At 63.2% G+C, this 57,042-nt stretch carries 57 protein-coding genes (2 of these 57 cut by a window edge); 25 read left to right on the top strand and 32 right to left on the bottom strand.

What is annotated here, in order from left to right:
- Positions 1-175 carry the start of an XdhC family protein gene (locus AC1D75_RS22265; RefSeq protein ID WP_495517487.1) on the bottom strand. Its footprint begins 986 nt before the window's first position, so the window shows 175 of its 1,161 coding nt (coding positions 1-175); it begins with the start codon at positions 173-175; its stop codon lies off the left edge, out of view.
- A 101-nt stretch (positions 176-276) separates the two neighbouring features.
- On the opposite strand from AC1D75_RS22265, the gene AC1D75_RS22260 reads away from it, so the two are divergent.
- Entirely contained in the window at positions 277-1,233 is a 957-nt protein-coding gene (locus AC1D75_RS22260; protein WP_495517486.1) for a LysR family transcriptional regulator, read from the top strand.
- A 286-nt stretch (positions 1,234-1,519) separates the two neighbouring features.
- Positions 1,520-2,731, top strand: coding sequence for an HNH endonuclease signature motif containing protein (locus AC1D75_RS22255; protein ID WP_495517485.1), 1,212 nt, complete (start codon positions 1,520-1,522; stop codon positions 2,729-2,731).
- Between the two features lie 147 nt (positions 2,732-2,878).
- Here the strand turns inward: AC1D75_RS22255 and AC1D75_RS22250 are convergent, their stop codons facing one another.
- From AC1D75_RS22250 to AC1D75_RS22195, 12 genes are all read right to left on the bottom strand, one after another.
- Positions 2,879-3,751 (bottom strand): Rv1363c family protein, encoded by an 873-nt coding sequence (locus AC1D75_RS22250; RefSeq protein WP_495517484.1) that lies wholly within the window; start codon positions 3,749-3,751, stop codon positions 2,879-2,881.
- Positions 3,748-5,031 (bottom strand): MlaD family protein, encoded by a 1,284-nt coding sequence (locus tag AC1D75_RS22245; protein ID WP_495517483.1) that lies wholly within the window; start codon positions 5,029-5,031, stop codon positions 3,748-3,750. Before AC1D75_RS22245 ends, AC1D75_RS22250 begins: the two co-directional genes overlap by 4 nt.
- On the bottom strand, positions 5,028-6,137 hold the full coding sequence (locus AC1D75_RS22240; protein WP_495517482.1) for an MlaD family protein: 1,110 nt from the start codon (positions 6,135-6,137) through the stop codon (positions 5,028-5,030). The genes AC1D75_RS22245 and AC1D75_RS22240 overlap by 4 nt, the downstream gene beginning before the upstream one ends.
- Positions 6,134-7,243, bottom strand: a complete 1,110-nt coding sequence (locus AC1D75_RS22235) for an MCE family protein (RefSeq protein ID WP_495517481.1) — start codon at positions 7,241-7,243, stop codon at positions 6,134-6,136. Before AC1D75_RS22235 ends, AC1D75_RS22240 begins: the two co-directional genes overlap by 4 nt.
- The gene (locus tag AC1D75_RS22230) at positions 7,240-8,280 is read right to left on the bottom strand and encodes an MCE family protein (RefSeq protein ID WP_495517480.1); all 1,041 of its coding nucleotides are present in this window, start codon (positions 8,278-8,280) and stop codon (positions 7,240-7,242) included. Before AC1D75_RS22230 ends, AC1D75_RS22235 begins: the two co-directional genes overlap by 4 nt.
- A 20-nt stretch (positions 8,281-8,300) precedes the next feature.
- Positions 8,301-9,335: an MlaD family protein gene (locus tag AC1D75_RS22225; RefSeq protein ID WP_495517479.1), complete on the bottom strand. Its 1,035-nt coding sequence runs from the start codon at positions 9,333-9,335 to the stop codon at positions 8,301-8,303.
- On the bottom strand, positions 9,332-10,627 hold the full coding sequence (locus tag AC1D75_RS22220) for an MlaD family protein (RefSeq protein WP_495517478.1): 1,296 nt from the start codon (positions 10,625-10,627) through the stop codon (positions 9,332-9,334). Before AC1D75_RS22220 ends, AC1D75_RS22225 begins: the two co-directional genes overlap by 4 nt.
- An 11-nt stretch (positions 10,628-10,638) precedes the next feature.
- The gene (locus AC1D75_RS22215) at positions 10,639-11,493 is read right to left on the bottom strand and encodes an MlaE family ABC transporter permease (protein ID WP_495517477.1); all 855 of its coding nucleotides are present in this window, start codon (positions 11,491-11,493) and stop codon (positions 10,639-10,641) included.
- On the bottom strand, positions 11,494-12,369 hold the full coding sequence (locus AC1D75_RS22210) for an MlaE family ABC transporter permease (protein WP_495517683.1): 876 nt from the start codon (positions 12,367-12,369) through the stop codon (positions 11,494-11,496). It abuts the gene before it with no gap.
- A gap of 259 nt (positions 12,370-12,628) precedes the next feature.
- Entirely contained in the window at positions 12,629-13,399 is a 771-nt protein-coding gene (locus AC1D75_RS22205) for an SDR family NAD(P)-dependent oxidoreductase (protein WP_495517476.1), read from the bottom strand.
- A 7-nt stretch (positions 13,400-13,406) separates the two neighbouring features.
- Complete coding sequence (locus AC1D75_RS22200) at positions 13,407-14,684, bottom strand: cytochrome P450 (protein ID WP_495517475.1); 1,278 nt, start codon at positions 14,682-14,684, stop codon at positions 13,407-13,409.
- 309 nt (positions 14,685-14,993) lie between these two features.
- Positions 14,994-15,608 (bottom strand): TetR family transcriptional regulator C-terminal domain-containing protein, encoded by a 615-nt coding sequence (locus tag AC1D75_RS22195; protein WP_495517474.1) that lies wholly within the window; start codon positions 15,606-15,608, stop codon positions 14,994-14,996.
- 127 nt (positions 15,609-15,735) lie between these two features.
- Between AC1D75_RS22195 and AC1D75_RS22190 the strand changes: the two genes are divergently transcribed.
- Together AC1D75_RS22190 and AC1D75_RS22185 are read left to right on the top strand one after the other, a co-directional pair.
- Positions 15,736-17,154: an MFS transporter gene (locus AC1D75_RS22190; protein ID WP_495517473.1), complete on the top strand. Its 1,419-nt coding sequence runs from the start codon at positions 15,736-15,738 to the stop codon at positions 17,152-17,154.
- Complete coding sequence (locus tag AC1D75_RS22185; RefSeq protein ID WP_495517472.1) at positions 17,151-17,852, top strand: SGNH/GDSL hydrolase family protein; 702 nt, start codon at positions 17,151-17,153, stop codon at positions 17,850-17,852. The genes AC1D75_RS22190 and AC1D75_RS22185 overlap by 4 nt, the downstream gene beginning before the upstream one ends.
- Before the next feature lie 73 nt (positions 17,853-17,925).
- On the opposite strand, the gene AC1D75_RS22180 is transcribed toward AC1D75_RS22185, so the two are convergent.
- The 5 genes from AC1D75_RS22180 to AC1D75_RS22160 form a co-directional block, all read right to left on the bottom strand.
- On the bottom strand, positions 17,926-18,999 hold the full coding sequence (locus AC1D75_RS22180; protein ID WP_495517471.1) for a dioxygenase family protein: 1,074 nt from the start codon (positions 18,997-18,999) through the stop codon (positions 17,926-17,928).
- A gap of 126 nt (positions 19,000-19,125) precedes the next feature.
- Positions 19,126-20,031: a YhjD/YihY/BrkB family envelope integrity protein gene (locus AC1D75_RS22175; RefSeq protein ID WP_495517470.1), complete on the bottom strand. Its 906-nt coding sequence runs from the start codon at positions 20,029-20,031 to the stop codon at positions 19,126-19,128.
- Between the two features lie 2 nt (positions 20,032-20,033).
- Positions 20,034-20,696, bottom strand: a complete 663-nt coding sequence (locus tag AC1D75_RS22170) for a helix-turn-helix domain-containing protein (RefSeq protein WP_495517469.1) — start codon at positions 20,694-20,696, stop codon at positions 20,034-20,036.
- Between the two features lie 279 nt (positions 20,697-20,975).
- On the bottom strand, positions 20,976-21,341 hold the full coding sequence (locus AC1D75_RS22165) for a TraR/DksA family transcriptional regulator (RefSeq protein WP_495517468.1): 366 nt from the start codon (positions 21,339-21,341) through the stop codon (positions 20,976-20,978).
- Positions 21,342-21,345: 4 nt separating this feature from the next.
- On the bottom strand, positions 21,346-22,176 hold the full coding sequence (locus AC1D75_RS22160) for an LLM class F420-dependent oxidoreductase (protein WP_495517467.1): 831 nt from the start codon (positions 22,174-22,176) through the stop codon (positions 21,346-21,348).
- A gap of 69 nt (positions 22,177-22,245) precedes the next feature.
- On the opposite strand from AC1D75_RS22160, the gene AC1D75_RS22155 reads away from it, so the two are divergent.
- Entirely contained in the window at positions 22,246-23,430 is a 1,185-nt protein-coding gene (locus AC1D75_RS22155; protein WP_495517466.1) for an alpha/beta fold hydrolase, read from the top strand.
- 10 nt (positions 23,431-23,440) lie between these two features.
- Here AC1D75_RS22155 and AC1D75_RS22150 read toward each other — a convergent pair whose 3' ends face one another.
- The 3 genes from AC1D75_RS22150 to AC1D75_RS22140 form a co-directional block, all read right to left on the bottom strand.
- Complete coding sequence (locus AC1D75_RS22150; protein WP_495517465.1) at positions 23,441-24,142, bottom strand: TVP38/TMEM64 family protein; 702 nt, start codon at positions 24,140-24,142, stop codon at positions 23,441-23,443.
- 98 nt (positions 24,143-24,240) lie between these two features.
- Positions 24,241-25,326, bottom strand: coding sequence for a pyrimidine utilization protein A (rutA, locus tag AC1D75_RS22145; protein ID WP_495517464.1), 1,086 nt, complete (start codon positions 25,324-25,326; stop codon positions 24,241-24,243).
- A 124-nt stretch (positions 25,327-25,450) separates the two neighbouring features.
- Complete coding sequence (locus AC1D75_RS22140) at positions 25,451-26,923, bottom strand: MDR family MFS transporter (protein ID WP_495517682.1); 1,473 nt, start codon at positions 26,921-26,923, stop codon at positions 25,451-25,453.
- 95 nt (positions 26,924-27,018) lie between these two features.
- Between AC1D75_RS22140 and AC1D75_RS22135 the strand changes: the two genes are divergently transcribed.
- The 8 genes from AC1D75_RS22135 (at position 27,019) to AC1D75_RS22100 (ending at position 32,005) form a co-directional block, all read left to right on the top strand.
- Complete coding sequence (locus AC1D75_RS22135; protein WP_495517463.1) at positions 27,019-27,654, top strand: TetR family transcriptional regulator; 636 nt, start codon at positions 27,019-27,021, stop codon at positions 27,652-27,654.
- A 96-nt stretch (positions 27,655-27,750) separates the two neighbouring features.
- On the top strand, positions 27,751-28,149 hold the full coding sequence (locus AC1D75_RS22130) for an IclR family transcriptional regulator (RefSeq protein ID WP_495517462.1): 399 nt from the start codon (positions 27,751-27,753) through the stop codon (positions 28,147-28,149).
- Between the two features lie 36 nt (positions 28,150-28,185).
- Positions 28,186-29,034, top strand: a complete 849-nt coding sequence (locus AC1D75_RS22125) for an SDR family oxidoreductase (protein ID WP_495517461.1) — start codon at positions 28,186-28,188, stop codon at positions 29,032-29,034.
- A 46-nt stretch (positions 29,035-29,080) separates the two neighbouring features.
- Entirely contained in the window at positions 29,081-29,515 is a 435-nt protein-coding gene (locus tag AC1D75_RS22120; protein ID WP_495517460.1) for an SRPBCC family protein, read from the top strand.
- A 6-nt stretch (positions 29,516-29,521) separates the two neighbouring features.
- Positions 29,522-30,031 carry a CinA family protein gene (locus AC1D75_RS22115; RefSeq protein ID WP_495517459.1) on the top strand — a complete coding sequence of 170 codons (510 nt, stop codon included), beginning with the start codon at positions 29,522-29,524 and terminating at the stop codon, positions 30,029-30,031.
- Between the two features lie 31 nt (positions 30,032-30,062).
- Positions 30,063-30,908 (top strand): NAD(+) synthase, encoded by an 846-nt coding sequence (gene nadE / locus AC1D75_RS22110; protein ID WP_495517458.1) that lies wholly within the window; start codon positions 30,063-30,065, stop codon positions 30,906-30,908.
- A gap of 94 nt (positions 30,909-31,002) precedes the next feature.
- Complete coding sequence (locus AC1D75_RS22105; protein ID WP_495517457.1) at positions 31,003-31,500, top strand: STAS domain-containing protein; 498 nt, start codon at positions 31,003-31,005, stop codon at positions 31,498-31,500.
- 25 nt (positions 31,501-31,525) lie between these two features.
- A complete protein-coding gene (locus tag AC1D75_RS22100; RefSeq protein WP_495517456.1) occupies positions 31,526-32,005 on the top strand; it encodes a hypothetical protein in 480 nt (159 codons plus the stop codon).
- 2 nt (positions 32,006-32,007) lie between these two features.
- Here AC1D75_RS22100 and fabG read toward each other — a convergent pair whose 3' ends face one another.
- Genes fabG through AC1D75_RS22085 form a run of 3 tightly spaced genes read right to left on the bottom strand, consistent with a single transcriptional unit; the run spans position 32,008 to position 35,180 of the window.
- A complete protein-coding gene (fabG, locus tag AC1D75_RS22095; protein ID WP_495517455.1) occupies positions 32,008-32,736 on the bottom strand; it encodes a 3-oxoacyl-ACP reductase FabG in 729 nt (242 codons plus the stop codon).
- A gap of 42 nt (positions 32,737-32,778) precedes the next feature.
- Positions 32,779-34,005 carry a CaiB/BaiF CoA transferase family protein gene (locus tag AC1D75_RS22090; RefSeq protein ID WP_495517454.1) on the bottom strand — a complete coding sequence of 409 codons (1,227 nt, stop codon included), beginning with the start codon at positions 34,003-34,005 and terminating at the stop codon, positions 32,779-32,781.
- Positions 34,002-35,180, bottom strand: a complete 1,179-nt coding sequence (locus tag AC1D75_RS22085) for an acyl-CoA dehydrogenase family protein (RefSeq protein ID WP_495517453.1) — start codon at positions 35,178-35,180, stop codon at positions 34,002-34,004. Before AC1D75_RS22085 ends, AC1D75_RS22090 begins: the two co-directional genes overlap by 4 nt.
- 94 nt (positions 35,181-35,274) lie before the next feature.
- On the opposite strand from AC1D75_RS22085, the gene AC1D75_RS22080 reads away from it, so the two are divergent.
- On the top strand, positions 35,275-36,171 hold the full coding sequence (locus AC1D75_RS22080; RefSeq protein ID WP_495517452.1) for a LysR substrate-binding domain-containing protein: 897 nt from the start codon (positions 35,275-35,277) through the stop codon (positions 36,169-36,171).
- A 21-nt stretch (positions 36,172-36,192) separates the two neighbouring features.
- Here AC1D75_RS22080 and AC1D75_RS22075 read toward each other — a convergent pair whose 3' ends face one another.
- Complete coding sequence (locus AC1D75_RS22075; RefSeq protein WP_495517681.1) at positions 36,193-36,750, bottom strand: TetR/AcrR family transcriptional regulator; 558 nt, start codon at positions 36,748-36,750, stop codon at positions 36,193-36,195.
- Between the two features lie 189 nt (positions 36,751-36,939).
- Here AC1D75_RS22075 and AC1D75_RS22070 point away from each other — a divergent pair, with 189 nt between their 5' ends.
- The 4 genes from AC1D75_RS22070 to AC1D75_RS22055 all read left to right on the top strand — a co-directional run bounded on the left by AC1D75_RS22070 (position 36,940) and on the right by AC1D75_RS22055 (position 41,948).
- Positions 36,940-37,935 (top strand): Rieske 2Fe-2S domain-containing protein, encoded by a 996-nt coding sequence (locus AC1D75_RS22070; RefSeq protein ID WP_495517451.1) that lies wholly within the window; start codon positions 36,940-36,942, stop codon positions 37,933-37,935.
- Positions 37,932-39,023 carry an NAD(P)H-dependent amine dehydrogenase family protein gene (locus AC1D75_RS22065; RefSeq protein WP_495517450.1) on the top strand — a complete coding sequence of 364 codons (1,092 nt, stop codon included), beginning with the start codon at positions 37,932-37,934 and terminating at the stop codon, positions 39,021-39,023. Before AC1D75_RS22070 ends, AC1D75_RS22065 begins: the two co-directional genes overlap by 4 nt.
- A gap of 168 nt (positions 39,024-39,191) precedes the next feature.
- Positions 39,192-40,631, top strand: coding sequence for a basic amino acid/polyamine antiporter (locus AC1D75_RS22060; RefSeq protein WP_495517449.1), 1,440 nt, complete (start codon positions 39,192-39,194; stop codon positions 40,629-40,631).
- 51 nt (positions 40,632-40,682) lie between these two features.
- Positions 40,683-41,948, top strand: coding sequence for an arginine deiminase (locus AC1D75_RS22055; protein WP_495517448.1), 1,266 nt, complete (start codon positions 40,683-40,685; stop codon positions 41,946-41,948).
- A gap of 27 nt (positions 41,949-41,975) precedes the next feature.
- Here AC1D75_RS22055 and AC1D75_RS22050 read toward each other — a convergent pair whose 3' ends face one another.
- The 3 genes from AC1D75_RS22050 to AC1D75_RS22040 all read right to left on the bottom strand — a co-directional run bounded on the left by AC1D75_RS22050 (position 41,976) and on the right by AC1D75_RS22040 (position 45,058).
- Positions 41,976-42,869, bottom strand: a complete 894-nt coding sequence (locus AC1D75_RS22050; protein WP_495517447.1) for a cyclase family protein — start codon at positions 42,867-42,869, stop codon at positions 41,976-41,978.
- 59 nt (positions 42,870-42,928) lie between these two features.
- Positions 42,929-44,413, bottom strand: a complete 1,485-nt coding sequence (locus AC1D75_RS22045) for an aldehyde dehydrogenase family protein (RefSeq protein WP_495517446.1) — start codon at positions 44,411-44,413, stop codon at positions 42,929-42,931.
- 78 nt (positions 44,414-44,491) lie between these two features.
- The gene (locus AC1D75_RS22040; protein WP_495517445.1) at positions 44,492-45,058 is read right to left on the bottom strand and encodes a nuclear transport factor 2 family protein; all 567 of its coding nucleotides are present in this window, start codon (positions 45,056-45,058) and stop codon (positions 44,492-44,494) included.
- A gap of 153 nt (positions 45,059-45,211) precedes the next feature.
- On the opposite strand from AC1D75_RS22040, the gene AC1D75_RS22035 reads away from it, so the two are divergent.
- Entirely contained in the window at positions 45,212-45,844 is a 633-nt protein-coding gene (locus AC1D75_RS22035; RefSeq protein ID WP_495517444.1) for a TetR/AcrR family transcriptional regulator, read from the top strand.
- Positions 45,845-45,887: 43 nt separating this feature from the next.
- On the opposite strand, the gene AC1D75_RS22030 is transcribed toward AC1D75_RS22035, so the two are convergent.
- Positions 45,888-46,658, bottom strand: coding sequence for an SDR family NAD(P)-dependent oxidoreductase (locus tag AC1D75_RS22030; protein ID WP_495517443.1), 771 nt, complete (start codon positions 46,656-46,658; stop codon positions 45,888-45,890).
- A 177-nt stretch (positions 46,659-46,835) separates the two neighbouring features.
- On the opposite strand from AC1D75_RS22030, the gene AC1D75_RS22025 reads away from it, so the two are divergent.
- Entirely contained in the window at positions 46,836-48,023 is a 1,188-nt protein-coding gene (locus tag AC1D75_RS22025) for a cytochrome P450 (protein WP_495517442.1), read from the top strand.
- 148 nt (positions 48,024-48,171) lie between these two features.
- Here AC1D75_RS22025 and AC1D75_RS22020 read toward each other — a convergent pair whose 3' ends face one another.
- Both AC1D75_RS22020 and AC1D75_RS22015 read right to left on the bottom strand, forming a co-directional pair.
- Positions 48,172-49,839: a thiamine pyrophosphate-binding protein gene (locus tag AC1D75_RS22020; protein WP_495517441.1), complete on the bottom strand. Its 1,668-nt coding sequence runs from the start codon at positions 49,837-49,839 to the stop codon at positions 48,172-48,174.
- Complete coding sequence (locus tag AC1D75_RS22015; protein ID WP_495517440.1) at positions 49,836-50,648, bottom strand: cyclase family protein; 813 nt, start codon at positions 50,646-50,648, stop codon at positions 49,836-49,838. The genes AC1D75_RS22020 and AC1D75_RS22015 overlap by 4 nt, the downstream gene beginning before the upstream one ends.
- 169 nt (positions 50,649-50,817) lie before the next feature.
- On the opposite strand from AC1D75_RS22015, the gene AC1D75_RS22010 reads away from it, so the two are divergent.
- The 3 genes from AC1D75_RS22010 to AC1D75_RS22000 all read left to right on the top strand — a co-directional run bounded on the left by AC1D75_RS22010 (position 50,818) and on the right by AC1D75_RS22000 (position 53,939).
- The gene (locus tag AC1D75_RS22010) at positions 50,818-51,597 is read left to right on the top strand and encodes an SDR family NAD(P)-dependent oxidoreductase (RefSeq protein ID WP_495517439.1); all 780 of its coding nucleotides are present in this window, start codon (positions 50,818-50,820) and stop codon (positions 51,595-51,597) included.
- A gap of 79 nt (positions 51,598-51,676) precedes the next feature.
- Positions 51,677-52,537 (top strand): mycofactocin-coupled SDR family oxidoreductase, encoded by an 861-nt coding sequence (locus AC1D75_RS22005; protein WP_482140407.1) that lies wholly within the window; start codon positions 51,677-51,679, stop codon positions 52,535-52,537.
- A 40-nt stretch (positions 52,538-52,577) separates the two neighbouring features.
- Positions 52,578-53,939, top strand: a complete 1,362-nt coding sequence (locus AC1D75_RS22000) for a cytochrome P450 (RefSeq protein WP_495517438.1) — start codon at positions 52,578-52,580, stop codon at positions 53,937-53,939.
- 17 nt (positions 53,940-53,956) lie between these two features.
- On the opposite strand, the gene AC1D75_RS21995 is transcribed toward AC1D75_RS22000, so the two are convergent.
- Positions 53,957-54,775 (bottom strand): NAD(P)-dependent oxidoreductase, encoded by an 819-nt coding sequence (locus AC1D75_RS21995; protein WP_495517437.1) that lies wholly within the window; start codon positions 54,773-54,775, stop codon positions 53,957-53,959.
- Between the two features lie 263 nt (positions 54,776-55,038).
- Between AC1D75_RS21995 and AC1D75_RS21990 the strand changes: the two genes are divergently transcribed.
- Both AC1D75_RS21990 and AC1D75_RS21985 read left to right on the top strand, forming a co-directional pair.
- Entirely contained in the window at positions 55,039-56,331 is a 1,293-nt protein-coding gene (locus AC1D75_RS21990; protein ID WP_495517436.1) for an amidohydrolase family protein, read from the top strand.
- A 270-nt stretch (positions 56,332-56,601) separates the two neighbouring features.
- Positions 56,602-57,042, top strand: the 5' portion of a protein-coding gene (locus tag AC1D75_RS21985) for an SDR family NAD(P)-dependent oxidoreductase (RefSeq protein ID WP_495517680.1). 399 nt of this gene lie beyond the right edge of the window; 441 of the gene's 840 nt are visible here — the first part of the coding sequence; the start codon lies at positions 56,602-56,604; its stop codon lies off the right edge, out of view.

Below are 57,042 nucleotides of genomic sequence, written 5' to 3'. Positions count from 1 at the left end.
CCGCGCCTTCCACACATCCACCGGAGACGGATCCGCTGACCGTACCGTCGGGCGCCACCACCATCAGCGCCCCTGCCGGCCTGGGAGCGGACCGAAACGTCCGCACGACAGTGCCGACACCCGCGGTTCCCCCGGAACCCCAGATGCGCATCAGATCCGCCAGCACGTCCTGCATTTCTCAAACTCCTCTACGCGACCCGTTGTGCCCGCGTCCCTTTGTAATTGGCCGTTCACGAATCGACGTGTCGGGCCTGACCTCCAACGTAGGCTCAGAACGTGACACCCGCTCAGCTTCGAGCCTATTCCGCCGTCGTGCGGCACGGTTCCGTGCACGCGGCAGCACAGGAACTGGGTATGACCGACGCCGGGATCTCCACGCATGTTGCGCAACTGCGTAAAGAACTCGACGATCCGCTGTTCGCACCGACCGCCGGCGGGCTGGCATTCACCCCGGGCGGCCTGAGACTTGCCGGACGAGCCACGGAGATCCTCGGTCTTCAGCAGCAGACCGTGATCGAGGTCGGAGAAGCAGCCCGTGGCCGACGACTGCTCAACATCGCGGCATCGAGCTCATTTGCCGAGCACGCGGCACCGGGTCTCATCGAATTGTTCGCCTCCCGCGCCAAAGACCTCTCGGTGGAGTTGAGCGTGCATCCGACCGCCAACTTCAAGAATCTCATCGAATCACGTGCGGTCGACATAGCGCTGGGTCCACAGGCCGCGCCGCCCAGTGACTCCATCGCGGTGCGTCCGTTCCTCAACTACCAGGTCATCACGGTTGCGGCACCAGGCAACCCACTCGCCTCCGGAGCGCCCACATCGACACTGCTACACGAGCAGCAATGGGTGCTCGGCCCCAGCGCCGGAAGCTCCACCGGTGTGCAGGCAAAGATGTTGCACGACCTGGGGATCCCCGAATCCAGACAACGAATATTCCAGAGCGATGCCGCCGCGATGGAGGAAGTCCACCGCAGCGGCGGGGTGAGCCTGACCATCGGTTTTGCGGTCGCCGCCGACCTGGCAGCCCGTCGCCTGATCCAGATCAAGGCCCCCGGACTGCAGGTTGCAGGGCAGTGGAGTGCGTCCACGTTGCCACCGGCGTCCCGTCAGCCAGCGGTCTCGGAACTCCTTCGATTCATCACCACACCGAGATGCACACAGGCGATGATCCGCGGATCCGGCGTAGGAGTCACCCGCTTTCGTCCGAAAGTCCATGTGACACTGTGGAGTTAGCAGTTCGCCGCAGCGTGGTCATCGCCAGCATGGTGCACGTATATGTAGCCGCAGACCTACGCCGCCTGCGATAGCAGCCAACCGACCTCCCCCACGACTTGTTTCGTCTCACTATCGAAAGATATTGCACCCAAGCCACATTGGGCGAAATCAACTCTTGCGAACACGCGTTCGAATAGGTACAGTGAAGTCAGTCGCCCACAAGCACGACGTATCTGACGCCTTCCCCGCAGAGACACTCCGGTCGACGCCCCCGGTTCACTCTTGCCTTGGAAGGTGCTGTGCCATGCGACTTCTCGAGATGGTCGACGATCTGGTCGACCTGGTCATACCTGATCATCCAACTGCCACGTTGGGCATGGCGAAGGATCTGATCACCCTACGCAACGTCACCGAGCATCAACTCGCGGTGTGCGCCGCGGTGATCGACGAGTCGGGTATCGCCCGTAAGGAGGGGTCTACCACGTCAAAGTTGTTGCAGGCCACTGGTTCGGCACCAGCATCGGCGTATCGGTGGTTGCGCATCGGACCGGGCCTCGCAGGCCTGGATCGTACCGCCGGCTATTCACGGGACGGGTTCCTGTCCTCCGAACACGTCGACGCGGTGGTCAAGGGCGTCGCGCATGTCGTCGGGCGGTCCGAGGATCCGATCACCGCTGAGCAACAGATCAAGTTCGAACGGAAATTGTTGAACCACGCCATCTCCGGAGCGCCACCCGCAGAGATCAGCGCGGCAGCCCGAGCGCTGGGGAACGAGGTGGCGAAAGACACGGGTGGTCCGCCGCCGGCGGAGGACCGGTCGCTGAACAGTCTCGAATACAAAGTTCACGAGGGCCGCTGTGTCGGCACATTCGATCTTGATGCGGTGATCGGGGAAAAGCTGTTCTCCGCGTTGGACTTCTGGTCAAGGGCGCGTCCTGAACCCGATGGCTCCGATGATCCGCGTTCTCCGACCCAGCGCCGCGCTGATGCGTTACATCAACTGTTGGATTGCGGCGGCGGCGGGCAAACACTGGTGTCGGCGCCCCGGACCGAGGTAATGGTCACCGTGCCCGCCGACCACCCCGAGGCTGCCACGCTGCCGTGGATGGGTCCGGTCACCGAGGCGACCGCTGCGATGTTGGCCTGTGATTCGTCGATCACCTCGATCACCCTCGACGGGCAGGACGTACCGATCGATCTGAGACCGCCGAAACGATTGTTCACCGGGCTGGTCCGTAAGGCGATCAACATCCGCGACGTCTGCTGCGTGAAATGTGGGGCGAAAGCGACCTGGTCGGACTGCCACCACATCGTGCACTTCGTCGACGGCGGCCTCACCACCCTCGAAAACGGGTGTCTGCTGTGCCGCACCTGCCACATGTCCGTTCACAACACTGACTGGGACGTCATCATGGGCTCCGACGGCCACCCGTGGATGATCCCACCCGCCGACATCGATCCGCAACGAAAACCTTTACCGGCCTACAACCGGCGAACCCTCACCCTCGCCGCCTGAACCAACTTTCCACCACCAGCGCACCCGAGATCTTGTCGGGACCGCGCTTGCATCTTTGACAACTCCATAGTGTGAAGACGCGTGTGGTGCTGTCGTCCGTCCCAGTCGATTGGCGGAACGGGCGGCAGCGCCACGGGCTTGAGTACGTCAGGGTAGGTCGACCTTGGAGGCCAGCCAGCGTCCGTCGACCTTCTCCATGGTCATCAGGACACGGCTGCGGTCGATTCTCGCGTCCGGCGTCGCGGTGTTGGTGACGCTCTGGTCGACAAAGAGCATGACCTCCACCTTCGACGTCGTCGCCGACTTGATGCCTGAATCGATGACCGTGCCCTGTGCGTTCGCCTTGTTCTCGACAAGCAGATCGCGTAACTGCCCGCTCGACTGCGAGTACATGTCCTTGAATTCGCCGGTGGCCCCGTCGAGTACGGCCGCGAAGTTCTGGTCCAGGCGGTCCGAGCTGACGCTGGTCAGGGTCACGGCGTATTGCTCGGCCGCAGCCCGGGCTTCGTCGGCGGCGGCATCGATGTTGTTCTGCTCGTTCAACTTCAAACCCAGGATCGCCGCCACGACGATGGCCGCGATGGCGATCACGGCCAGCGCACCCACGGCGGCCCGGCGAATCGTGAACGCCGTCCGCCACGAACGGCGGTCGGTGTCGGCACCCTTCACTGATCGAGTCCGCTTGGCAGACGACCTGTTGCCCTTCCCGACAGTGCCTTTCCCAACAGCGGCCGTCTCTGCTTCGGCCTTCTCTGCTTCGGCTTTCTCTGCGTCGGTCTGCGCAGTGTCGGGCTGCGCAGTGTCGGGCTGCGCAGTGTCGGCCTTCTCGGGGTTCTTCTTCGAGGTGTCGACCGCAACCGCCGGTGTATCCGCTTCTGCGGCTTCGACGTCCGCATCCTCGGCCATCAAACCCCATTTTTCTTCGGGAGTGGAGGTGACCGTTCCGCTGAGTTTGCTCATCGTTCTCTCCTCTGGATTGTCTCCGCTGTTGTTGTGGTGACCACCGGGCTGTGTGGTCATGGCGCCGAGGGCAGGACCGGACCTGCATAGGGCAATGGAATCGACTCCGGTCCAATGGGAGTCGGCGACGCGGTCGCGAGCGGATCGGCACCGGGTGGCGGGCCACCCGAATCGTCTCCGGCCGGGCGTGGGGCGTTGGCGGCACCGCGGATCAGCATCGACGGATCATCTTCCGTGCAGTAGGTGCCGTAGAGATAGGGCTCCGGGAAGTCGACCTGCCAGTGCGGACGGCGCGGGAGATCGTACTGGCAGTTCTTGCGCGGATAGATGTTCACCGCAGCCCAGATACCTCCGTCGCGCATGACCGATGCGATCGCGTCGAGGGTCGAGCCGTTCCGATCTTGCGGGAAGAAGAACTCCTGTAGCGCAGGGACTCTCAGATAGGTCAGCTGAGCAACAGTCGTCAGACTCCCCAGGAGCTGGACCATCGTCGGCGAGTTGTCGGCGATGATCGAGTCGACGGCCTGCAGTGTCACCGGCGTCTGGTCGATGAACGTCCGGAAACCGGAGTCCATCGACGCGATCCCGTCCAGCGTTCCTGCGAGCTTCTGCGACGTGTCCTGCAGCCCCGGGCTCATCTCTTTGAGCGTGCCCAGGACAACTTGGCTGTTGTTGAGCAAGCTCACCGTCTGCGGGAGCACCGAATCGAGCGTCGAGATGAGGAAGGTTCCGCCGGTGATGATCGATTCCAGCTTCTCCGGCCCTTCGGGACCGACCCCCAGCTCGGTGATGATCGTCTCGACCTTGGCCGGTTCGATCTGGGCCAGCATGCCATCGAGATCACCCAGCAGATCCGCCATCGGAACCGGTGTCGTGGTCTGGTCGGCCTCGACGACCGATCCGTTGGTCAGAAAGGGGCCCTCGTCGGTGGTGGGCCGGAAGTCGAGGTACTGCTCACCGGCCGGAGAGAGCCCGGCAACCCGGACCTCACCATCGCTGGGGATCTGAACGTCGCCCTCGATCGTGGCAACTGCCACCACCCCGTCATCTGACAGTTCCACGCTCGCGACCTTGCCGATCGGCACACCCCGCAAGGTCACGTCCTGCTTCGGCAGCAACCCACCCGACAATGCGAGATTGACCCGCACCGTCATCTTCGTGGCGGTCGGATCGGCCTGGAACACCCCGAACACCAGATAGGTGACGCCGAGAATCAGCACCATCAGCAGGGCGCCAACCGACAACCACAGACGATGATCGACCAGTTTCCCGACGCCGGTGACGACGAGTTTGGCTGGCGTCTCCAAAGGTCCGGTCGCGTACTCCAGTTGCTGGGTCATCGGCGCGGTCCCGTCAGATGACCACGCAACCGCTCGAGGGTGTGGGTGAGCGTGCCGATGGCGTTGGCACCGTCGGTTTCGAGGGTCGGGAGCTGGCTTCCCGGATCGGCCGAATGCCCGGGATCCGCAAGCGCACCGATCGAGAGGTCTTCGAGATCGGCATACGGATGGGCCGCGGTGCCGTTGGTGATCTTGATGACCGGGGCCAGCAAGGCGTTCACCTGGTCGAGGTCTGCCTTGGGGTTTGTCGCCGCGGCATTGAGCTCAGCGGCAAGGGTGTTGAGGTCGGCGATCATTCCCCGGTTGCCCGTACCGGCGACCGACGGGAATTTGGCCAGTTGGGCGGTGACGTCGGCGAGCTGCTTGACGAGCCCGAGGATCTGACCGGTGTTCGCGTTGAGAACGGTCAGCGCCGGACCTGCCGCCGCGATCGCGTCGGTGATGGTGCTCTGGCCTGCGGACAACGTCGAGACCAGTCGATTGGTCTGGTTCAGCGTGGTGCGGATCTCACCTGACCGGGCCGAGAGCTTACCGATGAGGGAGGTGGACTGATCGATCAAGGCGCCCAACCGGTCACCCTTGTCGCCCACCGCGCTCCCCAGCCCGTTGATGACCTTGGTCAGGTTGCGGATCACGCCACCGTTGACCAGCAGCGCCGACGTGGTCAGCACCTCCTCGATGGTGGCCGCCGCCGAGGTCTGCTCGATCTCGATGGCGTCACCGTCCTGCAGAACCGGGCCATCAGGGGCCGCATCCACCGGGGGCTGAACCGCCACGAAGATGTCACCGAGCGGTGTCGCCGAACGCAATTCGGCGCGGGTGCCGGACGGCAGGGTCACCTTCTCACTGATCTTCAGCGTGACAACGGCCGTGTAGTCCTCGACCCGCATACCTTCGACCTCGCCGATATCGGCACCGGCGAGTTTCACCTTCGCCTGATTCGGCAGATTGAGCGCGTTCTGGAAGGTGGCGTAGACCGTGTACGTGTCACCACCGACACTTCGCGCAGGCAGTGGCACCGACTCGAGGTCCATCGAACAGGCACTGGTGAACACGGCGAGCGCAACCAGCGCTCCGCCCAACGCAGTACGACCCCGGCGCATCATCGGGGTAGCCCTGCCATACCCTCGAGCATTGCCGAGACCCCGAAGTCGGGGCCGAAGTCAGACAATGTGCCGGTGGCACAACCCAGTTGACGAAGTCCCAACACGTTGCACACTTCTTTCAGCAGCTGGCCGTCGAAGAACACCTTCTCGATCTGCGCATGCACCCTGGCGACCTTGTTGTCGTGATCGATGATGTTGTAGACGCTGTCCAGCAGCATCGGTGTGACGTCCAGGAACTCCCCGATCTCCCGCTGATAGTCCGCCAGCGACGTCAGGAGTGTATTGGCATCGGTCACGGTTGTTTTCAGATTTCCCTGGTTGTCCCGAAGGAGGCTTTCGGCCTGCAACAGGATCTCGTTGATCTGGGCTCCGGTGTTGCCTGCGCCGAGGTCTTGATCGGCGAGCATGTCACTGAGTTGGCTTATTGCAGAGCCGAAGTCGCGGATCTGCCCGTCGTTGGCGGCTGCGGCATCGGTCAGGACCGACAAGTTGTCGACGATGGTGGTGATCGCGTTCTTGGTCTCGACACCGCCATCCTCGCCCATCCGCAATGCATTGGACAGCTGCGTCAATGCGCTGCGAATGTCCTGGCCGTTGCCATCGGTCATCGCCGACCCGACATCGAGGAGTTGCGCAACCGGTCCGGCTCCCTGCCCGTCGCCCTGGAGTTCTACCGCGAGATCATCGGCCATCGCCAGCAACCGGTCGAACTCGACCGGGGTCTTGGTGCGGTCCAAGCCGACCTGATCGTTGTTCTTCAACGTCGGCCCAGCCGTGTAGGCCGGGGACAGCTCGACATGCCGGTCGGTGAGGATCGACGTCGACACCGTGACCACGTTCACGTCCGCCGGGATCTTCACGTCACCGTCGATCTTCATCGTCACCTCCACGTGGGTACCCTTCGGGGAGATCGTCTCGACCGTCCCCACCGGCATGCCCAGCACCGCCACCGAGTTGCCCTCGTAGAGGCCGACGGCATTGTCGAAAAGCGCACTCACCCTGATCGAGCTCTCAGAAGCGGTGGCCGCTCGGACACTGCCAAAACAGACCACAGCAACGAGCGCCGCGATGACCGCAAACTTGATCACTGCCTTGCCCGTTCTCATTTGCAGTCCTTCAGGTACTCGGGAAGATTCACCTGATTGGCCCGGCCGCTGATCGCGCACATCCAGGAATCGACGAACGGTCCGGCTATCGACGTGAAGTCGGCTTCATTGGCGGTACCGGTGACATTCGCGAAGTTGCGGATCGGGACGGGCAAGATCTGCAGGGCGTTCCGCAGCAGATCGTCGTTGGTCGCCAGGGTCTGCATCATCCCGTACAGATTTGTGATCAGCTCGTCGACCGCAGGCCGGTTGTCCACCACGATCGTCTGTAGTTGATCCACCAACTCAGTGGTGGCACCGAACAGTTGATCGATCATCGCTCGACGAGAGTTGATCTCCTGCAATACCTCTCGACCTTGCGCCACCAGCGAGCCCAGATTGCCCTGCTGTTTGCGGATCACCTCGGTGAGTTGTTTTGTGCTGGTGAGCAGAGATCCGATCTGGCCCCGCCGGTCGGCCATGATCGACGCCAGACTCTCGACGTTGGTGAGGACCTGGGGTATCAGCTCCGGCGTACCCTCCAGTTGAGCCGAGAGTGTGGTCATGGTCTCGCCGATGTTCGCGAAGTCGACCTGCTCGAACGTTGTGGTCGCACTGGTGATCAGCTGCTGAAGGTCGTAGGGAACAGCGGTGTGCGCCAAGTTGATCCGGCCATCGGGAAGGCTCCCGGCACCGGCCGGCTTGAGCTCCACGTACCGCGAACCGAGCAGTGTCGTCAGCTGGATGGACGCAGTGGTGTCAGCGCCCAGATCCAGATCACTATCGATCTCCAGCGTCACCACCACGTGGTCACCCGCCAGCCGGGTCGCGGCGACCGTACCCACCGACACCCCGGCCACGGTGATCGAATCGCCGGGGCTCACGCCGGCCGCCTGCGCAAAATCGGCGTCGTACTTGACCTTGCCGATACCCGCGCCCGCAATCTGCAACAGGGCGATGAGCAGGACCACGATGATGCCCACCGTGATCGCACCCAGCACCGCCATGTTGTGCTTTTCCACCGGCTGCCGGATCACCCGGATCGTGTTCGAAGCCATTCGCTTCCCCCATGATGTCCTCACTGGCAGGCCGGGGAGAACTTGGTCTTGCCGCCGGGCGTGGCAGCATCGACGATGGACGGGATCACATTGCTCAGGGCCGGGATGTACGTGACATTCAGGGTGCACAGATACGTGTCGATATAGGCGCCCGCCTGGGTCACGCGGGCAAGCCCTTTCAACAGGATCGGGACGTTGAAGCCCAAATATGCGAACGCATCCAGGTTGTCCATGTAGTGCTTGGCGAAACCAGGTTGCCGGGTGATGAACTGGTTGAGTTCCGGCGCAGCCTCATTGGCCAGTGTGGCAACTCGTCCCACCACCGTCGAAATCGAATCGATGGAGGTCACGAGCTCTTCGCGACGCTGCGCCAATTGGGTGAACATCGCCTGCGATTGGGTGATCACCGTGTCGACGGCGCCACGTTGCTCGGCAAAGGTCCGGACGATGCCGTCGAGGTTGCCGATGATGTCGCCGAGTATCTGATCGGGTCCGGCAAACGACTCTGCGAGGTCTGATGTCTGCGCGACGAGCGCGGTGATCGATCCGTTGTCACCCTGCAGTGCCCGGATGATGGACGTCGTGATGTTGTCGATCTGATTGGGATCCAAAACGCTGAACAGCGGTTCGAATCCGTTGAGCAGCACCGAGATGTTGAACGATGGTTCGGTGCGCTGCAGGGGGATCTCGCCTCCGGTCATGACGCTCGGATCACCGAAGTCGCCGAGTGAGAGCCCCAGGTAGCGCTGGCCGATGATGTTCTCATAGGTGATGGAGGCCTTGGTGTCTCCGTAGATCTTCTGATCGGATTCCACCCGGAAACCGACCTTGGCAACGAGCCCGTCCAGCTTGATCGAATCGACGCGTCCCACCCGGACACCGGCCATCCGGACGTCGTCACCGATACCGAGGCCGGAAACATCGCTGAACACTGCGGTATACGAGGTCGACGGCCCGTCGACACTGCGCCGCAGCGTGTTGAAGACGGTCCAGGTCAACGTGATCGAGATGACCAGGAAAATGATCAGACCGATGAGCGGTTTGCGATAGCTCATGACTGCGGACCCCCTTCTGCGGCATCGACGTTGACCGTGGTTCCGCGGGCGACCGGGCCGAGCAGCAAGGTGGACGCGGCACTCGGTGCCTCCCCGATGATCTTGCCGAGCACTTCCTGCTCCTGAGCACTGCCCACGGAACCGACATTGCCGCCCATCGGCGCCGACATGAAGTTCTGCGCCCCGTTGCGCGACGGGAACGTCGAGATCCCGTCCCCCACGGGCGCCGTCTGACAACTCGCGCCTTCCAGCTCGCCGTAGCGTGGGCAGTCGGCCCGGGTGAACATTCGGTGAGGGGTGAACTGGAACAAGAACTTTCCGGTGCCGTTCTGTGCACCGACCGGCCAGAACTCCTCGAACCACTTGTCGGAGATGTTCGCCAGGCTGGTGGTGATCTGGGTGAACGACGACCCACCATCAGCGAGAACACCGAGCACCGGCGACAGGTCTGTGGTGATGCCGATGATCGTGTCGGTGTTGTTGGCCAGCGCCGTGTTCGCCGTCGCCAAGGTGGTCGAGGCCCCTGCCAACAATGCGTTCAGCCCACGGTTCTTCTCCGCCAGCGTCTTCATCGGCACCACCGCGCTGTGCATCACGTCGAGCAATTCGGGTGCCGACTCGTTCAGCCCCTGGACCGCACCGCTCAGTGCGTTCAGAGTCGACGGCCCGCTGCCGGTCCCGACGATCGCGTCCATTTCTCTGGTGATCCGATCGAGTGCGGCTCCGGCGTCCGAGATCTCGGCACCGTGGCGATCGGTGGCCTGTGCCACCACGGCCAGAAGTCCCACCGTTTCATCGGTACCCACCCGGGCCGAGGCGGCGATGATCTCGCGAAGCTTGGTCATCGCGGTCTGCAACTGGATGGTCGAGGCACTCTCATCCTGCTCGATGATCGCCCCTTCGGTCAGCGGCGGCGCCGCACCGTTGTCGATCAGCTGGATGGACGAGACGGCGAACACGTTGCTGGGCACCACTCTTGCGGTCACCGTTTGTGGAATGTCGCGGGCGTACGCGGGATCGAGGGACAAATCGACGTGGTTCATTCCACCGTCCTGTCCCGGTTCGAGCCCGGTGACGGTGCCGACCAGCACGCCGCGATACTTGACGTCTGAGTTGTTGGGCAGGCCGTCGCCGACATCGGCGAGTACGGCGGTGGCCTTCACGACGTCGTCGAACTTGCCGTTCACCTTGGCCATCAACGCCACCAGGAGTAGTGCGACCAACACCAGCGTGGCGATACCGAACAGGTACAGCCTCAGGTTGGAGTGACCCCGCGGGTCTGCATCGAACATGACCGGCATCGCTAACCACCGAGCCTTGCACCGGTGCCGACGCCCCAGAATGCCATCGTGAGCAATAGATTCAGGACGATCATCGCCGAGATACTCGCGCGCATCGCCCGCCCGGCCGCGGTACCCACACCCTGTGGTCCACCGGCTGCGTAGTAGCCGTAATAACACTGGATCGTCGAGGTGACGATCACGAAGACGACTGCCTTGGCCAACGAGTACAAGACGTCGGTGCCACCGAGCACCAGCCGGAAATAGTGCTCGTAGGTTCCGGCAGGCATGCCACTGGAGAAGCCCACGATCACCTGCACCGTCACATAATTCAGTGTCAGACAGGCCAGGTAGAGCGGGATGATGGCAACGATCGAGGCCAGTAGCCGGGTGGTCACCAGATACGGGATCGGCCGGATCGCCAGGGCCTCCATCGCGTCGATCTCCTCGGAGATCCGCATCGCACCGAGCTGTGCGGTGAACCGGCAACCCGCCTGCGCGGCAAAGGCCAAAGACGCCATGATCGGCGCCAGTTCGCGGGTGACGGCGGTCGATGCGACCATCCCGGTCGCCGGCTCCAAGCCGAGTAGATGCAGCGCCTGATATCCCTCGATCGCCACCAGCGCACCCGCCGCTGCCCCGAGGACGATGATCACGCCTGCGGTACCGCCGCCGACGACGATCGATCCGTTGCCCCAGGTCACATCGGACAGGATCCGCAGGAACTCTTTGCGGTAGTGGCGCAGCGTCAACGGGATCGACACGAGGGCCCGGGCCAGGAACGCCACCATGTGACCCAGCCGCATGACCAGAACGCCCTGCGCATTGGCTGCTTTGACGAAGGGGCGTGTGCCGGGGGGATAGTACTTGGACGCCATCTAGAAACCCGTCCGCGGGAACAGCAGTACGTACAGCTGCGTGAAGCCGACGTTGACCACCATCAGCAGGATGATCGACGCGACTACCGTCGCGTTGACCGCATTCGCGACGCCCGCAGGCCCACCCCGGGTGTTCAACCCCTTGTGGCAGGCCACAATCGCCACGATCGCACCGAACACCACGGCCTTGATCATCGTCAGGTAGAAGTCGCCGACCGTGGCGAACGAGGCGAAGGTGGAAACGAACGTACCGGGGGTTCCGTTCTGCACAAAGGTGTTGAACAGGTAACCGGAAAAGAACCCGACAAAGCAGACGACACCGGTGAGGCTCACGCCGACGAGGATGGCTGCCGCCAGGCGCGGCACCACCAGCCGCTGGATCACCGAAAGGCCCATCACCTCCATGGCGTCGATCTCGTCCCGGATCTTCCGGGATCCGAGGTCGGCGCATATCGCCGACCCGGCGGCGGACGCCATCAGCAATGCGGCGACCATCGGTGCACCCTGCCGGATGACCGCGAGACCGCTTGCCGCGCCTGCCATCGACGTCGCACCCACCTGTCCCGCCAACAGTGCGAACTGGATGGACAGCGTCATGCCGATCGGGACGGCCACGAACACCGTCGGCATGGCTGATGCCGATGCCATGAAGGCAGACTGCCGAACGAACTCCACAAACGGGAACCGCAAGCGCACGATGTCCATGACCAGGTACTGGATTGCCCGAATCCCCAATACGCATTGACCGCCAACGGTTTCCAGCGAGGCGACCGGATGTCGGCGGACATAGCCGCGCATCCATCCGGTGATCTCACCGACAGCGGACCGCCGCGGTGCCCGTTCCTCGGGTTCGGTATCCCGCGCCCGGCTCGCCATGTCCTTGGACCCGGCGACCGGCGGCTGATCGAGGATGGCCATCAACAACTCTTGGCTGCTGTGGTGTGGACCCGATTGTTCACGGCGGTTGACGTAGGTTCACTCAGCATTTTCGCTTCCCCCCTTGATCCCCCGGATCACAAGCGGTGGTGTGGCTTTCACCGATTGCGATCTCGCGGCGACAAGTATCGAGTATGGCTGTCTTCGATATCGATGTGTCACGATCGAGCGGATTCCCCCCGCCTGCGGACAACCGCGGTCAGATGTACCAACCGCCGTTGACGCCGATGCTCTGTCCGGTGATGAAACCGGCCTGCTCGCTGCACAGGAACGCCGCTGCCGCACCGACATCGTCCGGCAGACCCGCCCGACGGACCGGCGTCATCGCTGCAAGATCGCTGATCGCCGGGATGTACCCGTTCTGGACTCCCTGCTGAGCCATCGGGGTGTCGATGATCGACGGCGGAATTGTGTTGACCGTGATCCCCTCTGGCGAATACTCGTACGCCAGCGCCTTGGTCAGGGCGATCACGCCGCCCTTCGACGCAACGTAGTGCGCCCGTTGTGGTGCGCCGCCCTGAGCGCTGGACGACGAGATCGTGACAATCCGTCCCCAGCCCGCTGCGGTCATATCCGGTATGACCGCCTGCGCCGCATTGAACGTGCCGGTGAGGTTCACCGCGAGCATGCGTTCCCACCCCTGCGCCGTGATGTCGGTGAAGGGCAACTGCGCTTCGATACCGGCACTGGTCACCAGGATCTGGACGGGACCGAATCCGTCCCGAACCCGACCGAGCGCGGTGTCGATCGCGGCGCGGTCTGTGACGTCGACCTCCGCCGACATCGCCTCGGTCCCAGCGGCCCTCAGGTCTTCGGCCGCCTTGTGGGCCTCGTCGCCATTGAGGTCGAAGATCGCGATGCGATGTCCGGCCGCGGCCAGATGCCGCGCCACCGACAGCCCGATACCGGAGGCCCCTCCGGTGATGACGGCGACACGGCTCACGGTGCCGTCGTTCTTGAGATCGGTCATCGCCGACTCAGGCGATCGGGGTGAAGTCGAGGTGCAACTCGGTCAGACCACGCAGGATATAGGTCGGTTCGTAGTTGAAGACACGCGCGCCGACGGGGCCGTGCTTCTCCTCGTTGATCCTGATGTCACCCATCCGGTCGAAGAACCTGTTGAACGACACCACGCCTTCGACCTTTGCCAGCGGGCCGCCCGGGCAGGAATGGATGCCACGGCCAAATGCCATCTGCTCCTTGACGTTATGGCGCTCGAGGTCCAGCGCGTGTGGGTCGTCGAAACGGGACGGGTCACGGTTGATCGCACCGACACAGAGCATCACGGTGGTACCGGCCTTGACGTCCAGCTCGCCGACCTTGGTGGTCTTCTTGGCCAGTCGGAACGTCGACTTGACCGGGCCTTCCAACCGGAGGGTTTCTTCGATGAAATTCGGGATGAGCTCTCGGTCATCCCTGATGCGCTGCTGCAACTCGGGATCTTCGGCGAGGAATCGCAGTCCGGCACTGAGCAACTTGACAGTGGTCTCTTGGCCGGCCGCGAACACGAACGTCGCCGAACGCACCACGTCGATGACCTCGGGGGTCGATCCGTCCGGATACTTGGCCTCGGCGAGCGCGGTCAGCACGTCGCCACGGGGTTCTTTCCGCCGATCCTCGATGTACTTGCTGAACTTCGAGTCGAGCCATTCGAGCGGATTCTGCTCGAGCACATCATTGTCGAGCGCTCCGACCACAGCACCCGGACGCGGCGAACCCAGCCGGTTACGGAACTCATCGTGATCCTCCGCCGGCACACCGAGGAGATCAGCAATGACCAACAGCGCGAAGGGTTTTGCATAGTCCTTCAAGATCTCGGTACTGCCGGACTTGACGAACTCGTCGAGCTGGGTGTCGGCAAGCCGCCACATGAACTCTTCGTTTTCCTTGATGCGGCGCGGTGTGAACAAGCGGTTCAGTAGTCCGCGGGACAGCTTGTGCTCCGGATTGTCCATCGTGACCATGTGCTCGTGCATGATCATCTCGGGGCGATGCGCTGCGATGAGATCGCTGATGTCGTCGCCCTCGGGGGTGAACGGCAGGTCTGGGAAGGGTCCGCCGACCGCGATGCACGACGAGAAGTTCTCGGTGTCACGGAACACGGCGAGCGCCTCGTCGTGACCGGTCACCGCCACGACGCCGTGATGGGGTTCGACCAGCACCGGACACTTCGACCGTAGGTGGTCCAAGTATGGATTCGGGTCAGGAATTATCGACTGGTCCGTAAAAAAGTCGATCGAATCGAAGTCACTCACGAAATACGCCTCCCTCGTAGTGCATGACTGGCCGGTGCCATTCACGTTCGCGGCCGAGTCCGGACCCCCTGGGCTGTGTCCGCCTCTCGCGAATTGCTGAGCACTCGCCTTGCAGTGCTGAGCACTTGAATAGCATGCCTGATCAAATGAGGTCAAGATCACTATTCCGGAAAATCGGCGCGCCGGATCACGGAAAGAGCTTGACGATCAAACCATCGCCCGGTGCGTCGAGTCGACCGTACCGCACCCTTTACCGCAAAGCCGACGGTATCGGCCCGTTCCCGGTTGGGCGTCCACCCGGTCCTCGCGCTATACGCTCGGCGCGAGCAGGCCTTCGGTGATCGATCGCGCGGTCGGCATCGCCGTCTCGTCACCCATGCGGGCCCCGACGTTGGCGGCGGCCACCATGGCGTCGAGCTGGAAGGCCAGAGCGTGTGCGTCGCGTCCGGCGAGATGGCCTTGCGCCTGGGCGCGTCGGATCTCCTTTTCCAGCAAAGCGAACCAGTCAAGGCGGTCGGCGTCGATCGCGTCGCGGACCGGACCGGTACGGCTGTCGAATTCCACGGTGGTGGCGACACGGAAACAACCGCCCGGCAGGACCGGCTCACCGACGTAGTCGAACCAATTGTCGATGAGCGCCCGCAGCCGCGGCATCCCGCCCGGCTCGACGAACGCCGGTTTCACGACGTGTTCGATGAACACCTCACGAGCCGCCTGCACCGCGGCGACCTGCAGGTTCTCCTTGGCACCGAACAGGGTGGCGACACCACTTTTGCTCAGCCCCAGATCGCCGGCCAGCTTGCCAAGGCTCAGCCCCGTGAGGCCTTCGACAGAGGCGACATCGGCGGCGTGCCGCGCGATCGTCGCACGGGCCCGCGCGCCCTTGATCAGGCGCTGGTCGGAAGTTTGCGTCAGCTCGGCCACCCCTCCATGGTCACATCCGGGGCTTGCAAAGTCGAACGATCGGTCGTACTTTCTAAAAGTACGCACGATCGTCCGTGTTGTTTCTTGTTCCAGATCCCCGTCCTCCACTACGCCGAGAGGGAATCCCATGACCGAGGTTTCCGAGCCGGGTACCGCCCCGCCACCCTCCAGATCCGCCACCCGATCGGCCCGGCTGTCGTTGCTCGTCGCCTGTGGCGCGGCCTTCATCGCATTCCTCGACCTTTCGGTCGTCAACATCGCCTTTCCCGCCATCGCCCGCGACTTCGCCGCCACGCCCACGACCACACTCACCTGGGTGGTCAGCGGTTATGCGGTCGCATTCGCGGCGTTGCTCACCCCGGCGGGCCGATTCGCCGACGTCCTCGGCCGACGTCGCGTGTTCCTGTACGCATTGGGCGGTTTCGCGCTCACCTCGCTGCTGTGCGCACTCGCACCCACTGCCGAGTGGCTCATCGCCGGTCGGTTCCTGCAGGGCGCGACCGCATCGCTGATGATCCCCGCCGGGCTCGGACTGGTGCTAGGTGTCACCGCCCCGCAGCGGATGGCAGTCGCGATCGCGGCATGGACCGCCTCCGGCGGATTCGCCGCAGCGGTGGGACCCGCAATCGGCGGCGCCCTGGTCGAATGGTTCGGGTGGCGTTCGGTTTTCATCGTCAACGTCCCGATCGCCGCGATCCTCATCGGTCTCGGCCTGTCTTGCATCGCCGCCGACATGCCCGGACGCCTACACGGGTTGCCGGACTGGCTCGGTACGGCCGCGACGGCATCTGGGATTGCCGCCGTCATCGCGGCAGTCACCGAAGGCGGGCGGTGGGAATGGGATTCGTGGCGAACGCTTTTGTGCGCCGGAATCGGAGCCGCGCTGCTGGTGGTGGCACTCCTGCGGTCGCGCCGCCACCGGAGCCCCGCCATCGCCGTGGAGTTGTGGCGCAGCCGCCGCTATGCGCTCACCAACATGACCTCGTTCATGTTCGGTGCCACGATGTTCGCGTGGCTACTGGCCGGGCCCCTGTGGCTCGACGCGGTCTGGCAATACTCAGTGCTGGAGTCGGCAGGGGCGATGACCATCGGGGCGATTGCCTCCATGGTCACCGCAGTGGCCGCCGGCCGGGCACCCGCGAATCGGCAACGCGCACTGGGTGTTACGGGGGCGCTCATGTTCGCGGCATCCGCCCTGTACATGTCCACCGACGTATGGGGCACCGAACCCGCTTTCTGGCAGGCATGGGTGCCAGCCGGGATCCTCGGGGGTGGCGGTATCGGACTGATCCTCACGACGCTCGGGACCGCTGCCGTGAGCTCGGTTCCGCCGCAACAGTTTGCAACGGGCATCGGAATGAACCTGACCGCGCGACAAACCGGCGGAGCGCTGGGGGTCGCGATCCTCGCCGCCGTCTTCGCCGCCAACCCCGGCGGACAGCTGTCCGCCTTCCACACCATGTTCGCCGTGTGCGCCGGAATCGCTCTGGCGGCCGCCGCCTGCACGGCAGCAATTCCCGCCCAGTCACCAGGAGAGACACTATGAGCGACAGTGACATTCGAGACAATGACATCCACGACATCGACATCCACGCAGAGGTGGAGGATCCGATGTTGCTGAACCCCGGTGCCGCCCACGAAATGCTCGCGGGCACGCCATGGCGCCGGTTCGCGGTCATCGGCGATTCGATCGCCGCGGGCACCGGTGATTCGTGGCCCGGGTACGCCGATGTGCCGTGGGCGGACCGGCTGGCGGCGACCATGAAGTCGGTACAACCAGATCTCGTCTACCTCAACTCCGGGAAGATCGGCGCCACCATCGGTCAGGTCCGTGCCGAACAGGTGCGGCCCGTTCTCGAATTCCAACCGGATCTGGTGCACGTTTCCTGCGGCGGCAACGATCTGTTCGCCCGCGACGCAGACCTGCTCGCAGTGGAACGCGACCTCGACGATCTCTGCGCGGCCGCGGCCTCGGGCGGGGCCAGGTTGTCGATGTTCACCCTGGCCGACGCCTTCACCGGTCGCCTACTCGTGCTGCGCCCCACCTTCAGGGCTTTCGCCGACATCGTGCGCCGAGTGGCCGCACAGCACGATGCGATCCTCACCGAGTTTTGGGACCATCCGGCCAGAACCCGGCGAAATTGGCTGAGTCAGGACAACATTCACCTCACGATGGCCGGACACGCGGTCGTCGCGACCGAGGTCACCAAGTCGCTGGCACGGTTCCATCGCGGCACCCTGTGAGAGCCCAGAAAAAGGTGAGAGCACCCGAACGCTCTTCGGCGTATCGGGTGCTCTCCCTCGGTGCGATCAAGCCCTACGTGCTGGTGGCCTCAGTGCTGCCGGTGGCGGGCATATCCGGCATCCCCTCAGGCCGTGTCATGCCGTCAGGTGGTGTCATGCCGTCTGGTGGTGTCATGCCTTCCGGGGGCGTTCCGCCCGGTCCGCCGGGTCCACCTTGACCCCCTGGGCCTCCACCACCTCCGGGAGGCGCCGCCTGTGTATTCGCCGATTTCTCGGCGACACCGACGGTGATCGAGATCTTGTAGCCGTCCGCGACGCTGCCGTCGGCGGTGGCCAGCTCGGCATCCCAGCCGTCACCGAAGACGTTGTCCTTGTCCAGGCTGATCGCCGCGAGATTGGTGACGCTCTTCTCGTATCCGGCAGTGGCGAAGACCGTCTTGCTCACGTCTTCCGGAAGCGCGATCTGCGAGGTCAAGCGGGCATCACTGCCTGCAACGGCCACTTCGAGGGAGTCGTAGACCTCGAAATGGATGTGCGGCCAGCGCCCCGAGTAACACGCGGGATAGATCGACGTGAACGACACCGTTCCGTCCGCACCGGCCACCTGCACACCGCGCAGGTAGTTCTGATCGGCAACCTTGGACCCGTACAGCGAGTACTCGCCGTCCCGGTCGCAATGCCAGATGTACACCGCCATGCCCTCTCCCGGGTTGCAGTCCTTGGTCAGGTCCTGCAGTGCAATGGTGATCGTGACCGGCACACCCTCGGCTGTGCCCGACATGCTGCCGAAGCTGGTCGTGATGTCCTCGCGCACGATGCCGGACTCGATCAGGACGTTGGGACCGTTCGATCCGTCACCCGGGTACGGTCCGGCGGTCTCCTGCGGCGCCGCGTCCACACACTCGCCGATTGCATTGGCCACCCCGGTGGTCGAAGTACCACCGGCAGACGACGACCCCGCTGCAGTGGAGGTCTTCGAATCCGACGACGACGTGCCACAGGCCACCAGCGTTGCCGCCCCGGCCGCACCGAAAAGTGCCAGCGCACCTCGCCTCGACATCATCTTCTGCATGTCGTGTGCCAGGCCCAAGTCGTGCTCATGGACCTCATCATCTGATCCTTGTCCGAAAAACCGGCGCTTACCCATCACTTCTCCCTTGCAAAAACCGAGCCAGATCAAATCTTCTGTATCCAGTAGACCCACTGCACATGGCGGGAGCCTGCACTCAACCTGTGAGTTTGCTGGACACCGTGACCTGGCCCGATACGTGCCTCAGGCAGCCGAACGGTCCCCGACCTGGGTCTCGAGCGCCTCCGGGGTTCGCAAAAACTGGCCGATCCGCCCCGAATCCGAGGCCAGCGCGTGCACGATGACCGTCGCGGCAACCAGGATCGCCGAGAACACGAACAACCAGCTGATGATCGTGAAGATGACACCCAGGATGCCGAATTGTCCCGTCGCGCTGTCGATGATCGGTCCCAGTGCCACCCGGGAGCCGAAAGACAGCGCCGTCAATCCGATCGCCGAGATCATCCCGGTCAGAAGGCTGCACCGGATGTTCACTCGCCCCTCGGTGAGCATGCGACAGACCCAGAACCAGAGCAGCGTCCAAAATGCCAGGTCGGCAAAGATTTCCAGTCCCAGACCGATCAGGCCGAAGATCCAGCCGATGTCGCCGAGATTCGAGATCAGGCCCTGGACCGCCACCCCCAAACTGATGGCAAGGACGACAACAACCCATCGCCACCACTTGCTGAACGTCAGCTTCGGAGTTCCCCACACACGGGCATACATCCGATCGAGGGCACGCGAGAAGGATGTCGCACTGATCACCGTCATCAGCGTGCCGATGACACCGAAGGTCACCGCGGATTCACCCGTGTCACCCGACGTCAAGGCGAGGTCTGCGGCCGAAAGTCCGTAACCGTCGAGTGCGTGGTCGATGTATCCGTTGCTGCGCAATGTCGACAGCACGATCATCACCGGGAGGATCGACGTGAACGCCTGGCCCGCAAGGGTCATCGACCGATCCGCGATCTCGCTGCGAGCCAGATCGGCCACCAACCGCAGCACCAGAGAACCACCGGGCATCCGCCGGACGCGGTCCACAACCGCTTCCGGCGCCGACTTCAGCTTCGCCGCGACCGAACTCCGGCGATCCCCTCGACCGTCGCCCACGGTCAGTCTTCGTGGTTGTCGGGATAAGCCGTCACCGCGAGGAATCGGATCGGCAAACGCACCAGGTCATTTGGCCCGTGGATCCCCTCGCCGTCCAGCAGCAGCGAATCCCCCGGCCGCAAGGTGTATTCGGCATCCCCGTGTCCGTAGACCATGACACCTTCGAGCATGTAGAGCAGTTCGGTCCCGGCATGTTGAAAGCGAGGAAACACCTCACTTGCATCGGTCAGGGTCATCAGCACCGGCTCGAGACGTTTGTGCTGGCCTCGGAGTGCACCGAGCAGTTCGTAGTGATGCCCCACCCGGGTCCCGCGCCCGACGATGACCGCACCGTGGCCGGATTCGACGAACACGGCTTCCCGTTTGGTGTCGGCACCCCGGAACAGTGAGGTCACCGGGACATCCAGGCCCGCGGCCAAACGTGCCAAAGTCGATAAACTGCACGATGTTTGAGCGTTCTCGATCTTCGAGAGCATCGCTTTGGAGATACCGACCCGGTCGGCCATGTCACCAACGGAGAGGCCGGTGGCCTTCCGGAGGGTTCGCACCTGGGCGGCGATGGCCGCTTCCAGGTCGTTACCAGTGGGTGCGTCCGCGGCAACCTCGCGTTGCACTGGAGCCGGATCGCCGGTGTCACGGACGACATGTGCACTTTGCCCTGCCATGGGAACCCATCCTAGCCGACGGTGTTTCCTGAAATGAAACCTTTTGAGTGTGTCTCTCCCACGAACAAACCCCTTTCCGACGGTTGCCGAAAGGGGGTTCGATCAATGGTCGTCGAAGGCGAAATGGTCTACGCCGCGCGCGGGGCAACCGCGGTGCACGATGCGGGAGGCAACCCTCGGCAAGGTACGGGTATTCGCAAACGCTCCACTTCCACGAGGATGCTCCACATATTTGTGGAGCGTCTTCGTAGAAGTGGAGCGTCTATGGAAGCCGGGTTCTCACCATTGCCGCGATTGATCCCTCGACGTCGCGCAATTGATACACAGGCGCGTCGCCGGCAGCACCTCGAGCCGCGCCGCGCCGATCTGGGCACCACAGCGTTCGCAGAGGCCATACGTACCCTGCGCAATCCGTTCGAGGGCGATGTCGATTTCTGCCACTCTGATCTCGGATCGCTCGATCTGGGCGACGAGTTGTCCCCGTTCGAACGCCAATGTCGATCCCTCCGGGTCGTGCTCATCGTCAGCGGTTCCCTCGGTTGCCGCATCAACAACGGACGCGAGCCTGGCCGACATCTGTTTGATCAGGTCGGTGGTCTCGGACCGGTCTGCTTCGAGAGCGCCTCGCGCGACATCGGGATCCATCAGATCAGCGATACGGTTCGGCCGCGGCAGCCAACTCGTCGAGTTGACGCAGCGTCTGCGCCTGCGGGGCCGTTTTCAGCAAGAACGTCACGCGTTCGACGTCGGAACGCGCGTAGCCGTCGAGTTCTTCGGTCGAGGATCCGGCCGCGAAAATCGTGAACGGGATGTCCGGACGCCCGCGCTCGGCCAGGAGCTCCCGCACCCGGACGAGCTCGTCCGCACTGGTGTGGGCGCGAGGAAGCCACGCGTCTCCGTACTCGATCAGCCGAGACAGCGCTGCGGGACTCTCACCACCGATGTAGATGGGCGGATGCGGCGATTGGACCGGCTTCGGCCAGCAGTAGATCGGATCGAAATCGACGTGTTCCCCGTGAAACTCTGCCTCGTCCTGTGTCCAGATGGCCTTCATTGCGGCAAGTTGCTCATTGATCAATGCGCCACGGGTCCGCGGGTCTGTTCCGTGATTCCGCATCTCCTCCCGGTTCCAGCCGACACCGACACCGAATGCGGCCCGTCCTCCGGAGAGCAGGTCAAGAGTCGCAACCTCTTTCGCGGTGTGGATCAGGTCGCGTTGTGGAAGCAGCGCAATGCCGGTACCCAGCAGCAAGCGTGTGGTGACGCCGGCTGCAGCGGTCAGCGCCAGGAACGTATCCAGTGTCCGGTAGTACACCCGTGGCAGGTCGCCGCCGCCCGGATAGGGTGACTCGCGGCTCACCGGGATATGCGAGTGTTCGGCCAGGAACAACGAATCGAATCCGCGTTCTTCGAGAGCCTTGCCCAGCACATCGGGCCGAATTCCCTCGTCGGTGACAAATGTCGAGATTCCGAATTCCATGTACTCCATGGAATCACACACCGGTCTGCGACCGGTTCGGAGTGGGGAAACCTCGCTACGCTGGGGAGGATGACACGAGGTCTCGGCGGGTCACATCATCCGGTCACCGACTGGAGCGATGAGCGGCGCAAAGAAGCACTTCGATCAACCCGACTGGGCCACAATTGGATTCATTTCGGCGGACTCCGGCGTTTCTTGATGCGAAGCGGATTTGTCCTGTTGGCGCTGTTGATCCTGTGTTCTCAATACTGGGCTCTCGACGTCGCCCCCGAACGGCAGCGCCTGGCGCAGACGCAACCTCAGATCCACTTCATCTACGACGCGGCAGATCCTGCCAACGATGACACCGCGGTGGTCGACATGGTCGGCCTGGGAAACCTCGATGCCAGTGGCACCGCGAGCGCACTCCCGGCCCTGGCCGATATCGGACAGGTGTGGGCGGTGCAGTACGACAACGAAGGCCTGGACACCGCCGTCATCAGTCGCATCGTCACCGCTTACGCGCAGTCGATGGGCATCGACAAGATCGTGCTGGTCGGGCACAGCATGGGTGGCATCATCGCAATCGAGGTGGGCACGCACATCTTCCACGACACCGAGGTCACGTTGCTCGCGCTCATACTCGACTGCACACCGGTGAATCTCCACGCGGTCCGACCGCGTAGCCGTGACGCAGGTGAAGACCTGCTCCGTTGGATGGGCTGGCTGCCCGGCGCCAGGGAAAGCCGCGGCCTGCGTCTTGTTGTCGAGACGGTGGCACGCAAGGATCAATACCTGCTGACGGACTCCGCACGGTACCCACTCCTCGACCCGGTGGCTTTGGTCTCCACCATCCGCGACGTGCTCAGAACCAAGATCTTCAACACCGACGCCGCCAGCAACGGGCTGATCCAATCCCAATTTCTTGCCATCGCCGCGTCCGGCGCCTCGGACGACCTTGCCACCATCAGCAAGGAAGCCGGTGATCGCCCGTTCCCGGCGATCATCTTCCTGCGTCCGGATTTTGGCACCGACGATCCCGTGGTCGACGTCGACTACTCCCAGAAGGCCCTCTTCGATACGACCGGCGGACCTTCCGGGCGATTGTTTGTGGTGCGAATGCCCAGTACCGGGCACGCCAACCCGAAGCAGCAACCGGAGGATTACAACGCCGCGATCCGCGACGAGGTCATCCCCTATCTCCGACAACTCGAAGATGAAGCCAGCAGCACGGCAGCGGCGGGTGCGGCAATTCGGGCCGACGGGCAACGCTGACCAGGCCCACTCATCGGGCATCGTCGGAGAGGGTCGGCCCGGGCGTGGCCGCGGCCTGCGGAACACCCAGTCGCGCATCGACGACCAGACCGACGATGCCCAGCGAGAACAACCCCGCCGACAGTGCGATCATCCCTGCGCTCCCATCACCGGCCAGCGCATCGCCGACGATGACCACTGCGGCCGTGGCGGGCATGACCCCGACAATGGTGGCCACCAGGTAGGGAACGAACCTGATCGACGACAGTGCCGCGATGTAGTTGGTGGCGGTGAACGGAAACGGCACGATCATCCGGAGCGACCCGACGGCAAGCCACCCGCGGCGCTCCATCCGCAGTTCTATCGAACGGGCCACCGGAGAGCGAAGATAGGGCTTGATCCGTTCGCGTCCATAGCGGCGGACGAGGACAAAGGCCACGATGGCTGCGAACGTTGTCGCCAGCATCGAACCGACAAATCCGGTCACCGGACCGAACAGGAGCCCGGCGGACACACTGAATGCCGACCTCGGCGCAGGGAAGACCGTGATGACCCCGTAGCCGAGGAAAAACAGTGCGGTGAATGCGATTCCGAAGGAGTCGGCCCAATCACGAAGACTTTCTATCGACGGGATCGGAACCAGAAACGCGGCAATCGCCAGCGCTGTGAGGACGATCGTGGCGACAACAGCCCGAAACACCACGGACTGATTCATCCGCCCGCGTGAGATCACTGGTCCCAGGGTAACGAGACATGTTCGTACTCAATGTGATCGAGAGGTATGTTCACCGAATATTCTGCGACGATTCATCTGCGCCCATCGCCATCAGCTCACGACGCAACGCCGACGACGTCCTTGCGGCACTGGAGCAGCGGCTGGATCCTGCTTCCGAAGTTCTCGACACCTGCGACGAAATCGTCGAATACCAGCATGATGCCCTTGACTCCATTGATCGCGGCAACCTCATCGAGCATCTTCGCGCAGGTCTCGAACGATCCGACAATCGTCCCCATGTTGAGATTCACGGCGCCCTCGGGCAACGAGATCGTCTTTGCCGTCGAACCTTCGCCTGCGGTCTTGTCGGTCTCGGTCTGTTCGACCATGAAGCTCAGTGCATCGGCGTCGGCGTTCGCGTTGTAGTCATCCCACTTCGCCTGCGCTGCTTCGTCCGTCTCATCGGCGATCACCATGAACAGCGCCAGCGCCCCCACGTCGCGACCCGATTCCGTCGCGGCCGCCACCATCGCCGAAACGGTGGGTTCGAAGGCGGACGGGGTGTTGACGCCGGAGCCGAGAACGAAGTTGTAATCGGCATGCTCAGCGGCGAACTTCATACCTCGTGCGGACTGCCCGGCGGCAACGATCGGAACCGTCCCGCCCGCCGGTCGCGGCGAGAGCCGGCAATCTTCCATCTGATAGAACTCACCGACGTGATTGCTGACGCCGCTGTCCTGTAGCTCCCGGATGACCTGCACGTATTCGGTGGCGCGGTCGTAGCGGTTGCCGAAGTGCTCGTCGCCCGGCCACAGACCCATCTGGGTGTACTCGGCCGGAGCCCAGCCCGAGACGATGTTGATCCCGAAGCGTCCAGGGGCAATCGAATCGATGGTCGAAGCCATCCGCGCAACCAGTGCGGGTGGCAGGGCCAGGATGCCGGTCGACGCATAGAGTTTGATCTTCTCGGTGACGGCGGCCAGACCGGCCATCAGGGTGAACGACTCGAGATTGTGGTCCCAGAACTCGGTCTTGCCACCGAATCCCCTGAACTTGATCATCGACAGCGCGAAGTCGAATCCGGCCGCCTCGGCCTTCTGCACGATCTCCTTGTTCAGTTCGAAACTCGGTTTGTACTGCGGTGCAGCCTCACTGATGAGCCAGCCGTTGTTTCCGATGGGGATGAAGACGCCAAAGTCCATGGGAGCAAGGCTGCACTTGCCGTGTTTCGCACATATTGCGACACCGGATCGGGGTTGAAACGAATCCCTGGCAGCGTTGTTCTACGGCGGCAGCACGTCTCGATCCGTACGCCCGCGCGAGCATTTAGGTTGCGGTGACCCCGGCATCGGCCGGCTTGACGCTCGATCGCACCAGTGTGGCCGCGAGAACGAGGACAACCGAGATGACGCCGCCGACGACGAAGGCGAGGTGTGTTCCGTCGGAGTTCGCGATGACCGAGGAGTTGCCGTCGTCGGTCGACGCCGTGATTCCCCGTGTCATCAAGGTGATGAACAGGGCGGTGCCTGCCGCACCGGCAACCTGCTGGATCGTGCTGATCGTTGCACTGCCGTGTGAATACAACTCGCGTGGCAGCGAACCCAGCGCGGACGTCATCAACGGTGTGAGGGCGAATGCGATGCCTGCACTCAAGATCACGTGCGCGATGATGACCGTGTAGAGCTCGGAATCGGCGTCGAGCGTGGCGAGTAGCCACGTGCCGACGCTCATGGCGATCGTGCCGGGCAGCACCAATGGCCTTGCACCCCAACGATCGAAGAGCGCGCCAACACCTGGCCCCAGCAGTCCCATCACCAGGCCACCGGGCAGCAGGACCAATCCTGTTGTCAGGACGCTCTTGTCGAGGACGTTCTGCAAGTACAGCGGCAGTAGGATCAGTGCGCCGAACAGCGTGAGCATCAGCCCACCCATCAGCAACGCCGCGAGCCTGAACTGCGCGATCTTGAAGGTCCGCAGATCCAGCAGAGCCCGGCCGCGTTCGACCAGCTTCATCTGGCGGACCACGAACAGGCCCAGTGAGACGACACCGATCACCAGCGGAATCCACGGCGGCACCGGAGTGTGCCCGGACGACGACTCACCGATACTGCTGAGTCCGTACACGATTCCGCCGAAGCCAAGGGCAGAGAGCGGGATCGAGATGACGTCGAGGTGCGACGGCTGCCGCTCGGCGACGTCGCGCACGAGGATGCCGCCCAAGATCAGCACAACGGCCGCTACCGGCAACACGATCCAGAACATCGCACGCCAGCTGAGCGATTCGAGGATCAGACCGGACACGGTGGGCCCGATGGCCGGGGCCACCGAGATCACGACAGAGACCAGTCCCATCATGCGGCCCCGTGAATGCTCCGGAACCACATTGAGGATGGTGGTCATCAGCAGCGGGATCATCAATGCCGTACCCACGGCCTGGATCACCCGGGCAACCATCAAGATCTCGAAGCCGGGCGCCAACGCGGCGAGGAGCGTCCCGAGCGTGAACGACGACATCGCCGCGACGTAGACCCAGCGGATGCTGAACCGCTGCAGGATGAAACCCGTGGTGGGGATCAGGATCGCCATCGTCAACAGGAAGCCGCTTGTCAGCCACTGCGCGGTGGCCGCGGTGATGTCGAGATCCCTCATCAGCGTCGGCAATGCGACACCCAGGATGGTCTCGTTGAGGATCACCACAAATGCCGCGACAAGAAGCAAAGCGATCAGAAGAACACTGCCGGCCGGACTTTCGTCACGACTGCCGGCTCTGACGCCGACTTTCACACTCTCGGTCACGATCACATCCACTCGGGTAGCCGCTGCAGAACCTTCGCAGCATATAGTCATGTGTCAGTGACTGCCACTTTGGCATCAGGTGACATAGAGTGGAGGTCATGTCAACCTCTTTTCCGGGCGCAACGCTCGATCTGCGGACCCGGCGCCGCAACGAGACGCGGATCGAGATCCAGAAGGCAGCGCTCGATCTGTTCGAGCGCCACGGTTTCGATGAGACGACGGTGGACGAGATCGCACGCGTTGCCGGCATCTCCCCCCGAACCTATTTTCGATATTTCGCGACCAAAGAGGATTGCATCCTCGGTGACATCCACGGTTTCGACGTCGCGCTCCGGACCTGTATCGAGGCGGCCAAAGCCACCGACGAGTCGCTGTCCACCCTCTCGCTGGCCGACCTGGAAAATGCGTTCCGCGGCGCCATCACGGGCTTTCGTCACGAGCAGAGCGATGTCGCCGCGACGTCCCTGCGCATTCGGAAGCTGGTCTGCGCCAACCCGACGTTGAGCACGCTCTGCATCGGCCGCTGCGCGGAGAACACCCGGCGCTGGTTGTCCTTGCTGGACGAACAATGCCCCGCGACCACACGTTCGCGCATCCGGATGATCCTCGAAATCGCACAGCTGTCCGTGCAATGCGCTTTCGACGAGTGGGTGAACGCCTGCGGACCAGATCAACCCGACGCCGATCTACTGACGATCTACGACGAAGTCTGCGTCCGGGTACGCAATCTCTGATCTGCCGCCGGTGTGAGAAAACAAAAAACCGGCCGTTCGCAACGGTATGCGAACGGCCGGTTTTGTTTGTCCGGTGGAACGACAGGGTGGTCACGGGTGGCCATGGTGATGACCAGTCCGGCGACCGCAACGACCAGCGTCCCCCTGGTTGTCGTCGAACCCACCTGGACCGACCTGCATGTCGGGTATCGGGTCGGAGCCCGCCATTCCCTGACCCAGGGAGCGGCGGGCAAGGCGATCCTGCTCGGCAGGAGCGAGTCCACCGAGGCCTACGTCGTCACCAGTGGTGAATTGCAGTCGGGTGCGCTCGGTCTGGCAGCGCCGGTCCTGGGTGTCGACGGCCTGGAGGCCAGCGTCGGCATCATCACGGTCCGAGAACTCGATGCAGACCAGGCGGGCCCCCGTGTCACCACCGCCGCAGCGGGACTGGCCAGGAGACTGACCGGCGTCCGGGAAGAGCCGGCGGCCGCGGCCGCGGAGGCCATGCGCCGCTGATGTTTTAGCCATCGTTCGCGGGGTATTCCGCAGCCTATGAGCGAGCATCCACGCCAGACGATTGCGTATCCCGGTAGCACCGGCGATATGCAGGACAAGCCACACGATGAAATGGCGTCCTATGTCGGTCGCGGCCTCCTGGAGGGCAAGAAGGCGCTGATCACCGGCGGTGACTCCGGCATCGGTCGGGCGGTGGCCATCGCCTTCGCCAAAGAAGGCGCCGACGTTGCCATTGCCTACCTCTCCGAAACGCAGGACGCCGAATACACGCGGGCCAAGGTCGAGGAGGCCGGCCGCAGTTGTCACCTCTTTTCCGGCGACCTTGCCGACCCCGGGCATTGCAAGGATGTGGTCGACCGTGCGGCCGCCGAACTCGGAACCCTCGACATCGTTGTCAACAACGTCGCCTTCCAAGCGGTTGTCGACGATTTCACCGACCTCACCTCCGAGCAGTGGCAGCGCACGTTCGACGTCAACATCCACAGCTTCTTCCATGTGACACAGGCGGCACTGCAGTACCTCGGCCCGGGATCCTCCATCATCAACACCGGTTCCATCAACGGACTGCGCGGCAACAAGACGCTGATCGACTACTCCGCAACCAAGGGCGCCGTCATCGCCCTGACCTATTCGCTGGCACAGAGCCTTCTCGACCGCGGGATCCGGGTGAACTGTGTTGCGCCGGGACCGGTGTGGACTCCCCTGATACCGGCAACGATGCCCGCCGACAAAGTCGAAGACTTCGGAAAGCAGACACCGTACGGCCGGGCCGCGCAACCAGACGAGATCGCGCCGTCGTATGTGTTCTTCGCATCGGAGACCATGTCGTCCTACTACAGCGGCGAGGTGCTGGCGCCGATCGGCGGCGAGACCCTCCCCGGCTGAAAGTCCTTGTTCCGCACGACGTACACAGGAAAGAAGGTCCGTATCCATGATTCAGGTCGAACGTACGACGTCCGCAACACCCGCGCAGGTCTGGTCGATATTGTCGAATGGCTGGTTGTACAGCTCGTGGGTGGTCGGCACCTCGCGGATCCGCAATGTGGATCCGCAGTGGCCGCAGGCCGGATCAACGATCCAGCACTCGGTCGGCCTGTGGCCGGCCCTGATCGATGACAAGACGGAATCGGTGGAGTCATCCGCCGGGCTCCTCGTATTGAACGCACGCGCATTGCCGATCGGTTCGGCCGAAGTGCGGATCCACGTCGAGAAGGACGGCGACGGCTCCCGGGTCACGATGGACGAGACCGTCAACTCCGGACCCTTTCAGGTGATTCCGGACAGCATCCAACGACTCGCGGTCGCCCCGCGGCTCGAAGAATGTCTGCGCCGCCTGACGTTGCTGGCCGAAAACGGCGCCTCCTGATCTGCCATGTCAGTCAATCCGAACGACAGGCAGGACTCCGACGACAAGGTGCGCGCCCGGGCCGAGGAACTCGCGGGTCTGGCATCTCGCCACGGTTTGAAGATCGCAACCGCCGAATCGCTGACGGCAGGCAACATCGCGGCGACTCTGGGTCAGGCACCCTCGGCGGGTGACTGGTACCTCGGCGGCATCGTGGCCTACCACAAACGGGTGAAGCACTCGCTGCTCAAGGTTCCTCCCGGCCCCGTGGTGAGCAAGACCTCGGCCATCACGATGGCGGAGACCACCGCGAATCTGATGAGAGCCGACCTGGCACTGGCAGTCACCGGCGAGGCAGGACCGGAGACACAGGAGGACGTTCCCCCGGGCACTGTCTGGTTCGGCATCGCCGAACCGGGCCTGACCACCGCAACTCAGGAGATTTTCGACGGCTCGCCACCCGAGATTCTCGCCGCCGTGGTCGAGCGTTCCCTCGAGCTGTTGCTGCGGCACGCGTACTCGGTCGCCGCCATCTGAACTGCGAGTCGTCCAGAAACGAGGAGCGCGCGTGAGCGAACTGGCCGCGAGAATACGCACCGAGTTGCACGTGACCCCGCACATCGATGCGGCGGCAGAAATCGAACGTCGAGTCGATTTTCTCGCCGAGTACGCGCGTGAGGCGAATAGTGCCGGGTTCGTCCTCGGCATCAGTGGCGGGCAGGACAGCACGCTCGCCGGCCGACTCAGCCAACTCGCCGTGGACCGGTTGGCGTCCGTCGGTCACAACGCGGAGTTCGTCGGGGTCCGGTTGCCCTACGGACGCCAGGCCGACGAGTCCGATGTGGACCTGGCACTGGACTTCATCAAGCCGTCTCGGACGGTGGCCCTGAACATCGCCGACAGCACCGACGCCGCCGCGACGGCCGCGGCGCATGCGCTCGGAATCGACCGCCTGACCGACTTCGTGCGGGGCAACATCAAAGCCCGCGAGCGCATGGTCGCCCAATACGCGATAGCCGGTGAGCTGGGACTCCTGGTGGTCGGTACCGATCACGCTGCCGAAGCCGTCACCGGGTTCTTCACCAAATACGGCGACGGTGGAAGTGACATCAATCCACTCACCGGTCTCACCAAAGGCCAAGGAGCGCAGCTCCTTCAAGAACTCGGCGCGCCGGAGCGGACCTGGGAGAAGATCCCGACCGCGGACCTCGAGGACGACCGCCCGGCTCTCGCCGACGAAGAGGCCCTCGGTGTCACGTACGCAGACATCGACCGCTATCTGCAAGGGCAGCACGTGTCCGACGAAGCTGCCGGGGTCATCGAGTCCGCGTACCTCCGGACGCGACATAAAAGACATCTCGCCGTCACCCCGTATGACCGGTGGTGGCGCGGGCAGGGTTGCGAACCGGTGTGATGACTGCCACGATGTAGGAAGGTTAAGGACTAGCCACGTATCGCGTAGGCAGTCTTTCGGTTGCTTGCGCTCCCATCCATGGCGAGGGGCGATCTTGTCCATATACGACCACACCACATTCGCGACGACTCCGAAAACAGCGTCTCCACCCCTGACGATCTCCTCATCGCGCCAGGGGAACATCACCATCCTGGCTGTGTGCGGCGACATCGACCTGTTGACGATCGATCTGGTCCGACAGGCCATCGAGGGCGCCTTCCGTGAGCGAGCGACCAACCTTCTCGTCGATCTGACCCAGACCACGTTCCTGGCGTCTGCAGGTTTGAAGGCCCTCGAGCAGGCCCGGGAGCGCGCTGAGACAGCCGGGGCGATGTTCGCTGTGGTGACAGCGCGGCCCTCGACATCCCGCCCGATCATCGCCCTGCAGCTCGAACAGGTACTCGATCTACACACCACCGTTGACGAGGTGGTGGAGCTGTGGAGTCGACCGGACGTCCACTGGCCCGAGCCGAGCCCGCTCGATTCGTGGTGGGTCGAGGTGATGTCCCACAAGACGCAGAACCGCCATTCTCGCCTCACCGACCATCGGTGATCGTCGGCCGCAAATCACAGGATTGATGTCGGTGGGTGCGGGGTACTCGGCAGCGGTGCCCGAAGCCAGTGGAAAACCGGCGCCGACCCACCAACGGCCGGAAGATGTCGACGACGCCACCATCGCCGCTGTCGGGAAAGTCTCCGAGGCATTGGAATGCCTCGAACGCGCCCGTGGTCATCTGTACTCGTTCCACCAGTTGATGGGTCATACCGACCTGCTACTCGGCGACGCCACCGTCGATCTCCGCGCTGCCGGACACGGTGATATCGCTGACCGGCTCGACGAAGATCTGGTCGGCCGGAATGTCGTCGAGGGCCGGTGGACGTTCCAGATCGTCGAAGACTTCGACGACACGTACTGGTCGGTGTTCCGGGACCATGAACGCCGGGTTCGGGAAGAGCTGCAGGCTGGTCGTCGCCATGTCTACGAGGCCGAGATGAAGGAACGTCGCCGAACCCATGGCCGCCGTCACCACGAATCGAGACCCGGCGCCTCGGACTGAACTCAGATGTGGCGTCCGCCGGTCACTTCGGCAACGGTCCCGGTCATATAGGACGACATCGACGAGGCGTAGAACAGTGCCACCGAAGCGATCTCGTCCGGCTCACCGGCTCGTCCCATCGGGATCTCCGTCATCTTCGAATCCCATGCCTTCTGCGGCATGGCCTCGGTCATGGCGGTGCGGATGAGTCCGGGCGCTATGACGTTGATTCGAACACCCAGGTGGGCAACTTCTTTGGCGGCCGCCTTGCTCAGGCCCACGATCCCGGCCTTGGCCGCCGAATAGTTCGTCTGTCCGAACATCCCGACCTTGCCCGAGATCGACGACATGTTGATGATCGATCCGCCGCCGTTTTCCCGCATGATGCCGGAGGCGAGTCGGGTGCCGATCCAGCAACCCTTGAGGTGGACGTCGATGACGTCGTCGAACTGCTGCTCGGTCATCTTGCGCATGGTGGCATCGCGGGTGATGCCGGCGTTGTTGACCATCACATCCAGGGAGCCGAAGGTGTCCGTCGCAGCCGCGAGCAAGGCTGCCACGTCATCGGCGGACGTCACGTTGGCGCGCACGCCGATCGCGTCGGCCGACAATGAGGCGGCAGCTTCCTTGGCCTTGGCCTCATCGAGATCGCCGATCACGATCCGGGCGCCGTTGTCGGCGAACGTCCGGGCGATGGCCAGCCCTATCCCCTGGGCTCCTCCGGTGATGACGGCAGTGCGGTTGTCCAGCATGATGTCCTTTCGGCGTTGAACGATTCTGCGTGAGATATGGCGCTACTGCGTCTTTTCGGGGTGATTCTCAGCGGGGTGATACTCGGGTGGTTGGACCGCGGCACCGCCGGCGATCAGAGCGTCAGCGGCCTCGCCGGAAAGACCTGATTCCAGAAGCAGGCGACGGGTGTGTTGCCCGAGTGCAGGCACATCGCCCATCGGCGCTTCGAAGTCGGCGAATGTGACCGGCGGTAGCAACGCCTGCACTCGGGCGTGTTCGGTCCCGATGGTGCGCCACCGATTCCGGGCGGCAAGTTGCGGGTGGTCGACCACCTGGTCGAGTTCTTTGATCTGTGCTGCCGGGATACCGGCAGCCCCCAGCGCGGCGTCGAGGTCGGCGGTGCTGCGAAGCCTCGTGCGCGCACTCACCTCCGCATCGCAGCCGGCTCGATTCTCGACCCGCGCCACATTCGTGGCATAGCGCGGATCGTCGGCCAACTCCGGCGCGTCGAGTACCTCGGTCACCAGCGCTCGCCAACCACGATCGGATTGCACCCCGATCAGGATCTGTCCGTCGCTGGTCTCGAACGCATCGTAGGGAGCAATCGAGATGTGGCTCAACCCCATTCGCGGCGGTGGCGTGCCCGTGTACATCTGCGTGTACATGGCATGGCCCATCCATTCGACCGTCGATTCGAGCATCGACACATCTATCACCGCCCCATCACCGGTGGTTGCCCGACGCAGCAGCGCGGCCAGAACCGCTTGCGCGCAATACATTCCGGATGCAATGTCGGCGGTCGGTATCCCGGTTTTCACCGCGGTCTCCGGCGTGCCGGTGACGGAGATGAGACCGGCCTCGGCCTGGATGAGCATGTCGTAGGATTTGCGCTGCTCCAGCGGACCACCCGCACCGAACCCGGACAGATTCACCACCACCAGTTCGGGGTGGTTTTCGCGGAGATCGTCAGCACCGAGTCCCAGTCGCTGCGCTGCGCCGGGTGCGAGATTCTGGACGAAGACGTCGGCGCGGGCGATCAGCCTGCGCACGGCGTCGAGGCCGTCGCTGCTCTTCAGGTCGACGGCGACGGATTCTTTGCCGCGATTGAGCCAGACGAAGTGTGCGCCCGTGCCCTCGACGAGGTGGTCGTAGCTACGTGCCAGATCGCCGTCGGGCCGTTCGACCTTGATCACCCTGGCACCGAGATCAGCGAGATTGCGGGTGGCGAGCGGGGCAGCCACCGCCTGCTCGACAGACACCACGGTGAACCCCTCGAGCGGCAATGTCATGACAGCTTCTTCTTCTCGGCACGGATCAGGCCGCCGCCGATGACGAGGCGCTGGATCTCGCTGGTGCCCTCATACAACCGAAGCACCCGGACGTCCCGGTAGATCCGTTCCACCGGCACGTCCCGCATGTAGCCGGCGCCGCCGTGAACCTGGACCGCGAGATCGGCCACCTTGCCGACCATCTCGGTGCAGAACAGCTTCGCCGCCGAGGGCGCGATACGCCGGTCGGTGCCTTCGACCCAGGCCCTGGCCGCATCACGCACTATGGCGCGTCCAGCCATCACGCCGGTGTACTGGTCGGCCAGCATCGCCTGCACCAGCTGGAAATCCCCGATCGCCGTGCCACCCTGAGTTGCGGTCGCCGCGTACGCAACCGACTCGTCGAGCGCCCGCTGGGCCTGACCGACCGCCAGGGCCGCGATGTGCACCCGGCCACGTGCGAGCGATATCATCGCAGCGCGGTACCCGACCTCGGCGTCTGATCCGACCAGGGTTTCCGGCCCGACCCGAACTCCGTTGAAACCCACCTCGGCGGTGGCCGCACCTTCTTGTCCCATCTTCGCGTCTTTCGGACCGATCTCGACACCCTCCGCCGCAGCCGGGACGAGGAAGACCGCGATGCCGTTGCCGGTCTCCGGCGCCGGCGAGATGCGCGCGAAGACAACGAACAGATGCGCGTTCGGCGCGTTGGTGATGTACCGCTTGCCCCCGTCGATGATCCATCCGTCACCATCGACCCGTGCGGTTGTCTTCAGGCCGGCCGGATTGGAACCCGCACCGGGTTCGGTGAGCGCAAAGGACGCGACCACGTCCCCAGAAGCGATGCCCGGCAACCACTGTGCGCGTTGCTCATCCGTGCCGAATCCGACCAGCACCTGACCGGCGATCCCGTTGTTGGTCCCGAACATCGATCGGAGGGACAACGAGGTGTAGCCCAATTCCATTGCCAGCTCGACGTCCTGGATCAGGTTGAGCCCGAGGCCGCCCCACTCCTGGGGTATCGCGTAACCGAACAGGCCCATCTGCGCCACCTGGGTGCGCAGGTCGTCGGGGATCGTGTCGGTCTTCATGATCTCGAGCTCACGCGGCACCACGCGGGTCCGCACGAACTGGTTGACCTGCTTGAGGATGTCAGCGAAGACGTCGTCGGGTACGTCCGGATTGAGCGTGTCCATTCCAACACTATTGCCCCATTATTATGATCGGTCCAATACCCAATCCGGGCTTCTGTAATACGAATATCGCAATAGTCGACGAGAGGGACCTCAGATGGACGTCGCACAACTGCGCGCGTTCCTCGCTGTTGCGGACGAGCTCCACTTCGGACGGGCCGCCGCCCGTCTCGACATGGCGCAGCCACCGCTGAGCCGGATCATCAAGCAGCTCGAGCGTGACCTCGGAACCACCCTGTTCGAACGCAACACCCGCTCGGTGAAGCTGACCGTCAGCGGGCGGGCACTGATCGAGCCGGCGACCGAGGTCCTCGACGCGGTTCGGCGCGCGGGCGAGCAGGTGCGCGGCGCCGACAACGGAGACGTCGGCCTGGTCCGCATCGCCTTCGCCGGCGTCTCGACCCATCGACTCGTCGCCCGGCTGGCCCGGGAGGTGCGCTCCCGTCGTCCCGGTATCGCGCTGGAGCTTTCCAGCCAGAACTTCGCGCAACCATCGATGACCAAGCTGCTCACCGGCGAGACCGACATCAACTTCGGGCGGTGGGATGTCATCCCCGCCGAGGTGTCCGTGCGGGTGGTCATGACCGACTCCCTGGTGGTGGCGGTACCCGACACCCACCGGCTGGCAACAGCTCGCCGGGTCCCGATCGCCGCGCTGGAGCAGGACAACTTCATCTCGTTGCCGCCACACGAGGGATCGGTCCTACCCGATCGGCTGCGCCGCCTGGCCCGCGAAGGCGGCTTTGTCGTCACCATCGCGCAGATCGCCCCCGACACGCAGACCGCCCTGGCGCTGGTCAGTGCCGAGGTCGGCGTCCATCTGACGCTGGCATCGGTGGCCAGGAATGTCAGCGACCCACAGGTCGTCTTCATCCCCGTCACCGATTCCGTACCCGATGTCGATCTGCGTGCCGCCTGGCGCACCGCCGATCCCAATCCGGCACTGCAGACGGTTCTCGACGAACTGATCAACATCGAACGAGCGGTCGTTTGAGTCGATCACCGCAGAATCAGATCAGTGGGGCTGCAGATAGGCGACGATCGCGTTGGTGATCCCGCGTCGCGCAAGATCGAGGTCGGTGTATGTGCCGAGTTGTTTCTCCGAGACGATCCCACGCATCGCGCCGGGGATGAACGCGGCCACCTCGGCAACCCGGTCTGGATCCACATCCAGGCCGGCGAAGGCCCGACGGCACGTGTCCAGCCAGGCCCTACCCCACGATTCGAACTCTGCGGCGGTGCGCGGAAACAGGCGTTCGAGCTCGGCGCGCTCACGCGGCAGCGCGGCCCGCAGGTTCTCGATCGCCCGGGAATCGCCGACGGTCAGACCCTCGTACATGTTGTCGACGATGGCGCCGACCCGCACCTGCAGTGACGCGTCGGCCGGCGCACTGACCGGCAGATCACCCCGACGTTCCGCGATACGTTGCAGAACCGCTGCCCACAGCCCGTCGATGTCGCCGAACTGATATTTGACCGCACCCCAGGTCGCACCGATTTCCTTGGCGATCCGGTTACCTGACACCGCCGCCGGGTCGCCGGTGGCCAGCGTCCGTAATGCGGTGTCCAACATCGATTCTCGGGTGGCCAGGCCGCGTTTGTTGCTACGCCTGCCGACCACGCCCGATTCGCTCACCTGGGCAACTCTATCTGCTGCACGCACCGAAACCGAGTTTCACCGAACCCTCTGTTCTTTTTTCACAGACCCCACTACGATTCTGGACAGATCGAGTCGGGACTCTGCCGGACGAAGGGATGCCAGATGGCCAGAACGCCCCTGTCGATGAAACCCACCGGCTGGTTTCAGGTGGCATGGGCCGCCGAGATCGGGGTCGGCGACGTCCACCGGATGAAGTACTTCGACACCGAGATGGTCGCGTGGCGATCCGCCACCGGCGAGGTGTCCGTGATGGACGCCTACTGTGAGCATCTCGGCGCGCACCTCGGCTACGGCGGACATGTCGAAGGCGATCGCATCGTCTGTCCATTCCATGGGTGGGAGTGGAACAGCCAGGGCCGCAACGTCTGCATCCCCTACGAGAAGCACCCGAACAAGGGCCGACGCATCCGGACCTATCCGGTGGCCGAACTCAACGAATCGATCTTCATCTGGCATGACGTCGATCGCGCCGAACCCTATTTCGACGTCCCCGACGTCCTCGCCGGATTCGACGACAACTGCACTGCCGCTGATTATTACCCGTCCTATCCCCAGGCAACGCTGTTCCGGCCCGATCTGGAGTTGCATCCGCAGTACGTCATGGAAAACGGTGTGGACTTCGCGCATTTCAAGTTCGTCCACAAGGTCCCGTTCATGCCCGACATCACCAGGCACGATTTCACCGAACCCACCTCATACGTCGACTTCACGATCGCCTTCGACGAGAACACCAAGGCCGACGAGGTCAACAGCGGCGTACAGGCGATCAACGCCGGCCTCGGGGTCGCGGCCACCAAGAGCTGGGGCATGATCGACAACCGAACGCTCACCGCCGTGACACCCGTCGACGATCTCACCTCCGACATCCGCTTCAGCGTCTGGATCGGCCGGAAACCAAACGACCAACGTACCGAAATCCCGCGCGGGGCAAAGTTTCTCGCCGATGCGGTCATCGAGCAGTTTGTCGCCGACATCAACATCTGGTCGCATCAGCGCTACTCCGACCCCCCAGCCCTGTCACGGGGCGAATACGAGGGCTTCACGCAATTGCGGCAATGGGCCACGCAGTTCTACCCGACGAAAGGACTTCACCGATGAGCAACACAGAGGCTGACCGCATTCGCGTATTCCAGGTGGCGACGGGCAACGTAGGCACCGAGATGATCAAGCGTATCGGCAACCACCCGGATCTCGAGCTGGTCGGATTGCACTGCTACACACCGGAGAAGATCGGACGCGACGCCGGCGAGCTCGCCGGGCTCGATCCCAACGGCGTGATTGCCACCGGGACCATCGAGGAGATCACCTCGGCCCGGCCCGACGTACTGACCTTCCACGGGGTCTTCCCCGACGAAGCGCTGTACGAAAAGGTCCTCGAAGCCGGCATCAACATCGTCACGACCGCAGACTGGATCACCGGACACCATCGCAACCAGAACCACCCACACCCGTCGGGCCGAAAGGTATCCGAGGTCCTGCAGGACGCCTGCCTGCGTGGGGGTTCGACGTTCTATGGCACCGGCATGAATCCCGGTCTCAACCAGATCCTCGCGGTGGCGCACAGCGCCGACGTGTCGGAGATCGAGAACGTCACCGTGATCGAATCGGTGGACGTCTCCTGTCACCACTCGGTCGATACCTGGAAAGAAGTCGGCTACGGCGTATCGGTCGACGACCCCAGCATCCCCGGCTCCCTCGAGAAATACACGCGCGTATTCGCCGACAGCGTCTATCTGATGGCCGACTGTTTCGGCCTCGAACTCGACGAGGTCACGTTCTCCTATGAACTCGGCGCCTGCACCAAGGACATCGATCTCGGCTGGTATCAGCTACCCAAGGGTTCATTGGGCGCCAACTACATCAAATACCAGGGCCTGGTCGACGGGATACCCCGCATCGAATCGCACCTCGAATGGCAGATGACCCCGTACACCAGTCCGTCCTGGGACATCAAGGGCTGCTACATCACCCAGATCTCGGGCGACCCGAACATCTACAGCAAGCACATGATCTTCCCCAAACCCGGTGTCAAACTGGATAATCCAGAGGATTTTGCATCAATCGGCATGACCGTCACCGGACTTCCGGCACTCAATGCGATCAGAAGTGTTGTCGATGCCAAGCCCGGCATTCTCACCAGCGCCGACATGCCGTTGCGAGGCTTTGCCGGCCGCTTCAAGGTCTGATCCTTTCCCCCACCTTCTGTAAACGAGAGGTTAAGGGTCAGAGCCCTAATCGCAGCATAAAGGTGGACTCGCTTAGTTGCGCTTCACATTCACGCCGGAACGGCTATCGTCTATTTTCAAGGACGGCGTTCAACAAATGGCACATGCCGGGGCATGGGAAATGGGCGTATGGCCACCACCAGTGAAGAAGTTGCCACCAGTTCATCCCGAATGAGTGTTCCCACCCTGACCGCAATGGTCGTGGGATCGATGATCGGCGCCGGGGTGTTCTCGCTGCCCGCCCGGTTCGGTGGTTCCGCCGGAGCGTTGGCCGCGATCATCGCATGGATCATCGCCGGTGCCGGAATGTTGACCCTGGCACTGGTTTTCCAGCATCTCGCGGTTCGTAAACCGCACCTCAATGCGGGTGTGTTCTCCTACGCCAAAGCCGGATTCGGTGACTACGTGGGATTCAATTCCGGCTTCGGCTACTGGGCGAGTGCCTGTGCAGGCAACGCCTTCTACTGGGTGTTCATCATGACCACGATCGGCCAGGCCTGGCCGGCGCTGGGTAAAGGCGACACCGTCCTTGCCGCAGTGCTGTCGACCATCGGGATCTGGGTGTTTGCGGCGCTGATTGCGCGTGGGGTGAAGGATGCAGCGGTCATCAACCGCATCGTCACCGTCGCAAAAATCGTGCCGATCCTGGTGTTCATCGTGCTGGCCGCCCTCGCCCTGGACACCGGGGTCTTCTACGACAACTTCTGGGGTACTGACGACTTCTCGGTGTCGGCGGTGTTCGAACAGGTCAAGGACACCATGGTGATCACGGTGTTCGTTTTCCTCGGTATCGAGGGCGCGAGCGTCTATTCCCGATACGCCCGCCGACGCGAAGACGTCGGCCGGGCAACGGTGTTGGGATTTGTCAGCGTTCTGTGTGTCTTCGCATCAGTGACACTGTTGTCGTACGGCGTGTTGCCCCGCGAGGAAATCGCCGACCTGCGCCAGCCCTCGATGGCACCACTACTCGCAGACATCGTCGGTGACTGGGGCAGCGTATTCATCAGCGTCGGTGTGGTGGTCTCCGTTCTCGGCGCCTATCTCGCGTGGACCCTGATGGCTGCCGAGGTGCTGTTCATACCCGCTGAAGATCAGGACATGCCGCGCTTTCTGCGCCGCAAGAATGGTGCCGGAGCACCGATCGCAGCGTTGTTGCTCACGTCTGTGATGGTGCAGGCACTAATTGTTGTGGTGCTGTTCTCCGACGACGCACTGAACTTCCTACTCGACCTTTGTACAAGCTTGTCGCTGATCCCTTATTTCCTCGCGGCGGCCTACGCACTCAAGATCGCGATCGACCGAAAGCCCGGCGCCACGATCGAAAAGCGGCCGCTGATCATCGCGGCCCTGGCAACCATCTACACCCTGTTCCTCATCGTCGCCGCCGGCCCCGAGTTCTTGCTGCTCTCATGCATCGTCTACGCGCCGGGCACAGCTCTCTACATCAAGTCCCGCCGCGAGGCCGGTGAGCGCACCTTCACACCCCCAGAGATGGTTCTCTGCGGCGTGCTCTTCACCGGAGCCGTCGCCGGAATCATCGGCCTGGCAATGGGATACATCACCATCTGACCTGTATCCGGCCAGTGATCAGTTTGCTCGACCCAGCGCGAAAGGACAACAATGACCAGCAGTTCAGGCTCCTCGCCCGCTACCACCTACGGGGTTCATTCCGAAGTCGGCCGCCTTCGCAAGGTGATGGTGTGCGCCCCAGGCCTCGCACACCGCCGCCTGACTCCCACGAACAGCGACGACCTGTTGTTCGACGACGTGATGTGGGTGGAAAACGCGCAGCGTGATCACGCCGACTTCGTCAACAAACTCACCGGTCGCGGTGTCGATGTGGTCGAGTTGCACGACGCGCTGGCCGAGACGTTGCGCACTCCGGGCGCCCGAGATTGGTTGCTGGACAGAAAGATTGTTCCCAACCGCGTCGGGCTCGGTTTGGTCGACGACACCCGCGGATACCTGGAAACCCTTGAGCCCCGACACCTTGCCGAAGTGCTGATCGGCGGCCTGTCGACCGCGGACCTACCCGACGACTTCCGCTCCGGGTACGTCAGTCTGGCCCGCGAATCGGCCGGTCCCCGTGACTATTTGATGCCACCATTACCAAACACTCTGTACACGAGGGATACCACCTGCTGGTTGTACGGCGGGGTGACCCTCAATCCCCTCTACTGGCCGGCCCGCAAAGACGAAACACTCATCTACAAGGCGATCTACGACTTCCATCCCGACTTCGTCGGCTCCACCGTGTGGTGGGGTGATCCTGACAGCGAGTGGGGACAGGCAACATTCGAGGGCGGCGACATCATGCCGGTCGGTAACGGTGTCGTTCTGATGGGGATGAGTGAACGCACGTCACGGCAGGCGATCACGCAGGTCGCCGCGGCATTGTTCGCCCAGGGCGCCGCCGAGCGGATCATCGTGGCAGGTATGCCCAAACTGCGGGCGGCCATGCATCTCGACACCGTCTTCACCTTCGCCGACCGCGATATCGTAACGCTCTATCCCACGATCATGGATGCGGTACACACCTTCACCCTCGTGCCCTCAGATACCGCACCGGGCGTTGACGTCATCGACAACGAGGGTGCGGCGTTTGTCGACGTCGTCGCGAAAGCTCTCAATCTGAAGTCTTTGCACGTCATCGAAACCGGCGGCGACGTCTACCAATCCGAACGACAGCAATGGGACAGCGGCAACAATGCGGTCGCCCTGGAACCCGGTGTGGTCTTCACATACGACCGCAACACGTTGACCAACACACTGCTCCGTAAAGCCGGTGTCGAGGTCATCACGATCGTCGGAGCCGAACTCGGCCGGGGTCGCGGTGGTGGGCACTGCATGACCTGCCCCATCATTCGAGACGCCGTGGACTACTGAACGCTGCCGATCCCAGCCGCCTTCGGATTACCCGACTGCGATGGGCGTGACGGGACTGCCCGTCGCCCCGGGGATGTTCAGTGGCGCGATGGTGAGCAGGAATTCGTAGCACCGGTCCCGCGAGAGATCTTGCAGCGCAAGATGCTCCACCAGATGAATTCCGTGCGACACCAGCAGGACAATATGCGACCCCAGGTAGACGCCCTGATCGAACGGCAATGCCTCGACCGCAGAATTGTCCGCCCCGACCACTGAAACATCCGACGCAGCAAGATGCTTCGCCAATTCGAGGCCGATACCAGGTTGGGGATGAATATCGAATCCATCATCCGGGTTCATATACCCCTCGAGCCACCCGGTGCGAATCAACACGATGTCGCCCGAACGGAGTTCGACGGACTGCGTCGACAACGCCTGTTCGAACTCGGCAACGGTGATGACATGTCCGGGATCGAGCGCACTGACACCAAGTGACGCAGCTATGTCCACGAGTACCCCGCGACCGACAATTGCACCGATCTTGTCGATACCGCATCGCGGTGCACCACTCATCGAAGAGACATCCTCCGCAGAGAAGCCGTTGTACAACTTTCGACCCTCGTACACATGGCCGAGAGCGTCAAGATGCGTAGCGGTGTGCGCCGCCATCACGAGCATGTCCTCGTTGGCGCCCACACCCTCTGCTCCGCCAACCGAACGATGAAACGCCTCATCCCCCTGTCCCGCGAGCGTCAGACGCTGTGGTGCGCCGCGGAACTCGAAGTTCGGGGTCCCGGATCGCTGGATCGGGATACTCAGCGAGTAGACCTTGCCCGTTTTCGGGGCGTTCAGCGCGGCCTTGACCACATCCGGAGTGAGCAGGTTGAGCGCTCCCCGTTCGTCATCGGCGCCCCAGCGACCCCAGTTGTTCGTCGTTCCCATCGCGCTCCCTGTTTCCCGTGATCGCCGAACCCCCGAACGAGCCGAGTGGTGTTCTTGTTCTACACGGGCTGGCCGATGGTCTTGACCTCGAGGTACTCCTTGAAACCGAAGTCGCCGTTGCGTCGGCCCAGACCGCTCTGTTTGGTGCCACCGAACGGGCTGGTGATCCCGAAGAACGACTTGCTGTTCACGGTGACACTGCCGGTCCGCAATCGCTGGGCAATACGCAGTGCCCTGTCGTTGTCGGCACTGCTGACCTCGCCCGACAGTCCGTAGATCGAGTTGTTGGCGATGGCAATCGCCTCGTCGTCGGTGTCATACGGGATCACGGTCAGAACCGGGCCGAAGATCTCCTCCTGCGCCACTTGCGAATCGGGGTCGACGTCGGCGAGCAGTGTCGGCTCGACGTAGTAGCCGGTCGGTAGGTTCTCCGGGATGCCGCCACCGGTGATCACCCTGGCTCCGGAATCGATACCCGACCGGATCAAACCGAGGACTTTGTTCCGTTGGGTTTCGCTGATCTGCGGGCCTTGCATGATGCCCTCTTGCCACGGATCGCCCATCGGTATGTTCTGCATCGTTGCCGCCAGAATCGCCAGCCCCTCCTCGTAACGGCTACGCGGCAACAGGATTCGGCTGGGCAGGATGCAACTCTGTCCCGACATCGCGCATGCCATCATCGCCGCCATCGGCAGGCAGGCGGTGAGATCGGCGTCATCGCAGACGATATGAGCGGACTTGCCACCCAGTTCCATCAGTGATTTCTTCACCGTCGCGGCTCCGGCAGCCAGAATCGCCCGCCCGGTGGCCGTGGACCCGGTGAACGTGATCATGTCGACCCTCGGATCGGCCGACAGCGCCGCACCCACCTCATTGGCGTTCGAGACCACCACGTTGAACACTCCGGCCGGGATGTCGGTTTCCTCGGCGACGATCCGGCCCAGCTCGCTGCCGGACCACGGTGTCCACTGAGCGGGCTTGAGCACCACGGTGTTCCCGGCCATCAGCGGTGCCACGGTCTCGGCGATGTTCAGGTAGAACGGCACATTCCACGGCGTGATCGCACCGACAACACCCACGGGGTCATAGTGGATCAGGTGCCGCGCCTGCCCCATCACCGTCTCGTGGACACCGGTGTCTTCGAGGTAGTCGAACGCTCGGCCGTACTCGGCCCAATGCTTGACCTCCGCGATCGGGGCCTCGACCTGACTGCTGGTCATGCTGATCGGGCAACCCACCTCGGTCACCACGATCCGCCGGATTCGTTCTTTGTTGCGTTCCAGCGCCTCATGCAGCTGCGTCAGGCAGTGGTACCGGAACTCGACATCGCGGGACCAGTCGGTCTCGTCGAATGCCCGGCGTGCAGCACCGACGGCCCGTTCCATGTCCGCGACGGTGCCGTCCGTCGCCTGGCCGGCCACCTGCTCGGACCCCGGGTGGATCACGTCGAAGAGTGCGCCACTTGCGGTGTACTGCAGCTTCCCATCGATCAGCATCCGTTGATCACCGGCGAGCAAACCGGTCTCGACCTGAACGTCAGTCATCGCTATCTCCTTGCAACAGAGCGTGTCCGGATTCCGCCATGCGACAGAGCACGCAGTTGTGTCGGTACGGTACTCCGATCACCACCGCGCAGGGGCAGGAATGTCCAATTCCAGTGGCCGTTCATAAGATAGGTCGCTTCGGTCACGCGTACCGACGAGGTAGCCCTTCTCGGTGAAGAAGGACGAGGCGAGCACCCGCGCATCACCCAGGAACATCGCCTCCACGGTTGAGCGCCGAAGCGCGATGCGCCACTGCCCTTCTCGGCGCTCCAGCCGATCGAGGTAACGACCACTGATGAACTGCGCGGTCTTTCCGTCGCCACCGACGAGAACGACGAGCACATAACTTTCGGCATGCGCGGTATCACCGTCGATCTCGCACGAATGCGTTGTGATGTTGTGGGTGTGCACCTTCGACGTCTCGGCATGTACTTTGTTGGCCCAATCCCCGTAATCAGGGCCCTGGTTGGTCGCATAACCGTGCTCGTCGACGGCATCTTCGTGATACGCAGCGGTTATCAGGTCGACATCGTGACGATCGCACCCGCGTGCGTGCCGCGCGATGCAATCCAGAATTGCGGCCCGATCCTTGAGGTACAGAACATCTGCCTGCAACTGCTCCAGAGTGGTTTCGAGCGTCGACATATTTCTCCGTTTCGCGATACTTCTCCGCCGGAGCGGACCGGCCGGCGGTACTCGGCCCAATCGACTGCGACCAAGCCCACAGCCACTATACAGTCGTACAGCGAACGAGGGGTGCGAAAATGAACAAGACTCAACAAAGTGAGGAACGTGGACATGCCACCATCGGCTCGGCGCGTAGGCGCAGAAACGTCGAAGACCAGGGACGTAATACTCGACACCGTCGAAAAGATCATGGTCGCCGACGGTTATCCGAGCGTCACGTACCGCGTGCTGGCAACGAAGGCCGGCGTGACACCGAGCCTCGTCCAGTACTACTTCCCCACCCTCGACGACATCTTCCTCGCCGCCCTGCGCCGGCGCACCGAGGAGAACGCCCAGCGCCTCACCGCAGCACTGAAGGCCCGCCCCGACGAGCCGTTGCACGTCATGTGGGAGTTCAGTTGGGCCGAAGCCAAGGGGGCACTGGTCACCGAGTTCATGGCGCTCGGCAACCATCGCCCGAAAATCGGTGCCGAGATCGCCAAGGTCACCGCGCAGATACGGCAGATCCAGCTCGACACCTTGGCTGCAGACGCCGCCACCACCGGCACTGCCGACTTGCCGCTTTCCCCCGGAGGACTCACGGTCCTCATCTCCGGCATTCCGAAATTGCTGAACCTCGAAAAGGGTGCAGGCATCACCGACGCCCACGAAGATGTGGTGGCGTCCTTCGAGTCATTCATCGACTCGATCGAACCGCCGAAGTCGCCGCGCCCCCGGAAACGGGCGACTCGTACCCGTAGCTGACCCGCGGCCCCGACTCCCGCGAGGCCATAGACCCTCTGCAGGCCTAGACGCCCGCCGGCCCGGGCGCACCATGCATGTACAACGTTTGACCGGAACAGAAGCTTGCCGCGTCGGAGGCGAAGAACAAGACGCCATAGCCGATTTCATCTGGTTCCCCCAACCTGCCGAGCCCGTTGGTCCCCGCCACCGAGTCCGGATCGAGGTTGTATTTCGCGAGCTCGTCGGTCAGCGTCGGCGCTCGGACCGCACCGACCGCGATGGCGTTGACGCGAATTCCCTTGCCTGCCCATGCCGCTGCCATCGAACCGGTCAGGTTGTTGACCGCAGCCTTAGCCGCCGCATACGGCGCTGCCTGCGGCATCGACAACAGACTTGCCCCCGACGAGATGTTGACGATCGCCCCTTTGCCCTGCTCAATCATGTGAACAGAGGCCGCCCGCGACAGATTCCAGACGCTGCCCATGTTGAGGGCAAAGACGTCAGCGAACTCGTCCTCGGTCCACCTCTTGATCGACTTCGTCTCGGCGCCACCGGCACTGTTGACCAGGATGTCCACCCGACCGAACTCGGCCACCGTCCGATCCACGAGCTCCTGGCATCCGGCCGCGGTACTGACATCCGCCGGTACCGCCAGCGCGCGACGTCCCAGCGCGTCGATCTCCTTCGCGGTGGACTCCAGCGGATCAGGGCGACGGCCGGCGAGCACGACATCCGCGCCATGCTCTGCGAGGACCAGCGCCGCGCCGCGCCCGATACCGGTGCCACCACCGGTCACCAGCGCGACGCGCCCTTCGAGGGAGAATCGATCACTCATTTCACTGCTCCTTTGTTCGATGTGCCGGCAATCCATGAAGCCGACGGCCGAAACCGCACGTGCTCCAGTCGGATTCGACGATGCACCAGCGGTAACGACGAAGTACGACCATTTGCTGTACGAGCGTATAGCAGTTGATCTATGCTCGTCCACGAAACCCGAATCAAGGAGTTTTTCGTGAGCGATGTGTATTACGACCCGTGGGACGTCGAGATCGATATCGACCCGTATCCGACCTACCGACGACTGCGCGACGAGGCGCCGCTCTACTACAACAAACGACACGACTTCTGGGGCTTGAGCCGCTACGCCGACATCGACGCGGCGTTGCGGGATCCGCAGCGGTTCAGTTCCGCAAAGGGCGACATCCTCGAAGTGGTCAAGGCCGATCCGGTGATGCCGCCAGGTGTGTTCATCAACGAAGACCCACCCCTGCACACCATCCATCGCAAGATCGTGGGTCGGGCTTTCACCCCGCGGAAGATGAAAATGATCGAAGACAAGGTCCGTGCATTCTGCAACGCCTGCCTCGATCCCCTGGTCGGCTCCGATCGCTTCGATTTTGTACTCGACCTGGGCGCGGAGCTCCCGATGCGGACCATCGGCATGCTCGTCGGTATCCCCGACGCCGACCAGCCGAGTGTGCGAGCCGAGGCAAATCGCGTGTTGCGCAACAAACCCGGTGAGCCGCTACCGGTGAAGAAAGACCACTACTTCGACGGTGACATGTTCACCGACTACGTCGACTGGCGGATCAAGAACCCTTCCGACGACCTCATCACCGAACTGCTGAACGTGGAGTTCGAAGACGACACCGGCACCACCAGGAACCTCCGCAAGGATGAGCTCCTCATCTTCCTGGCCGTCATCGCGGGGGCCGGGGTCGAGACCACCGGCCGACTGTTCGGCTGGATGGGCAAGGTGCTGGCCGAAAATCCTGATCAGCGTAAAGAACTGACACAGGACCACTCACTCATCCCGGGCGCCATCGATGAACTCCTGCGGTTCGAGCCGCCGGGACCTCACGTCGCCCGGTATGTGACCGAAGATGTTGAACTGCACGGACAGACGGTTCCAGCCGGCAGCGCGTTACTGCTCATGCTGGCCTCGGCAAACCGCGACGAACGCACCTTCGACAATCCGGACCGATTCGACATCCACCGGCAACCCGGTTCACTCCTGAGCTTCGCCAAAGGCGCGCACTTCTGCCTCGGCGCCCCACTGGCCCGCCTCGAAGGCCGGGTTGCACTCGAAGAGGTCCTGAACCGGTTCCCGGAGTGGGACATCGACCTGACCCAAGCCCGCCGAGCCCGCAGTTCCACCGTGCGCGGCTGGGATTCGATGCCGGCGATCATCGGCCGATGAACATCTGGAAATTCATGTGGCGCACCGTACTCTCGCCGCCACAGTCGCTCACCGCAACCGGCTCGGCCATCACCATTCTCACGTGCCCGGCATTCTCCCTATGCCACGTACACATCGATGCGGCACCGGTGAACAGCACCGGGCCGGATCAATGGCCCGCGAACGCCTCGGCCAGCCACCAGGACCCGCCGTCATTGGTGACCTTCGCGTCGATCACGAGCGGCCGGGCGGCGCCGGCCGCGCGATAGCCCTCCACCCAGGTGCGCACTTCATCCAGATCATCGAGTGTGCGCACGGTGACCCCGTCAGCACCGAAACCTCGTGCGATGGACGCGATATCGGTTTCCGGAAAGGTCACCGTATCGTGGTCGGCGTCATCGAAGTGGTGCACCTCTGCACCGTAGGCGGAGTCGTTGTAGACGATCGCGACCAACGGCAGGCGCAGGCGTACCGCGGTGTCGATTTCGGAGATACCCATGAGGAATCCACCGTCGCCCGCGCCGAGGACACCGAGCCGGTCGGGCTGTGCGATCCCCGCTCCGATCGCGGTGTAGAGCCCGAGTCCGATCGATTGGTATGCCTGGGTGAAGCAAAAGCCATGATGGTCGGGGACCGAGAGATGAGTGGACGGGTAACCCATGAAGTTCCCGGAATCAATGGACACGATCCGCTCCGTGGGCAGGATCTCGTCGAGTGCGATGGTCAGCGCACGTGAGTCGATGCGATCGCCGCCCGACGAGTCATCGACCGGGACATCCTGCCAGCGAGCCGATTCCGCGATTTTCGCCCGTACGACAGCAGTCCGGTAGCGCGTTGCCCCTTCCGGCTCCACATCCGACAATTCCGCGAGAACGTCGGTGGCGGTCAGCGCACAATCGCCGATGATCCCGAGATCGACGGGACGGTGCGCGCCGATCGCGTCGACGTCGTCGTCGACCTGGACGACGGTTGCCTCCGGTCCGATCAATCGGCCGTGTCGCATCGTCCACATGTTGAGGGCGCATCCCCAGCCGACAATGAGGTCGGCGTCCGAGATCAATTCCGCGGAGGTGGGCGACGAGAACCCGCCGGAGATGCCGAGGGAGAACGCATCGTCGGCGAAGAGTCCGTTGGCGACCGCCGACGTCGCGACCAAAGCCCCGCTCGCCAAAGCGAGTTCGGCGATCTGCCGGCCGGCGTCGCGGCCGCCCCGCCCGGCGACGAACACCGGCCGCTGCGAGCCACGTATGGCATCGACGAGCCGGGTGACCGCATCGGTGTTGGGCCGCACCCGCGGCTCTTCGACCGTGATCCCGATGGGCCCCTGCACACTGGCACGCTGTGCCGCGACGTCGATGGAGACGTTGAGGACGACGGTGCGCCGTTGGGTTACGGCGTTCCGGTAGGCACGGGTGACATCCGCGACGACGGTCTGCGCCGAATACACGCGATCACTGATCGCGCCGACGCTGGTGACGAGCGTGTCCTGATCGATGCGAAAATTGGAGCGCAGGGCCGCCGCGGGACTGTCGGCGGTCAGGACGATCATCGGGGTCCGGCTCTTGGCGGCCTCGGTGATACCGGTCATCGCGTTGGTGAGACCGCAACCCTGGTGCAGCGACACGACTCCCACCCGCGACGACATCCGCGAGTACGCGTCGGCCATCGTCGCCGCCCCACCTTCGTGGCGGGCCGCGGTGAACGGCACACCCCCGGCACGCAGTGCATTGGTCATCACGAAATTGCCGCTACCGACCACCCCGAACACGTGGCCGGCACCGAGGTCGGCCAGGACTCGTCCGACGACGTCGGCAACGGTGGGTCCGTACGTGCTCACGCACCCGCTCCGGTTGCACCTGCTCCGACTACGACGGCCAGGACGCGAGACGGGCTACCGGTCCCGCCGACGATGGGCAGCGGGCTCACCACCAGCAGGGCGCCGGTGACGGGGAGTCGACCGAGGTTGCGCAGTGAAGTGATGCCGTATTTGTCGTTGCCGAGGAAGTAGTTGTGCACCGGGAAGGCGGGGTCGAAACCGCCTGCGAGACCGGCGTCCACCCCGACGGTCTCCACGCCGAGGCCGGTGATCTCGCGCTCGGTGGCCAGCCAGCGCGCGCAATCGGCCGCCACGCCCGGTGTGTGCGAGCCGGTCTCGTCGGCGTTGAGGAATTCCGCCTCGGATCCGCCCCGCGACTCCCAGCCGGTGCGCAGCAGCAACCACGCGCCCGCTGCGAGCAGCCCGTTGGCCGCTTCCCACTCCTCGACGTCGGCGATGCTCAGGAGGTAGTCGGGGTCGTCGGCGACCTTCGTGGTCAGGTCGATGACAGCAGCCGGTCCGATGAGTCGCTGCACCGGGATCTGCGATACGTCGTCACCGTCGCGACCGGTGATCCAATGCACCGGCGCATCGAGATGGGTCCCGATGTGCTCACCCGTATGGATGTTGTTGTGACGCCAGAACGGGCCGGGTTCGTTGTAGGCGCTGACCTCTTCGAGGCTGAAGTCGATGAGGTTCGCGAACGGCTCGGGCAGGCGCAGCGCCGGGGTCGAACTGCTCAGCGGCGTGGTCAGGTCGATCACCTCGAGGCTGCCGGTGAGGATGCCGTCGAGAAAGTTCGACAGGACGGTGGTATCGGGGACGGTCATGTCAGCACCTCGGTTCTTCCGTGTTGGCTATGCACGTCACGGTAGTCCGACACAACGGGCAGGCCACGCACGGTCCCAGCAGAGTCGCCATTTCCACCTGCAGCCCATTCCCCCTGTGCTATACACATACCGATGCTGTACGTACGTATAGCAGACAGCGGGAGGTTCGATGAATTCAGAAGCCGCGCACAATGATCCGTCCGGACGCGTAGCCGTCGTCACCGGCGGTGGATCGGGCTTGGGCGAATCGATCTGCCACCATCTGGGGCGGCAGGGTCACCAGGTGGCAGTACTCGACACCGACACCGGCGCCGCAGAGCGGGTGGCCGCCGACGTGCGGGCAGCGGGGTCCAAGGCGTTGGCGGTGGCCGTGGACGTCGCAGACCAGACATCCGTCAACGCCGCATTCGATATCGCCCGGAGCCAACTCGGCCCTGTCGAGATCCTGGTGACCAGCGCGGGTGTCTCCGGATTCACCCCGTTCGAAGACATCACCCTCGACGAATGGAATCGGTACATCGCCGTCAATCTCACCGGCACCTTTCTCTGCGCGCAGGCGGCGATACGCGACATGGTGGACGCCGGTTGGGGCCGGATCGTGACGATCTCGTCGGCGGCCGGGCAAACCGGTGCGCTTCGCCAAGGCCACTATTCGGCCACCAAAGGTGGTGTCATCGCGTTCACCAAGACGTTGGCCCTGGAATACGCCGCCAAAGGAATCACCGTCAACACGGTTCCCCCCTTCACCATCGACACCCCGATGTTGCGGGCCGCACAGGATGCCAAGCATCTCCCCGAGGCCAAGTACATCTCCCGGGTGATCCCGTCCGGGCGGGTCGGGAGCGGCGACGACATCGGCGCAACATGCGCTTTCCTGTGCTCCGACGCCGCCGGCTACATCACGGGGCAGGTCATCGCGGTCAACGGAGGCGCGGTGATGTCGGGATAGAACTCCGAGGCGTTACAACACAACAGTTTTCGAGTATTCGATATTGATCGTCGATCAGAAACCTTTGGAAGGAACAACTATGGGACGTGTTCAAGGCAAGGTCGCATTCATCACCGGAGCCGCACGCGGCCAAGGCCGCAGCCACGCGGTGCGGCTTGCCGAAGAAGGTGCCGACATCATCGCGGTCGACCTGTGCGAAAACCTCAGCACCGTCAACTATCCCCTTGCCACACCAGAAGATCTCGCCGAGACCGCCCGGCTGGTCGAAAAGCATGATCGACGTATCGTCACGGTCCAGGCCGATGTTCGAGAGCGTGCCCAGATGGTCGCGGCGCTGGACCAAGGTCTCGCCGAGTTCGGCAAGGTCGACGTGGTGATCGCCAATGCCGGAATCGCCGCAATGACCGGTGAACCCGGCATCAACGCATGGATCGACACCATCGACACCAATCTGCTCGGCGTGATCAACGCCGTGCAGGCGGCACTGCCACATCTGCAAGCGGGCGCATCACTCATCGCCACCGGTTCGACTGCCGCCCTGATGGATGTGAGCAAAACCGATGCCCCCGGGCAGGAACTCGGCGGCGCCGCATACGCATTGGCCAAACGCCAGCTGACGCATTTCATGCACATGGTCGCCCTGCACATGGCCCCCCGCAACATTCGTGCCAATGTCGTGCACCCCACCAACTGCAACACCGACATGCTCCAGAGCGAACCGATGTACAAGGCTTTCCGTCCCGATCTCGAACATCCCACGCGCGCCGATGCCGAGCCCGGATTTGCGGTGATGCAGGCAATGCCGATCCCCTACGTCGAGCCCGAGGACATCACCAACGCCGTGTTGTTCCTGGCCTCCGACGAATCGAGGTACATGACCGGCATGCAGCTGCGAATCGACGGCGGCGGGTACCTCAAGTGGTACGACTTCAAACTCTGAGGGATCGGTTCACAACCGGCTGACGGCTAGGAGATGAGTCATGAGCGTTGACCACGGCAGCGACAACGACCGGAAGTCGCCCCGCTTCCACTTCGATCGACACACAACGGAATACCGCGAGCGGTTCACCGATATCACCGAGGAGATGCAGAGCAAGTGCCCCCTCGCGTGGAGCGATACCTACAACGGGCATTGGGTCGCTGCCGACAACCGGGCGGTCTTCGAACTCGCCCGCAGCGCGGATGTCTCTGCCGATCACGACGTGAACGGTGAACGTCGTGGCTACCAAGGTGTTTCGATCCCCAAGCTGATGGAGGTCAGCATCCGGGGCGGCCTGTTGGAGATGGACGATCCCGAGCACAAGATCTATCGCGGCGCACTCAATCCCTATCTCTCGCCCGCCGCGATCAAACGGTGGGAACCGTTCATCGACGACGTGGTGCGCGCCTGCCTGGACGAGAAGATCGAATCCGGCCACATCGACTTCGTCGAGGATCTGGCCAACATCGTCCCTGCCGTGGTCACACTGGCAATGCTGGGTATTCCGTTGCAGAAGTGGGAAATCTACAACGAACCGGCCCACGCGTCGGTCTACACCGCACCCGAGTCACCGGACGCCCCGCGGGTACTGGATCTGTACATGGCCATGGGCATGGATCTGTTCTCCAACCTGGCCGAGATCCGCGAGAGCCCGCGTCCCGGGATCATCAACGCGTTGGCCGGGCTCCGGATCGATGGCGAGCCTGCGGCCGACATGGAGCTGCTCGGGATGTTGAACCTTCTCATCGGCGGCGGGTTCGACACCACCACAGCGTTGACGGCGCACGCGCTGGAGTGGTTGTCGGAGAATCCCGATGAGCGCGACGTACTCAGCCGTGAACGAGACGAACTACTCGATCCGGCAACCGAGGAGTTCTTGCGCTTCTTTACGCCCGCCCCCGGCGACGGACGAACCATCGCTGCAGACATGGAACTCGACGGCAGGCAGCTCAAAGAGGGAGACCGACTCTGGTTGTCGTGGGCCATGGCCAACCGCGACCCTGACATCTTCGACGACCCGAATGACATCGTTCTGGACCGAAGCGGCAATCGCCATTTCAGCTTCGGCATCGGCATGCACCGGTGCATCGGTTCGAACCTCGCACGCACCGTGTTCAAATCGATGGTGACCGCGGTGCTCGACCGGATACCGGACTATCGCTGCGTTCCCGAAGGGACTGTCCACTACGAAACCATCGGGGTCATCCAGGGCATGCGGTACCTGCCGGCGACATTCACTCCGGGCCCTCGAGTCGGCGCGGGCTTGGACGAGACACTGGAGAAATTGCAGCGGATCTGCGTCGACCAAGAGTTGGCCAGACCGGTGACCGAACGCAAAGAACCCGCGCTCATCCACGATTGATGCGCGTCGACGCGCGATCAGCGTGGGTGGCCCATTGCTTCCAGCGTCGAGTCGGCGGCGGCCAGCACTGCCGCCGACTTGGCCCCGGCGTCGTCGGCCAGGCTCGATATCAGTCGTGCATCCTTCTGCAATAGCGTCCCCGCGATGGAGGCGATCGCGTCGATCGTTCCGCCGGACGCCGCAATGGCGCCAAGTGCATAGCTGTTCGCCGACCCCTTGGAGATCACCTCGCCGAGACGATCCGGATTCACTCCCAAGGACCCACCCAGGGCCAACGCATCGACGACGATGCCGAGGTTGGCGGCAAAGACAACGTTGTTGAGGAGTTTGGTCACCTGGCCCGACCCCAGCGCACCGAGGTGGACAACCGGTTCACCGTATGTGGAGAACACGGGCCGGCACCGTTCGACGGCCTCCGCTTGACCACCGACCATGACCAGCAGGTTGCCCGCCACTGCCGCAGGACCACCACCACTGACCGGCGCATCGATGACCACGACCCCTTGCGCCGCTGCCTTTCCGGCCAGATCGCGACAGGTGTCGGGGTGGATGGTGCTGTGGATTGCGATCACACCTCCCGGTGCCAGGCCGGCAAGTACGCCGAGTTCACCGGTCACGATCTGCCGAACATCTGCATCGTCGACCACGCAGAGGCAGACCAGATCGCTGGCCGCCGCCAGTTCAGCCGGTGAATCCGCCACTCTCGCTTCGGTGTCGGCAAAGGACTCCAGCGACGCCGATCGGCGGGCCCACAGCGTGGTGTCGTAGCCCGCTTCCACGATCCGGCGGGCCATCGGCGCGCCCTGACTCCCGAGACCTATGAACCCAATACGCATCGTGTTCCTCCAACTTCGCGAAATACTCTCGTATATAACGCTTCTCGGAATCCGGGCGCGGATCGTTCCGATGTCGGCCGATCGACTTCAGCCTGGCTGGGCGTTGGCGCAGAGCGCTTTTCGGACTGCGCACACAAAGAATACCCACCCACCTACTCCCGTCGGCCAATTCGAAAAATTCACCCACATAGAGCCCCGGCCTGCCATACATTCGTACAATATGCGCCGGCTGTCGACGGCCGGCCCCAGCGAAAGGCGTGGCTGTGAACAAAGACGACATGATCCTGATCAGTATCGACGACCACATCATCGAACCCCCCGACATGTTCGACAATCATCTGCCCGCCAAATACAAGGCAGAGGCACCCCGTCTCGTCCACAACCCCGATGGCAGCGACACCTGGCAGTTCCGCGACACCGTCATCCCCAACGTCGCGCTCAATGCGGTGGCCGGAAGGCCGAAAGAAGAGTACGGATTGGAACCGCAGGGTCTCGACGAGATCCGGCCCGGTTGTTACGACGCGGCCGAGCGGGTGAAGGACATGAATGCCGGCGGTGTTCTCGCCACCATGAACTTCCCGTCGTTCCCCGGTTTCGCGGCCCGACTGTTCGCCACCGACGACGCCGACTTCTCCCTGGCCCTTGTGCAGGCCTACAACGATTGGCACATCGACGAATGGTGCGGCGCCCATCCGGGGCGATTCATCCCGATGGCCTTGCCGCCGATCTGGGATGCCGAGCTCTGCGCCCAGGAAGTACGTCGAGTCTCCGAAAAGGGCGTGCACTCGCTGACCTTTACCGAAAACCCTTCGGCGCTGGGCTATCCCAGCTTTCACAGCGACTACTGGAACCCCCTGTGGAAGGCGCTCGTCGACACCGACACCGTGATGAATGTGCACATCGGCTCGTCCGGCCGGCTGTCGATCCCCTCGCCCGACAGCCCGATGGACGTGCTGATCACGCTGCAACCGATGAACATCGTGCAGGCCGCGGCCGACCTACTGTGGTCCGCACCGATCAAGGAATACCCCGACCTGAAGATCGCTCTGTCCGAGGGCGGCACCGGGTGGATCCCATACTTCCTCGAGCGGATTGATCGCACCTACGAGATGCACTCGACGTGGACGAACCAGGACTTCAAGGGCAAACTCCCCTCGGAAGTGTTCAGGGACCACTTCCTGACCTGCTTCATCTCCGATCCCGTCGGCGTACAGCTACGAAACGAAATCGGTATCGACAACATCTGCTGGGAGATGGACTACCCGCACAGCGATTCGATGTGGCCGAACGCGCCGGAAGAGCTCGAGGGCGTGTTCGACAAGTACAACGTCACCGACGATGAGATCAACAAGATGACCTACGTGAACGCGATGAAGTGGTACTCGTTCGATCCGTTCAAGGACGTTCCCAAGGAGCAGGCCACGGTCGGTGCGCTACGCAAAGCCGCCGAAGGGCATGACGTGCAGACCCGTGCGTGGAGCACGCGTGAGAAGTCCGGCACCAGCTTCGCGGATTTCGCAGAGAAGGCAAAAGAGATTTCGGGTGTTCAGGATTGATCGAATAGCAATTACCCGCTCGTCAACTACGGCCAGGTGCTCCCCAGGAGCCCTGGCCGCTTTTTTGTCGAACCGATCTTCCACCGCCGAACCCACGTCGGAGCCATAACGAATTGTTATGGCTCGGCGCCGAAATCGGTATTGGAAACTGCAGTTGCCGCACCCATAGTCTCGAAGCATCCGAACAGCCGGTGTGCTGCGCACCACAATCTTGCGCAAATGTGACGGGAGTTTTCAGTGAGTGTTGAAGACAAGAACTGGACAGAAGCGATGGGCTTTGATCGCATGCCCAACCACATCGTTGGCATGCGCGTCACTGAACAGATGGACCTGACCGGCAAAAAGGCCGTCGTTGTCGGTGCCGGGGGTGACGGTCTGGGTCAGGCGATCGCCAACCGCCTCGCCGGCCTCGGCGCTGACATCGCACTGATTGGACGGACCTTCGAGAAGGTCGAACGGCGCGCCAAAGAGATCGAGGAACGCTGGGGCGTGACGGCGATACCGGTCCTCGCCGATATGTCGGATTGGGATCAGGTCCACCAGGCGGTCAAAGAAAGTCATGACCGGCTCGGCGGCCTCGACATCATGGTGAACAACCCCGTCATGGTGGTGGCCGGACCGTTCGAAAAGCACACGAAGGAAGACATCGACAAAACGATGCTGGGCAGCCTGACCATGATGATGTACGGCGCGCACGCTGCGCTCGAGTAT

This window comes from Williamsia sp. Y712 (assembly GCF_059445525.1).
The sequence above is the reverse complement of the archived record's forward strand: the minus strand, read 5'-3'. Positions and strand labels throughout refer to the sequence as shown.

Excerpts from the sequence above, each read along its gene's own strand:
- AC1D75_RS22255 (WP_495517485.1), top strand. The coding sequence starts at position 1,520 with ATGCGACTTCTCGAGATGGTCGACGATCTGGTCGACCTGGTCATACCT.
- AC1D75_RS22250 (WP_495517484.1), bottom strand. The coding sequence starts at position 3,751 with ATGACCACACAGCCCGGTGGTCACCACAACAACAGCGGAGACAATCCA.
- AC1D75_RS22245 (WP_495517483.1), bottom strand. The coding sequence starts at position 5,031 with ATGACCCAGCAACTGGAGTACGCGACCGGACCTTTGGAGACGCCAGCC.
- AC1D75_RS22240 (WP_495517482.1), bottom strand. The coding sequence starts at position 6,137 with ATGATGCGCCGGGGTCGTACTGCGTTGGGCGGAGCGCTGGTTGCGCTC.
- AC1D75_RS22235 (WP_495517481.1), bottom strand. The coding sequence starts at position 7,243 with ATGAGAACGGGCAAGGCAGTGATCAAGTTTGCGGTCATCGCGGCGCTC.
- AC1D75_RS22230 (WP_495517480.1), bottom strand. The coding sequence starts at position 8,280 with ATGGCTTCGAACACGATCCGGGTGATCCGGCAGCCGGTGGAAAAGCAC.
- AC1D75_RS22225 (WP_495517479.1), bottom strand. The coding sequence starts at position 9,335 with ATGAGCTATCGCAAACCGCTCATCGGTCTGATCATTTTCCTGGTCATC.
- AC1D75_RS22220 (WP_495517478.1), bottom strand. The coding sequence starts at position 10,627 with ATGTTCGATGCAGACCCGCGGGGTCACTCCAACCTGAGGCTGTACCTG.
- AC1D75_RS22215 (WP_495517477.1), bottom strand. The coding sequence starts at position 11,493 with ATGGCGTCCAAGTACTATCCCCCCGGCACACGCCCCTTCGTCAAAGCA.
- AC1D75_RS22210 (WP_495517683.1), bottom strand. The coding sequence starts at position 12,369 with ATGGCGAGCCGGGCGCGGGATACCGAACCCGAGGAACGGGCACCGCGG.
- AC1D75_RS22205 (WP_495517476.1), bottom strand. The coding sequence starts at position 13,399 with ATGACCGATCTCAAGAACGACGGCACCGTGAGCCGTGTCGCCGTCATC.
- AC1D75_RS22190 (WP_495517473.1), top strand. The coding sequence starts at position 15,736 with ATGACCGAGGTTTCCGAGCCGGGTACCGCCCCGCCACCCTCCAGATCC.
- AC1D75_RS22185 (WP_495517472.1), top strand. The coding sequence starts at position 17,151 with ATGAGCGACAGTGACATTCGAGACAATGACATCCACGACATCGACATC.
- AC1D75_RS22180 (WP_495517471.1), bottom strand. The coding sequence starts at position 18,999 with ATGGGTAAGCGCCGGTTTTTCGGACAAGGATCAGATGATGAGGTCCAT.
- AC1D75_RS22170 (WP_495517469.1), bottom strand. The coding sequence starts at position 20,696 with ATGGCAGGGCAAAGTGCACATGTCGTCCGTGACACCGGCGATCCGGCT.
- AC1D75_RS22165 (WP_495517468.1), bottom strand. The coding sequence starts at position 21,341 with ATGGATCCCGATGTCGCGCGAGGCGCTCTCGAAGCAGACCGGTCCGAG.
- AC1D75_RS22160 (WP_495517467.1), bottom strand. The coding sequence starts at position 22,176 with ATGGAATTCGGAATCTCGACATTTGTCACCGACGAGGGAATTCGGCCC.
- AC1D75_RS22155 (WP_495517466.1), top strand. The coding sequence starts at position 22,246 with ATGACACGAGGTCTCGGCGGGTCACATCATCCGGTCACCGACTGGAGC.
- rutA (WP_495517464.1), bottom strand. The coding sequence starts at position 25,326 with ATGGACTTTGGCGTCTTCATCCCCATCGGAAACAACGGCTGGCTCATC.
- AC1D75_RS22135 (WP_495517463.1), top strand. The coding sequence starts at position 27,019 with ATGTCAACCTCTTTTCCGGGCGCAACGCTCGATCTGCGGACCCGGCGC.
- AC1D75_RS22125 (WP_495517461.1), top strand. The coding sequence starts at position 28,186 with ATGAGCGAGCATCCACGCCAGACGATTGCGTATCCCGGTAGCACCGGC.
- AC1D75_RS22120 (WP_495517460.1), top strand. The coding sequence starts at position 29,081 with ATGATTCAGGTCGAACGTACGACGTCCGCAACACCCGCGCAGGTCTGG.
- AC1D75_RS22115 (WP_495517459.1), top strand. The coding sequence starts at position 29,522 with ATGTCAGTCAATCCGAACGACAGGCAGGACTCCGACGACAAGGTGCGC.
- AC1D75_RS22100 (WP_495517456.1), top strand. The coding sequence starts at position 31,526 with ATGTCGGTGGGTGCGGGGTACTCGGCAGCGGTGCCCGAAGCCAGTGGA.
- fabG (WP_495517455.1), bottom strand. The coding sequence starts at position 32,736 with ATGCTGGACAACCGCACTGCCGTCATCACCGGAGGAGCCCAGGGGATA.
- AC1D75_RS22090 (WP_495517454.1), bottom strand. The coding sequence starts at position 34,005 with ATGACATTGCCGCTCGAGGGGTTCACCGTGGTGTCTGTCGAGCAGGCG.
- AC1D75_RS22085 (WP_495517453.1), bottom strand. The coding sequence starts at position 35,180 with ATGGACACGCTCAATCCGGACGTACCCGACGACGTCTTCGCTGACATC.
- AC1D75_RS22080 (WP_495517452.1), top strand. The coding sequence starts at position 35,275 with ATGGACGTCGCACAACTGCGCGCGTTCCTCGCTGTTGCGGACGAGCTC.
- AC1D75_RS22075 (WP_495517681.1), bottom strand. The coding sequence starts at position 36,750 with ATGTTGGACACCGCATTACGGACGCTGGCCACCGGCGACCCGGCGGCG.
- AC1D75_RS22070 (WP_495517451.1), top strand. The coding sequence starts at position 36,940 with ATGGCCAGAACGCCCCTGTCGATGAAACCCACCGGCTGGTTTCAGGTG.
- AC1D75_RS22065 (WP_495517450.1), top strand. The coding sequence starts at position 37,932 with ATGAGCAACACAGAGGCTGACCGCATTCGCGTATTCCAGGTGGCGACG.
- AC1D75_RS22060 (WP_495517449.1), top strand. The coding sequence starts at position 39,192 with ATGGCCACCACCAGTGAAGAAGTTGCCACCAGTTCATCCCGAATGAGT.
- AC1D75_RS22055 (WP_495517448.1), top strand. The coding sequence starts at position 40,683 with ATGACCAGCAGTTCAGGCTCCTCGCCCGCTACCACCTACGGGGTTCAT.
- AC1D75_RS22050 (WP_495517447.1), bottom strand. The coding sequence starts at position 42,869 with ATGGGAACGACGAACAACTGGGGTCGCTGGGGCGCCGATGACGAACGG.
- AC1D75_RS22045 (WP_495517446.1), bottom strand. The coding sequence starts at position 44,413 with ATGACTGACGTTCAGGTCGAGACCGGTTTGCTCGCCGGTGATCAACGG.
- AC1D75_RS22040 (WP_495517445.1), bottom strand. The coding sequence starts at position 45,058 with ATGTCGACGCTCGAAACCACTCTGGAGCAGTTGCAGGCAGATGTTCTG.
- AC1D75_RS22035 (WP_495517444.1), top strand. The coding sequence starts at position 45,212 with ATGCCACCATCGGCTCGGCGCGTAGGCGCAGAAACGTCGAAGACCAGG.
- AC1D75_RS22030 (WP_495517443.1), bottom strand. The coding sequence starts at position 46,658 with ATGAGTGATCGATTCTCCCTCGAAGGGCGCGTCGCGCTGGTGACCGGT.
- AC1D75_RS22015 (WP_495517440.1), bottom strand. The coding sequence starts at position 50,648 with ATGACCGTCCCCGATACCACCGTCCTGTCGAACTTTCTCGACGGCATC.
- AC1D75_RS22010 (WP_495517439.1), top strand. The coding sequence starts at position 50,818 with ATGAATTCAGAAGCCGCGCACAATGATCCGTCCGGACGCGTAGCCGTC.
- AC1D75_RS22005 (WP_482140407.1), top strand. The coding sequence starts at position 51,677 with ATGGGACGTGTTCAAGGCAAGGTCGCATTCATCACCGGAGCCGCACGC.
- AC1D75_RS22000 (WP_495517438.1), top strand. The coding sequence starts at position 52,578 with ATGAGCGTTGACCACGGCAGCGACAACGACCGGAAGTCGCCCCGCTTC.
- AC1D75_RS21995 (WP_495517437.1), bottom strand. The coding sequence starts at position 54,775 with ATGCGTATTGGGTTCATAGGTCTCGGGAGTCAGGGCGCGCCGATGGCC.